The sequence below is a fragment of the Pseudomonas sp. JV449 genome, assembly GCF_032424295.1.
Classification (GTDB): Bacteria; Pseudomonadota; Gammaproteobacteria; order Pseudomonadales; family Pseudomonadaceae; genus Aquipseudomonas; species Aquipseudomonas marginalis.
In genome coordinates this window covers 1-53,939 of sequence record NZ_VYKD01000027.1, presented here as the reverse complement: position 1 = coordinate 53,939, position 53,939 = coordinate 1, and the positions used below count along the sequence as shown (strand labels likewise).

Here is a 53,939-nt window from a genome sequence, read left to right as displayed (position 1 = left end):
CAAGCTCTCTTTGATCTTGCGCAAATGCGGCTGGAAATCCACTCCACGGCGCAAGGTCATGCCGGTCGCCAGCACATCCAGCACCGTCAACTGAATGATCCGTGAGGTCATCGGCATATAGATGTCGGTGTCTTCGGGCAGTGGAATGTTCAGGCTTACGGTACTGGCCTTGGCCAGCGGCGAGTTCTCGGCGGTTACGCCCAGCACCGACGCACCGTTTTCCCGGGCGATACGCGCCACTTCCACCAGCTCACGGGTGCGCCCGGTGTAGGAAATAATCACGAACAGCTCGCCCGTGTGGGCCACCGAGGCGATCATGCGTTGCATCAGCACGTCGGCGTGGGCGGTGACCGCCAGGTTGAAGCGGAAAAACTTGTGCAGCGCGTCCATGGCCACCGGCGCCGAAGCGCCCAGGCCGAAGAAGTGGATCTGCCGCGCCTGGATCAACAGGTCCACGGCCTTGCTGATCAGGGCCGGGTCCAGGGCCTGGCAGGCGGCGTCCAGCGAGGCGATGGCGCTGCCAAAGATCTTCTGGGTGTAGGCCTCGGGGTTATCATCGGCCTCCACGGCGCGGCTGACATACGCTGCGCCACTGGCCAGGCTTTGCGCCAACTGCAATTTAAGTTCAGGGTAACCGCTGACGCCGAACGAACGGCAGAAACGGTTGACCGTCGGTTCACTGACCGAGGCGGCCTGGGCAAGGGCTGCGATGGAGAAGCGGGTCGCCTGCTGCGGGTTGAGCAGGATGACCTCGGCCACTTTTTTCTCAGCCTTGTTCAATTCTTCGAGGCGGTTCCGGATCTGTTCCAGAAGATTTCGCACGCGGTCCATTCAGTCTTTCCTTCGGGCGACGATGCAAATAAAGGGTGGCAACCAATCGACGAGTGGCCTTTTGCGGTGGCCTATCCTACTGAGGGTAGCTGAACACCACCACTCGGAATGCGTATTTCCGGAAAATGTTGTGGTTATTACTACATTTTTCCTTGAGTGATGCCTTGAAAAAAGGTATTTGTAGCTTAACTTGATAAAAGAACAAACATCATGCCTTCGATAACCGTAGAACCCTGCACCTTTGCCCTGTTTGGCGCCTTGGGTGATCTGGCGCTGCGCAAGTTATTTCCTGCCCTCTATCAACTCGATGGCGCCGGGCTGCTGCACGACGATACCCGTATCCTGGCCCTGGCCCGGGAAGCCGGTTCCGAGCAGCAACACCTGGCCCATATCGAAAAAGAATTGCGTAAATACGTCGGCAAGGAACTGGACGAGAGCATCGCCCAGCGCTTCCTGGCGCGCCTGACCTATGTCCACGTCGACTTCATGAAAGCCGATGACTACGTGGCCCTGGCGGAAAAGGCCGGCACCGAACAACGCCTGATTGCCTACTTCGCCACGCCTGCGGCGGTGTACGGTGCGATCTGCGAGAACCTGTCCAAGGTCGGCCTGGCGGAAAACACCCGCGTCGTGCTGGAGAAACCCATCGGTTCGGACCTGGAATCCTCGCGCAAGGTCAACGACGCCGTGGCGCAGTTCTTCCCGGAAAACCGCACCTACCGTATCGACCACTACCTGGGCAAAGAGACCGTCCAGAACCTGATCGCCCTGCGTTTCGCCAACAGTCTGTTCGAAACCCAGTGGAACCAGAACTACATCTCCCACGTGGAAATCACCGTGGCCGAGCAGGTCGGTATCGAAGGCCGTTGGGGCTATTTCGACAAGGCCGGCCAGCTGCGCGACATGATCCAGAACCACCTGCTGCAACTGCTTTGCCTGATCGCCATGGACCCGCCGGCCGACCTGTCCGCCGACAGCATCCGTGACGAGAAGGTCAAGGTGCTCAAGGCCCTGGCGCCTATCAGCCCGGATGGCCTTACCACTCAAGTGGTGCGTGGCCAGTACATCGCCGGCTACAGCGCCGGCAAGCCGGTGCCCGGTTACCTGGAAGAAGAGAACTCCAACACCCAGAGCGACACCGAAACCTTCGTCGCCCTGCGCGCCGATATTCGTAACTGGCGTTGGGCCGGGGTGCCGTTCTACCTGCGCACCGGCAAGCGCATGCCGCAGAAGCTGTCGCAGATCGTCATCCATTTCAAGGAACCGTCCCACTACATCTTCGCCCCCGAACAGCGCCTGCAGATCAGCAACAAGCTGATCATCCGCCTGCAGCCGGACGAAGGTATTTCCCTGCGCGTGATGACCAAGGAGCAGGGCCTGGACAAGGGCATGCAACTGCGCAGCGGGCCACTGCAATTGAATTTTTCCGACACCTATCGCAGCGCGCGCATCCCCGATGCCTACGAGCGTTTGCTGCTGGAAGTGATGCGCGGCAATCAGAACCTGTTTGTTCGCAAAGATGAAATCGAAGCCGCGTGGAAGTGGTGTGACCAGTTGATCGCCGGGTGGAAAAAATCCGGTGATGCGCCCAAGCCGTATGCGGCGGGGTCCTGGGGGCCGATGAGCTCGATTGCACTGATCACGCGGGATGGGAGGTCTTGGTATGGCGATATCTGAATTGAAACTGCCTCGGGGCGTGACTGCCCACGAGTACCGCACGCCTGTGCTGCTGGCGGACGGCCTGGCCAACGACGTGGCCGAACAACTGCGCGCGGCCATCAGTGCCCGTGGCGAAGCGACCCTGGTGGTGTCCGGTGGCCGCAGCCCCGTGGCGTTTTTCCAGAACCTGGCCAAGCAAGGCCTGGACTGGTCCAAGGTCACCATCACCCTGGCCGATGAGCGCTGGGTGCCGGTGGAACACGCCGACAGCAATGCCGGCCTGTTGAAGCAGCACCTGTTGCAAGGCCCGGCGGCCAAGGCCAGGTTCCTCAGCCTGTACAGCGCCGCCGCCAACCTTGAAGACGCTGCCGAGCAGGCCGATCGCCTGCTGGCCGAGTTGCCGGCCATTGATGTGCTGGTGCTGGGCATGGGCGATGACGGCCACACCGCATCGCTGTTTCCCAACAGCCCGAACCTCGCCGCTGCACTGCAGGCCGACGGTACCCGCCGTTGCTGGCCGATGCTGGCGCCGACCGTGCCGCACCAGCGCCTGACCATGAGTCGCGCATTGCTGGCCACGGCCCACTACACCGCGCTGTCGATTTCCGGCAGTTCGAAATTGACCACCTTGAGCGCCGCGCTGGCCAGTGACGACGTCGCTGCCATGCCGATTCGCGCGTTTTTGCAACCTACTTTAGAGATTTACTGGTGCCCATGAGCCAAGGATCAGCCGCTATGAAAAGCCCTCAACCGACCGTGTCCATGGCGGATAAAGTTGCCCTGATCGACAGCCTCTGCGCCAAGGCGCGGATCCTGCCGGTGATCACCATTGCCCGCGAGCAGGACATCCTGCCGCTGGCCGATGCCCTGGCAGCCGGTGGTTTGACCGCATTGGAAGTGACCTTGCGTTCCGAGTTCGGCCTCAAGGCCATTCAGGTGCTGCGTGAGCAGCGGCCTGAACTGTGCACCGGCGCCGGCACCGTACTCGACCGCCACATGCTTGAAGCGGCGGAAGTCGCCGGTTCGCAATTTATCGTCACTCCCGGCATTACCCGTGACCTGCTGGAAGCTTCGGTGCACAGCCCGATCCCGCTGCTGCCAGGCATCAGCAACGCCTCCGGCATCATGGAAGGCTACGGCCTGGGCTACCGTCGCTTCAAGCTGTTCCCGGCCGAAGTCAGCGGTGGTGTCGCCGCGATCAAGGCCTTGGGCGGCCCGTTCGGCGAAGTGAAATTCTGCCCGACCGGCGGCGTCGGCCCGGCCAATATCAAAAGCTACATGGCGTTGAAAAACGTGATGTGCGTGGGCGGCAGCTGGATGCTTGACCCGGAGTGGGTCAAGAACGGCGACTGGGCCCGCATCCAGGAAGTCACCGCGCAGGCGCTGGCGCTGCTGGATTGATCTGATTCATCGAATCGTTGTTGCTGTGCTTAACGGCATTTTTGCGGTGCACTTGGTCGGTGTACCGCTTTTTTTTTGCCGGTAAAAACCTGAGGCCCACCTTTAATCTCTGCTTAGCTCGGTAATGGCATTGACCAGGACATTGATGTCCTCCGCCGACGTCACCAACCCCGGTGTCACGCGGATACAGGTACCAAACGCCGCACCGGTGCGCGTAGTAGTGAACAGCCCATAGTCCTTGAGCATGCGATCCACCATCACCTGCTGATCCCGCCCGCTGAACTTGAACGCCGTAATCCCGCAATACAGCCGTGGATCATCCGGCGTCAGCACCTCGATCCCCGGCAACGGTCGCACCTGTCTCACCCATAAATCCCGCAGGTAATTGATCCGCGCGCCCTTGGCCGCCGCGCCACCCAGCGCGCGATGTTCTTGCAGTACCAGCGGCAAGGTCATCAGTGCCGGAAAGTTCGGCGTGCTGTACGACGTACGTGCCCGCACGTCGGTGGCGGGGTAGTGGAACTCGCCCATGTCCGGATCAATATCTGCCAGGCGTTCGGGGGCGATATAGAGAAACCCCAGGGTCAGCGGCGCGCCGATCCATTTGTGCAGGTTGAAGCCGGCGAACGCAATGCCCAGTTCGGCGAGGTTGAACTCGATCTGGCCCAGTGCATGGGCGCCGTCGAGGATCACGTCGATGGCATGCTCACGCGCAGCCTTGGCGATGGCCTCTACGGGCATCACCAGGCCGGTGCGGTGGGTCACATGGGTCAGTGCCATGAGCTTCAGGCGCGGGTATTGGGCGAACGCATCGCGATAGGTCTGCATCAGGCTGTCGAAACTGGCCGGGTGGGTGTGGGACAGTTCTATCACCTCCACACCGCGAACCCCCGCCAACCAGCGCATCGCGCCTTTGACCGTGTCGTACTCCAGGTCGCTGATCAGCACCTGATCGCCGGGTTGCAGGCGGTTGTAGTTGCGGATCAGCGACTGCAAGGCTTCGGTGGCGTTGCGGGTAAAGGCGACTGCCTCGGGGTCGACGTCGATCAGGCCTGCGAGTTGGCGACGGATCTCGACGTTTTCACCTTGCTCGAAGCGCTGGCGCACATACAGCGAGTTGCTGCGGTTGATAAACGCCACATGCTCCAGGTACTGCGCCTGCACCTCGCGGCTCATACGCCCGAAGTAGCCGTTCTCCAGGTTGATCGGGCCGGGCTCCAGCGCATAGCGCTGGGCGATGGCCTGCCAGTGAGGTTCGTTGTCAGCATTCCTTGGCATGGCGAGTCTCTTAATGGCGGGGGGCGGGTTTGCCGTGTTTAACGCGCAGCGGTTCCAACAATTCAGACAAGCCGTTGTGGTCGATTTCCTGCATCAATGCCAGCAACCCACCCAGTTCGCCGTGGGGAAAGCCTTCGCGGGCGAACCAGTTCAGGTAGGGACCCGGCAGGTCGGCGATGATCCGGCCCTTGTACTTGCCGAAGGGCATTTCGCGGGTGATCAGCAGTTCGAGTTTTTCGGGATTCATGGGCTTCGTATTGAGTGAGGCGAGGTCTTCGAAAATACAGGCATTCTGCATGAAGGCCAAATGACAGATCATGCAAATAACGTACATACAGATGGTTCAAATATTTTTAAGTGATTGAAAATAAACATAAAAGTAATTTTTCAAAACCTGGCACGAGCGCTGCAATCATTAAGGCAACCCTTCTTCACCTGCCTAAGGAATTGAAAAATGACTGACATCAACAAAGAATCGATCTCCGTACTGAACGACCTGATCGAGACCAGCATCGACGGCCAGAAAGGCTTCAAGGAATGCGCAGAAGACATCAAGCATCCGGAACTCAAGGCGCTGTTTGCCAAGCGCTCCGCTGACTGCGCTACCGCCGCCGCCGAATTGAAGACCGCCGTGCGTGCCCTGGGCGGTGATCCGGAAGACTCCGGCAGCGTAGCCGGCGCCCTGCACCGTGGCTGGGTCGACGTGAAGTCGATGGTGACCGGTAAGGACGAAGAGGCTGTGCTGAACGAAGCCGAGCGCGGCGAAGATCACGCACTGAAGGCTTATAAAGAAGCCATCGAGAAGATCAACAAGCACAACCTGCTGGGCATTCGTGACCTGGTTGAGCGTCAGTACCACGGCGTGCAACGCAATCACGACCAGGTAAAAGCCCTGCGTAACCAGGCTCGCGCTCAGTCGTAAGCGCTCCTAAGCGCTGCTGTGTAAGACATGTGGGAGGGGGCTTGCTCCCGATAGCGGTGGATCAGTCGATATTTCAATGACTGACACACCGCCATCGGGGGCAGCCCCCTCCCACATTTGCAGGGTGTTGGCCTTGAAAACCGTACTCAGCCGATGCTGATCGGCGGCAACTCGGTCAAGGTCACGACCTGCTGCTTGCGTGGTGCAAGAATTTCCGCCTCGCCATCCACGACCAGCTCATCGCGCTGGTTGAACACACGGGTGGCAATGCGTACGCGAAACTTCGGCAGCTTCTCGAGGATTTCCAGGCGCACGGTCAGGGTATCGCCGATTTTCACCGGCTTCTGGAAGCTCATCTGCTGGCCGATATAGATAGTGCCCGGCCCGGGCAGCTCACACGCAACGGCCGCGCTGATCAGGGCGCCGCTGAACATACCGTGGGCGATACGCTCCTTGAACATGGTCGCCTTGGCGTATTCGGCATCCAGGTGTACCGGGTTGTGGTCGCCGGACATGGCGGCAAACAGCTGGATATCACGCTCTTCGACGGTCTTGCTGTAGCTGGCGGTCTGGCCGACTTCAAGGGCTTCGTACGGGGTGTTGGTTACCTGGGTCATCTAAAGGTGCATCCTGTGGCTAATCGGTAATTTAACTATCTGATTTTAAACGTAAATTTATTCGCAGTGGGCCGGCCTGCGCAAGGTCAGGGCCTGGTCGAGCCACGTCAGCACATCGGCGGTGACTTCGTCGCGATTGGTTTCGTTGAACACTTCGTGACGCGCCTGCGGGTAGATATTCAGTTGCAGGTGCTGGCTGCCGGCCTCACGCAGGGCATGGGCCAGGCTTTTGAGACGCTTGCCCTCACTGACCGGATCACATTCGCCGCCCATCACCAGGATCGGCAGGCCCGGATCGATCTGGGCGAGATTGGACGCTTTGCTGATTTGCTGCAAGCCGCCGAGCAGATCGATCCATAGTTGGTTGGTACAGCGGAAGCCGCAGAGTGGATCGTTGATGTATTTGTCGACTTCGTTCGGGTCACGGCTGAGCCAGTCGAACGCGGTGCGAGTGGGCTTGAATGCCTTGTTGAACGAGCCGAACGACAGGAACTCGATCAACGCACTGCGCCCGCGCACACCCTGGCGCAGGCGTTCGGCGCGAGCGATCAGCCGTGCGGCGCGGTACAGCGCCACGGGCTGGAAATTCGAACCGCTGAGAATCGCTCCATGCAGGCTGGCGCTGTGGTGCAGCAGGTAGGCCTGGGCGATATAGCTGCCCATGCTGTGGCCCAGCAAAATGATCGGCAGCCCCGGCTGCTGCTGGCCGATGTGCTGGTTGAGGCTGGCCAGGTCGCCGACCACTTTGTTCCAGCCATCCTTTTCGGCATACAGGCCCAGCGTACCTTCGTCGGCGGTGCGGCCGTGGCCACGCTGGTCCGGCGCATACACGCCATAGCCTGCACTGCACAAGGCTTCGGCCAGCCGCGCATAGCGCCCGCTGTGCTCCGCCATGCCGTGGGACAGCATGACCACCGCCTTGGCCGGGCCGTCGGGCATCCAATGATTGACGTACAGGCGGCTGCGGTCATTCGCGGTCAGCCAGAAGGTGCTGTGGTTCATGGGGTTCCCTTTCTCAAGGTCTGCTCAAGGTCTGCTCGACGTTGTTGCAGTGTATAGCTCATCTGTCAGGCGACGGGGTATCTGCCTGCGCATCAGGGACAAGATTCATACAATCAATGACGCAATTTGCTGTATTTGCCTGCTTGGCCATAGCTGCTAACGTCCCCCAAGCTCCGCTTTCTATAAAAGCGGCCGGACACCTTCAGGTAAGGGGACAAGAATAATGCAACCTGATTTCTGGAATGACAAACGCGCGGCGGGCGTTCCCAATGACATCGACCTGTCGGCCTACAAGTCGGTAATCGAAGTCTTCGAGCGCTCGTGCAAGGCCTTTGCCGACCGTCCGGCATTCAGCAACATGGGCGTCACCCTGACCTACGCCGAGCTTGAGCGCCAGAGTGCGGCGTTCGCCGGCTACCTGCAGCAGCACACCGACCTCAAGCCCGGCGAGCGCATCGCCGTGCAGATGCCCAACGTGCTGCACTACCCGATTGCCGTGTTCGGCGCACTGCGCGCCGGGCTGATCGTGGTCAACACCAACCCGCTCTACACCCCGCGCGAGATGCGCCACCAGTTCAAGGACGCCGGCGTGCGTGCCCTGGTCTACCTCAACCTGTTCGGTTCGCGGGTGCAGGACGTGTGCACCGACACCGAGATCGACTACCTGATCGAAGCCAGGATGGGCGACTTCATGCCCGCTGCCAGAGGCTGGCTGGTCAACACCGTGGTCGACAAGGTCAAGAAGATGGTCCCGGCCTACCACCTGCCGCGTGCGGTGTCGTTCAAGCGCGCCCTGCGCATGGGCGCGGGCCTCGGCGTGACGCGCCATCCGGTGAACCTGGACGATATTGCCGTGCTGCAATACACCGGCGGCACCACCGGCCTGGCCAAGGGCGCGATGCTCACCCATGGCAACCTGGTGGCGAACATGCAACAGGCGCGCGCGTGCATGTCCCAGGTGGGCGACGACGGCCACCCGCTGATCAAGGAAGGGCAGGAGGTGATGATCGCGCCGCTGCCGCTGTACCATATCTATGCCTTCACCGCGAACTGCATGTGCATGATGGTCTCGGGTAACCACAACGTACTGATCACCAACCCCAGGGACATCGGTGGGTTTATCAAGGAGCTGAAAAAGTGGCGCTTTACCGGGCTGCTGGGGCTCAACACGCTGTTTGTGGCGTTGATGGACCACCCGGAGTTCAAGAACCTGGATTTCTCCCACCTCAAGCTCACCAACTCCGGCGGTACGGCCCTGATCAAGGCTACGGCCGAACGCTGGGAGCAGATCACCGGCTGCTCGATCGGCGAGGGCTATGGCCTGACGGAAACCTCGCCGGTGGCCAGCACCAACCCCTACGGCAAGAAATCACGCCTGGGGACCGTGGGCATCCCGGTGCCCGCCACGGCGATGAAGGTAATTGATGACGAAGGCACCGAGCTGCCCCTGGGCGAGCGCGGTGAGTTGTGCATCAAGGGCCCGCAGGTGATGAAGGGCTACTGGCAGCAACCGGCGGCCACTGCTGAGGCCCTGGACGCCGAAGGCTGGCTGAAGACCGGTGACATCGCGGTGATCGACGAAGATGGGTTTGTGCGCATTGTCGACCGCAAGAAGGATTTGATCATCGTCTCGGGTTTCAATGTATACCCCAACGAAATCGAGGACGTGGTGATGGCCCATCCGGCCGTGGCCAACTGCGCGGTGATCGGCGTGCCGGACGAGCGCACGGGGGAGGCGGTGAAGCTGTTCGTGGTGGCGCGTGCAGAAGGGGTGAGCCTTGAGGAGTTGAAGGCGTACTGCAAGACCAACTTCACGGGTTACAAGGTGCCCAAGCACATTGTGTTGCGCGACTCGTTACCGATGACGCCGGTAGGGAAGATCCTGCGCAGGGAACTACGCGACATCGCCTGATGTGAGATGCGGTAAAAATGTGGGAGGGGCGGTGCGACGATTCGACTTGCCCCCTCCCACATTTGTCGTGCGTCGTCCTGAAGGCCTTATTCCAGAGCCTTTCATCAAGGTATTTCACTTCTGTTTAAAGTGTGACCAAATATTGTAGGACAGTCGTGATTATGACTGCGGGGCCCTCTTTAGGCTCTAGTCGGCCCTTGGCAAAGCTGCTACTCTCGGCGCGCTTTGTGACGTCTAGGCCTGCTTGAAAGCGCCAGATTCACCAAAAAAAACATACACCAATAATAATCGCATCAAATGCGATGATGAATTCGCGTCGCTGAGGAGTGGGCTTCCATGCACGAAGACTTTTGGAAGGATAAGTACCCCGCCGGGATTGCTGCAGAAATCAATCCAGACGAGTATCCGAATATTCAGGCGGTATTGAAGCAGTCCTGCCAGCGCTTCGCCAACAAACCGGCCTTCAGCAACCTGGGCAAGACGATCACCTACGGTGAATTGTACGAACTGTCCGGCGCCTTCGCCGCGTACCTGCAACAGCATACCGACTTGAAGCCCGGCGATCGCATTGCCGTGCAGTTGCCCAATGTCCTGCAATACCCGGTCGCCGTGTTCGGTGCCATCCGTGCCGGCCTGATCGTGGTCAACACCAACCCGCTGTACACCGCGCGGGAAATGGAACACCAATTCAATGATTCCGGCGCCAAGGCGCTGGTCTGCCTGGCCAACATGGCCCACCTGGCGGAAAAGGTCGTGCCCAAGACCGCCGTCAAGCATGTGATCGTCACCGAAGTCGCCGACCTGTTGCCGCCGCTCAAGCGCCTGCTGATCAACAGCGTCATCAAGTACGTGAAGAAAATGGTCCCGGCCTATCACTTGCCCAAGGCGATCAAGTTCAACGACGTACTCGCCAAGGGCCAGGGGCAAGCGGTCAACGAAGTCTGCCCGGCCAGCGGCGATGTGGCCGTATTGCAATACACCGGTGGCACCACCGGCGTGGCCAAGGGCGCGATGCTCACCCACCGCAACCTGGTCGCCAACATGTTGCAATGCAAGGCGCTGATGGGCTCCAACCTCAATGAAGGTTGCGAGATCCTGATCACGCCGCTGCCGCTGTACCACATCTATGCATTCACCTTTCATTGCATGGCGATGATGCTGATCGGCAACCACAACATCCTGATCAGCAACCCGCGCGACCTGCCGGCGATGGTCAAGGAACTGTCGAAGTGGAAGTTCAGCGGCTTTGTCGGCCTGAACACTCTGTTCGTGGCGCTGTGCAACAACGAAGCCTTCCGCAAGCTGGACTTCTCCGCGCTGAAAGTCACCCTGTCGGGCGGCATGGCCCTGCAACTGGCGGCGGCCGAGCGTTGGAAAGCCGTGACCGGTTGCGGCATCTGCGAAGGCTACGGCATGACCGAAACCAGCCCGGTGGCCACGGTGAACCCGATCCAGCATATCCAGATCGGTACCATCGGCATTCCGGTGCCGTCGACCCTGTGCAAGGTCATCACCGACGACGGCGTCGAGCTGGCCCTGGGTGAAGTCGGCGAACTGTGCGTCAAGGGCCCGCAGGTGATGAAGGGCTACTGGCAGCGCGAAGACGCCACCGCCGAGATGCTCGACAGCGAAGGCTGGCTGAAGACCGGCGACATCGCGATCATCCAGCCGGATGGCTACATGCGCATCGTCGATCGCAAGAAAGACATGATCCTGGTCTCCGGTTTCAACGTGTATCCCAACGAGCTGGAAGACGTGCTGGCGGGCCTGCCGGGCGTGCTGCAGTGCGCGGCCATCGGTGTGCCGGATGAAAAGTCCGGCGAACACATCAAGCTCTTCATCGTGGTCAAGCCGGGCGCCACCCTGACCAAGGAGCAGGTCATGGAGCATATGCGCGCCAATGTCACCGGCTACAAAGTGCCAAAGGCCGTGGAGTTCCGCGATGCGTTGCCGACCACCAACGTGGGCAAGATCCTGCGCCGCGAATTGCGCGATGAAGAGTTGAAGAAACTCGGTCTTAAAAAGTAATCCGATCCAAATGTGGGAGGGGCTTGTCCCCTCCCACATTTTTTTGACCGCGTTCTTACACGGCGAACTGCGCGAAGCTGACACCCGCACCCGCCGGCCGCACATCCTTCAAGAACGAATCCTTATCCGCGCTCAGCTCCAGGGTAATCTCCGGCTTGCGCTTGCCTGCGTTGCGCACCACCAGTCCCTCGAGCTTTTCACGCAGGAACACGGTCGGCACCTTCAGGTGCAGCAGCTGGTCGGTCTCGGCGTTGTGCATCAACAGGTGAATCCACTCGTACTGGCCGACGGCAATACGCCCCACCGGCAGATCGAACCACCAGATGTTGCGTTTGCGGTCCAGGTCGGTGAAGTGGCAGTTATTGACGCCGAGTACGGCACCGCCCAGTTCCTGGTTTCTGCGGGCGATGGCCTGTGCTTTATTGAGTTTCATAACCTTCCTACGGGATCTGTTATTCAGCGTTGGAGCCTGAATGTGCCGGGCATTCTCGTGGGTTGGCTGCAAAACATAAAGCCAAACCTGTCGTTGGCGATGAAATGTTCACCGAAAAATAATTGAAACTCTGCCGAACGGCCTTGGGTCAATCTCTACGTAATGACCAAAACCCTTTGATTGTTCTTTCGGAGAAATACCATGGGCAGCACAGCGGATAAGGCAAAAGGTTTGAAAGACGAAGCCGTCGGTAACATCAAGCAAGGCGTCGGCAAAGTCACCGGCAACGACAAACTACGCGCTGAAGGCGTCGTGCAGGAAAAGAAAGGCCAGGTTGAAAAAGCCGTGGGCGACACCAAGGACGCGGTGAAAAAAGCGACCAAGTAAGACTGCCATCGTGCAGCCCGACGGCCATCCACGGATGGCCGTTTTTATGTCACATGCAGTGATTAAAGTTTCGAAATTGTTTCAAGGTCGCCAAATAGGCTACCTTGATGTAGAAAACGGCCCCTGAGTCGCCCACGACCCCCTTTTTGCGGCGAAAGGAGACGCTATGATTTTTCCGGTTCTCGATGGTCTCAAGCTCCACACAGTGCTGGTGCGCACCGTCAAGGAATTCGTCGATGACGAGATGTCCACCTACGCCTCGGCACTGGCCTACCAGATGCTGTTTTCGTTATTTCCCTTCCTGCTGTTCCTTATCGCCCTGATCGGTTTCCTGCACCTGCCGGACTTTTTCACCTGGCTGCGCCTGCAATCGGAGCTGGTGTTGCCGCCCCAGGCCCTGGAGCAGGTCAACCCGGTGATCGACCAGTTGCAGCAATCCAAGGGTGGCCTGCTCTCGGTGGGTATCGTGATTGCCCTCTGGACCGCCTCCGCTGGCGTGCGCCTGATGATGAGCGCCATGAACGCCGCGTACGACGTCGTGGAAGGCCGGCCGATCTGGAAGCGTTTCCCGCTGTCGGTTTTCTACACCATCGGCATCGCCGGCATGCTGCTGGCCGCCGCCGCGCTGATGGTGCTCGGCCCACAGGTGATGGAATGGCTGGCCGGCCAGATCGGTATGCAGGAATTCGTGGTGACCTTGTGGACCATCGTGCGATGGCCGCTGATCGTGATCCTGCTGATGTTTGCCGTGGCCCTCATGTATTACGTGATGCCGGACGTCGAGCAGAAGTTTCGCTTTATTACCCCGGGTTCGGTGCTCGCGGTGGTGGTGTGGATCGTCGCCTCCCTCGGTTTTGGCTACTACGTCAAAACCTTCGCCGACTACAACGCCATGTATGGCAGCATCGGTGCGATCATCGTGTTGCTCCTGTACTTCTACATTTCCGCCGCCGTGCTGTTGCTGGGGGCGGAGATGAATGCCGTGATCGAGCACATGTCGGCCGAAGGCAAGGAGCCAGGCGCAAAGGATTTCGATGAGCCCGCGCCCGCGCACGAAAAACAACATGTCTCCGGCCTCGGCCGCGACCACTCCAAACCCACTACCGATGAAGTCTGATCGATGATCCGTGAAATCCTGAAAATGGGCGATGAACGCCTGCTGCGTATCGCCCCGCCGGTACCGCCGGAAATGTTCGACAGCCCCGAGCTGTGGCAATTGATCGACGACATGTTCCAGACCATGGAGCACGTGGGCGGCGTCGGCCTGGCCGCGCCGCAGATTGGCGTCGACCTGCAACTGGTGATCTTTGGGTTCGAAGCCAGCGAGCGCTACCCGGATGCCCCGCCGGTGCCGCAGACCATCCTGATCAACCCGTTGATCACGCCGCTCAGCCCGGTGCGGGAAGAAGGCTATGAAGGCTGCCTGTCGGTGCCCGGACTGCGTGGTGCGGTGGACCGTTACCAGCAGATTCGCTACGAGGGGTTTGATCCGAAGGGCGAGCCGATCGTACGTTTTGCCGATGGCTTCCACGCGCGGGTGGTGCAGCATGAATGCGATCACCTGATCGGCCGGCTTTACCCCTCGCGCATTACCGACTTCAGCAAGTTCGGCTTTATTGAAGTGATGTTTCCCGACATGGACCCAACCGCTGACGAGTAATCGCCGACCCGTTGAGAACAAAATGTGGGCGGGACCAGGTTATTTGGCCGGTTTGACGAACCGCAACGTCATCCGGTCTGACTCGCCAATCGCCACATATTTTGCCTTGTCCTGCTCCCCCAATTTCAACGTCGGCGGCAACGTCCACACGCCGGCGGGATAATCCTTGGTGTCCTTCGGGTTGGCGTTGACCTCGCTCTGGCCTGCCAGCTTGAACCCCGCGTCGGTGGCCAGTTTCACCACCTGGGCGGTGGTCAGGTAACCGCTGTCCTTGATCGCCTCCAGCTCGGCCCCGTCCTTGGCCCGGTGATCTTCCACACCCAGCACGCCACCCGGTTTCAACACCGTGTAGAACGCGTGGAACGTGGCCTCGGCGGTATCGGCCAGCACCCAGTTATGCACATTGCGGAACGTCAGCACGGCGTCCGCCGAAGCAGGTTTGCCGAACACCGGTGCCTTGGGGTCGAACTCGACCACGTCTGCCTTGGCATAGCGCGTAGGGTCGGCGGCGAATTTGTTTTTCAGGTTCTCTTCGGACGTGCGTGCATAGGCGCTGCTGCTCGGCGCTTGTACGGCGGCGATGTAATGCCCGTGCTCCTTGAGCAACGGTGCCAGCAGTTCGCTGTACCAACCGCCCCCTGGGGTAATTTCGATCACGGTCTGCCTGGCGCGCAGGCCAAAGAATTCCAAGGTCTGCTGCGGGTGGCGATAGCCGTCGCGGGCGCTGTTGGCCGGGTCGCGCCAGTTGCCGGCCAACACGCTGGCGTATTGCTGGGCGCTGATCGGTGCGTCGGCGGCCTGGCTGAACGTGGGAACGAGGAGGGCGGTAAGGGACAGCGCTGCAAAGGTCGCTTTCATGATCATCCGAAAAGTGGGCCACTGTGTCGCCGAGGCTAGCATGGGGCCCATGCGGGGCGATCACACATTATCCGAGGACGACCTCACTAAACGATCTAAGCCCATCGCGATCATCGGTTTGTTACGTTTGTAGCGCACCAGTCGCTCGCTGAGGGATTGCGGCAATAGCGTGTCCTGGGTGAAACCCATGCGCTGATACAAACCCTCCAGGTCCGGATGGCACAACAACCACAGCGTGCCTTGCACCTCGGCCGCCGCCGCGGCTATCAATCGCCCCGCCAACCCCTGGCCGCGATACGCCGGGTCGACAAACACGCCGGTCAACCACTGTCCGCCGATCACGGGTGTCAGGCACAGACCGGCGACAATCTCGCTGTCGCGCGCTACCCACAAACGCCCGCCCTTGAGTGCCTTCATCGGTGAGTCATGACGGCGATAAAACTTGTTCAGCAGCGGCCATAGCGGCTCAGCCAGGGGGGCGATGTGCAGTTCGGGCATGGTGTTTGGGCAACATAATCAAGGGCCGGGGATTATAAGCGCCTTCTGTGCGGCAATAGGTGGTATACCCAGTGTTACATCCCCTGTAAGTGGAGCATGCATCATGGCCAAAGGTATGGATTCAAAGAAAGCCGCGAAGAAGAAACCGGCAAAGACCGCCGACGAAAAACGCGCCGACAAGAAAGCCAAGAAAACCGAGACAGGCCTGTTCGGTCACTGAGTTAATGATCATTCCCACGCACCCGCGTGGGAATGCCGCCAGGGACGCTCGGCGTCCCACCTGTGACTTAGATCGCCGCCAGGGTTTCCTTCACTGCCTGCGCCTGCGGGTCAGTGGTCTTCGCCGCTACCTGCTGCTCTTGCTGCTGCTTCAAACGTTCGGCCACTTGCTTGGAAATGGCGTCCTGCTTTTCCTGTGACATGTTCTGCACATCCGCCTCGGTCAACCCTTGTTCCTTGAGCAATTGCTCACGGATACGCTCGGCCGGGGTTTTGCTCATGTAATCGGTGAAGTCTGTGCGGGCGGAGCTGGTGGCGGGGACATCCGTCGTCACCGTGGTGGCCGCTGTGCTGGCCTGCAACTGCACGCGGGTCTTGGCGAAAGCTTCGTCGATGCGATCGCCCGCCTTGTCCAGATCCTTCTGCGCGGCCGGCAGGGTCACGCTTTGCTGCGCCGCTTGCAGGGCGCCGCTGTACAGCGTGCTGGCGGCGGCGTTGGCAGGGTCCATGTCGGGACGCGTGATCTTTTGAAGGGTCGACACGGCTTGGGGGTTGTTGTTAACCAGCATGATCGGTCACCTGGGAAAATGTTCGGTGCCATAGCGGGAGCAAATAACATGCCGGGTCCGATAACCCCGGTTTGACTGGATTTGGCCTGGCCGCCGCGGCAAACATTGTCCCGCAGGCGGCCAACCGTTGCCGTCAATGGGCGATATTTTCCAAGGCCAGGTTGCGCGTACGCGGGCCGAACCAACTGATGGTGATCATCACGATCAGCATGCTGCTGGCAATAAACGCCAACACACCGGGTGTGCCCAGGTGTTCGAGGATAAAACCGATCAACAGGCTGCTGAACACCGTCGACAAGCGGCTGAACGAATAGCAGAACCCCACCGCCCGCGCGCGAATATTGGTCGGGAACAGCTCGCTCTGGTAGGAGTGGTAACTGAAGCTCAGCCAGGCGTTGCAGAAGGTGATCATCACCCCGCAGATTACCAGCCCCACCGCCGTGGTTTGCAGGGCGAACAGGCTGCCGAAGATCACCGCACCCATGGCGGAGCCGACGATCTGCCATTTGTTTTCGAAGCGGTTGGCCACCTTCACAAACAGCAACGGCCCCAGCGGGTAGGCGAGGGTGATGATAAAGGCGTACAGCAAGCTGTGGGTCACGCTGACACCCTGGCCCGAAAGCAGCGCCGGCAACCAGTTGCCGAAACCAAAGAAGCCGATGGCCTGGAACACATGGAACACAATCAGCATCAACGCGCGGCGGCGGTATGGCGGTTGCCAGATGTCGGCAAAACGGCCGCTGCCTTGCACGCTGACGGTTTCGGGTTCGGGTTCATCCAGGGGTTTGCCATGGTCTTTCCGGCAGCGTGCCTCCAGGGTGTCCATGATCCTGCCGGCTTCTTCGAAGCGGCCTTTCTGCGCCAGCCAGCGCGGTGATTCCGGCAGGCGCTTGCGCAGTTGCCAGATAAACAGCGCAAACACCGCACTGCTCAGCACCACCCAGCGCCAGCCCGACACCCCGAACGGCGCCTGGGGCACCAACCACCATGACATCAATGCCACGGCCGGCACCGACAGGAACTGGATGAAAAACGCAAAGGCGAACGCCGAACTGCGCATGCGCTTGGGCACCAGTTCCGATAGGTAGGCGTCGATGGTCACCAGCTCGATGCCCAGGCCGATGCCCACCAGGAAACGCATGCCGATGATGCCCAGCGCGGACGTCTGAATGCCCATCAACACCGTAGCGACGGTGTACCAGATCAAGGCAAAGGTGAAGATCGCCCGGCGCCCGAAGCGGTCGGCGATGGGGCTGAGCAGGCTGGCGCCGAGGAACAGGCCGAGGAAGGTCGCCGAGGCGAACGCCGCCTGGTCGGAGAAGCCGAACACGCCCTCGCTGCCGGTGTGGAAAATCCCGTCACTGATCAGGCCGGGGCTGATGTAGGCGGTCTGGAACAAGTCATACAGCTCGAAAAAACCGCCGATCGACAGCAGCGCCACCAGGCGCCAGACCGTGGCGACGGCGGGCAGGCGGTCGATACGCGCGCTGATATGGGCGGCGCGGATCGGGTCGATGCCGTCTGTAGCAGGGAGTGCAGGCATGGCGGGAAAAACTCAGTCAGTGATGGGGATATCGAAGGTCTGAAATGCATCGTCCAGCGGATGGTAACCCAACACCCGTGTGGTTTCGCTCAGGTCCAGGCGCTTGAAGCGGTTATTGGAAATGCCATGGGCGATCAGGTGTTTCACGCCCTCGGCCTCCACTGCACGCTGCAGCAGCTGCACGGCATCCCGCGGGCTGAGCCAGGCGCTGAGGTCGCGGGCGTTGTTCAGGTCGTGGGTTTCAACGAATTCGAACGCGCCGATGCGCAGGGCAATCGTCGACAGCGGGGTTTTCGCCGCGTAGTAGCCACACAGCGCTTCGCCGTAGCATTTGCTCACGCCATACAGGTTGGCCGGCATCACCTGCATGCCTGGGCTGATCTGCCGGTCTACCGGGTAGCCTTCGATGGTTTGCGCGCTGCTGGCGAACACCAGGCGCTGTACACCCGCCGCCACAGCGGCTTCGAACAGGTAGGTGGTGGCGAGGATATTGTTCGGCAGCAATTCGTCGAACGTGGCGCTGGCGTGGGGGATGCCCGACAGGTGCACGATCACATCGATGCCTTCGAGCAAGCTGGCGAGGCTGGCTTTGTCGCTGAGGTCGGCGTGCACGAAGCGGTGTTCGCCCAGGTCGAAATCAGGCGCGATGCGGTCGGTGAGGGTGAAACGGTAGCGGTCTCTCGAGGCTTCGAAAAACGTCTTGCCGATTCTGCCGCAGGCGCCGGTGAGCAGTACGTTGAGTCCTTTCACGGGCATGTCCTTAGTTATGCCCGTCGAGGGCGAATAGCTGGAAGCCCTGGTGCTGGCCGAGGCGCTGGTAGTAGGCGGCAATGGCGGGGTAGGCCGGGCGCGCCATGGGCGTCATCTGCCAGCGGTGCACCGAGAGGCCGATCAGGATGTCGGCGAGGGTGAATTCATCGCCGGCAACAAAGGCCCCGGTTTTGCTCAGTTGTTGCTCGAGGATGCCCATCTTGTCGTTCCATCGTTGCACGGCGGCTTCAATCTGCGCCGCGTCCAGGCCGTCCGGGTTATTGCGTACCAGGGCGGTGAAGGCATCGCCCCAGGCACGGTTGAGCTCGACGGCCTGCCAGTCGATCCACTGCTCGACCCGGGCGCGTGGGGCGGGCTCGATGGGCAGCAGGTCGTGGCGCTGGTAAAGCCCCACCAGGTAGCGGCAGATGGTATTGGACTCCCACAGCACGCCGTGGTCGTCGATCAGCACGGGTATCTGGGCATTGGGGTTCAGGGCGAGGAATTCGGCGGACTGGGTGGGCTGGAAGCCGATGCCCCAGTCTTCGCGCACGTAGTCGATGCCCAGTTCCTGGCAGGTCCAGAGCACTTTGCGCACGTTGATGGAGGACGTGCGACCCAGGATTTTCAGTGAATGTGCCATGGTGCTTTCCTTGCGATGGAGAACAGCCAATCTAGCAGGAGGGAGAAGCTACGGCGATGCCTCCGAGCGGGCGGGGTTAAATGTGGGACTACGTGCTCTCGCGAACCTGCAACTCAAACCCCATATCCACCACCGGCTTGGCGATCCTGTTGCCCGCCATGATCGTCAACAAATGCTCCGCCGCCCGCCGCCCGATCGCTTCCCTGGGGGTACTGATGCTGCTCAGGCGCGGCACCATGAAGGACGACGCCGGCAAGTCGTTGAAACCCAGCACCGCGACACGTTCTGGCACTTTGATGCCGTGGCGCATGGCTTCCAGCAGCGCGCCCTGTGCCAGGTCGTCGTTGCCGAAGAAGATCGCATCCACATCCGGATGGGCGGCCAGCAGTTGCAGGAACAGTTCGCCGCCCAGGCCCACCGAGGAAGGGCGTGGTGTCAGCAGTTCCAGCGCCGGGTCGTACAGGCCCGCCTTTTGCAGCGCACGGCGAAAGCCTTCGCCACGCAGCAGGGTGCGTTGGTCCAGTTGCGCGCCGATATACGCCAGGCGCTTGCGCCCACGGGAGATCAAATGTGCGGCCGCGGTTTCACCCGCCGCCAGCTGCGAGAAGCCCACGCAGTTCACGCCGGCATTGGGGTCCAGGTCCATCATGTACACACACGGCACATTGCTGGCCTCGACCATCCGTCGGGCGCTTTCGGTGCGATCGAAGCCGGTCAGCAGCAACCCGCGTGGCTGATAGGCCATGTAGTTGCGCAGCAGGTTTTCCTCTTCGTCGCGCGAATAGTGGGAGTTGCCGATCAGCACTTCAAAGCCCTTGGGCCGCAGCACCTGGTGGATGGCTTCGAGGGTTTCGATAAACAGCAGGTTGGACAACGACGGCACCAGGACTACCACCGAATGGCTCTGGGCCGAAGCCAGGGCACGGGCGGCGGGGTTGACCACGTAGTTGAGTTCGGCAGCGGCGTGCTGGACTTTTTCCACCAGTTCGATGGCCACGGTGCTGATGCCGCGCAACGCGCGGGAGGCGGTAATCGGGCTGACGCCGGCCAGGCGGGCAACTTCGTTGAGGGTAGGGCGACCGGTGGTGCGGGTATTTTTATCGTTCTTGGAGGTCATCAGGCGGCTTGCCAAACAAAAATCGAGGCACTAAGGTAGCGCTGTCTCCAAAAGGCTGCAAATTATTGAACTATGGGTTGCCTGATCCGGTTCAAATGATTGGAGCGGATGCACGCGTCACTCCATAAAAATGACAAGACGGCGCGGGAAAAGCCTGTTTTTGCACTCGCCTCACGGCGTGCAAAGGTAGCGCTATCTGCGTCTTGAGGTGTTCCATGAGTCAACCTGTTACCGCCCTGGTCATCATGGGTGTTGCCGGCTGTGGCAAGACCAGCGTCAGCGAGGCCCTGTGCCGCCTGAACGGTGCCACCGCCATTGAAGGCGACAGCTTTCACCCCGCCGCGAACATCGAAAAGATGAGCGCCGGCCACCCCCTCAACGACGACGACCGCGCCGGTTGGCTCGACATCCTGTGCGATGAACTGCGCCGTTCGCTCAAAGCCGGTGAACATCCGGTACTCACCTGCTCCGCGCTGAAAAAGAAATACCGCGACCACCTGCGCGAAGCCGCGCCTGGCCTGGGTTTTGTATTCCTGGAGTTGACCCGCGAAGTCGCCGCCGACCGCGTGTCCCATCGCCCCGGCCATTTCATGCCGGCCAGCCTCATCGACAGCCAGTTCGCCACCCTTGAATCGCCCAAGGGCGAGCCGCTGACCCTGGCCCTCAACGCCAGCGAAGACAGCGTCGAGGAGTTGGCCAGGCAGACCAACGCCTGGTGGCTGACACACGGTTTTGAACCATCCAACTGATTTTTTGCCGGAAAAGATAGCGCTATCCCCGGCAGGAAATTCAACACCCGCTTTAATAACAACAACAAACAGGAGAGACCCCCCATGTTTGGCATGTCCCACGAGTCGTACCTGCTGTTAGATGCAGTCGTTACCATCATCGGGCTGATCGTCTTGATCACCCGCTTCAAGGTTCACCCATTTATTGCGCTGATCATCGCGGCCGGCTTCCTTGGCCTGACCTCGGGCATGCCGGTGGACAAGATCATCAAGGCGTTCCAGGACGGTTTCGGCGGGGTGCTTGGCTTTGTCGGCATCATCCTCGCGCTGGGCACCATGCTCGGCAAGATGATGGCCGAATCCGGCGGTGCCGATCAGATCGCCCAGACCCTGATCCGCGCCTTTGGCAAGGACAAGGTCCAGTGGGCCATGATGTTCGCCGCATTCCTGGTGGGCATTCCGTTGTTCTTCGAGATCGGCTTTGTACTGCTGATCCCGCTGGTGTTTATCGTTGCGCGCCGCACCGGCGTGTCGCTGATCAAGATCGGCATCCCGCTGCTCGCCGGCCTCTCGGCAGTCCACGGCCTGGTGCCGCCGCACCCGGGCCCGCTGCTGGCCATCGGTGTGTTTGGCGCCGACATCGGCAAGACCATCCTGTACGGCCTGATCGTCGCGCTGCCGACGGCCATCATCGCTGGCCCGATCTTCGGTACGTTTATCGCCAAGTACATTCCGGGCAACCCGTCCCAGGAACTGGTCGATCAACTGGCCCGCGAGCCTGAGAACAAAAACCTGCCGAGCTTCAGTATCACCCTGGTCACCGTGCTGCTGCCGGTGTTCCTGATGCTGCTCAAAACCTTCGCCGACATCGCCTTTGCCGAAGGCAACGTGGTGCGCAACTGGATGGACATGATCGGTCACCCGATCACCGCCTTGCTGCTGGCGTTGCTGCTGTCGCTGTACACCTTTGGCAGCCGCCAGGGCATCCATTCCAAGCAGATCCTCAAGCTGCTCGACGCCAGCCTTGCGCCGACCGCCGCGATCATCCTGATCATCGGTGCCGGTGGTGGCTTCAAGCAGATGCTGGTGACCAGCGGCGTGGGTGACGTGATCGGCCACATGGCGGTAAACGCACAGATCAACCCGATCCTGCTGGCGTGGCTGGTGGCGGCGGTGATTCGTGTGGCGACCGGTTCGGCCACCGTGGCGACCATTACCGGCGCGGGCATCGTAGTGCCGGTGGTGGGGATGATTCCCGGAGTTAACCGTGAGCTGCTGGTGTTGGCGACGGGGGCGGGTTCGTTGATCCTGTCGCACGTCAACGATGCGGGGTTCTGGCTGGTGAAGCAGTACTTCAACATGACCGTGGCCGAGACCTTCAAGACCTGGACGGCGATGGAAACCATCCTGTCCGTTGTGGCACTGATCTTTATCATGTTGCTGTCGTTGGTGGTCTAACAGACACGCTACAAGGCAAGGGTGAAAACCCAATCAACTGTGGGAGGGGGCAAGCCCCTCCCACAGTTTGACCACATTTGTTCAGGTGGATCGGGTCAGGCTTTAGCGACCAGCCCATCCGCCCGGAACATCCCGCGAATCCCGCGCACCGCCTGGCGAATCCGGTCCTGGTTCTCGATCAGCGCGAAGCGCACATGATCATCCCCATACTCGCCAAACCCAATCCCCGGCGACACACAGACCTTCGCTTCCAGCAGCAGCTTCTTGGCGAATTCCAGTGAACCCATGGCGGCATACGCCTCGGGAATCTTCGCCCAGACGTACATCGACGCCTTGGGGTTCTCCACCATCCAACCCAGCTCATGCAGGCCCTTGACCAGCACATTGCGGCGCTGGCGGTACTGCTCGGCGATGTCCTTCACGCACTGTTGGTCGCCTTCCAGTGCGGCAATCGCGGCGACTTGCAGCGGGGTGAAGGTGCCATAGTCGTGGTAGCTCTTGATCCGCGCCAGGGCATTGACCAGTTCCGGGTTGCCCACCATGAAACCGATGCGCCAGCCGGCCATGTTGTAGCTCTTGGACAGGGTGAAAAACTCCACCGCAATGTCCTTGGCGCCCGGCACCTGCATGATCGACGGTGCTTTCCAGCCGTCGTAGACGATGTCGGCGTAGGCCAGGTCATGCACCACCAGCACGTCGTACTGCTTGGCCAGGGCGATCACCCGTTCGAAGAAATCCAGCTCCACGCACTGCGCGGTCGGGTTGGACGGGAAGCCGAGGATCATCATCTTCGGCTTGGGGATCGACCCACGGATCGCCCGTTCCAGTTCGGCGAAGAAGTCCACGCCAGGCACCAGCGGCACCGAACGCACCTGGGCGCCGGCAATCACGGCACCGTAGATATGAATCGGGTAGCTCGGGTTGGGCACCAGCACCGTGTCGCCCTGGTCCAGGGTGGCCAGCATCAGATGCGCCAGGCCTTCCTTGGAACCGATGGTCACGATGGCTTCGGTCTCGGGGTCGATGTCGACAGCGTAGCGATCCTTGTACCAGCGCGAAATTGCCCGGCGCAGACGTGGAATGCCTTTGGAGGTGGAATAGCCGTGGGTGTCTTCACGCTGGGCGACGGTAACCATCTTCTCCACGATATGGGGAGGCGTGGCGCCGTCGGGGTTACCCATGCTCAAGTCGATGATGTCTTCGCCGCGCCGACGCGCAGCCATCTTCAGCTCGGCAGTGATATTGAAAACGTAAGGGGGGAGTCGATCTATGCGCGCAAAGCGGCGCGGCGAACCAAGGTCTGCCATTGTTGCCTCGAGAGTACGTAAGCGCCCGGAACCGTCCGAGCGACGTCGGCCACTGCGGTGGCCTGCGGGGCAGACAATACGGTCGATGATGGCCAGTTGTCCAGATGTGTCGGGAAATTTTCTGCATGGAGTACTGCAAGGATATGCCCCTATACTCGATACGGGTTTGTTCCCTCATAAGAAGGAGACTGTTCAGATGGACCAGCAGACAAAACAACCGTTAGAGCCACGCATGGAAGACGGCAAGGCCCTGGTGATCGCCGGGGTGCAAGGGCGTTATTCGAAGGCTACCGTGGGGGATATCCCCAAGTTGTGGAGTGTGTTCGACGAAAGCGTAAAACACATCAAGAAACGCGTCGGCGGAGTGACCTACGGCGTTTGCCATAACCCCAGCCACGGTGAATTCGATTACATGGCCGGGGTGGAAGTACCGTCCAAAAGCGATGTGCCGAGCAACTTCGAGTGCGTCGAACTGCCTGCGCACCACTACGCCGTGTTCCCGCACTATGGCCCGGTGCAGGCACTGGAGCAGACCTACGAGCGCATCATGTTCGAGTGGTTGCCGCACTCGGGCTACAAGGTGGCGGGGGCGGATTTCGAGCGGTACAGCGCGGATTTTGATGGGCGCAAGGGGACGGGGACGGTGGAGGTCTGGTTGCCCGTGGAACACAAGTAACCCACTGGCTGAACGCTTGTCTCGCCGCAACCACAGGACGTTCAGCCACCAAAGCTGAGTTGATAGCCCTGCGCAGATTGACGTATGGCTTTCGCTACATCAGGGGCCAACCGGCAGTAATCGTCTTCGCGCTTGAGCACGGCTTCCAGGGTTTGAAGGAGTGCCTGAATGCGCGCTTCGGGATTTTCAATTTCGCAGGTTCTTGCAAATTCCAGGATGCCCAGGCGTGCAGCAAACAATGATTTGTTGCCGGACAGGTCAAGTGCCAGTGAGTCCTCAGGGAGATAGGCGGTGGTGTTCACAATGTCGTATACCGGTGCCAGCCGGGTATCCGATTTCAGCGGGTCGCTATAGAGCACGCCGAAGTTCTTCAAGTGAGCGTCGCCATTACCCACTATGCAGCTCAGTGCCACGCTGTCGAACAATTGATCAAGCGAGCTGCGTTGATGTTCTGGGGCGCAGAACACGCGTACGGCCTTGGCGATTGCTGCGTAACTCTTGGTGTACTTCTGCTCCGCAGACAGGCCCATCAAGGTGGTCATGTCTTCGAAACCCAGCGGGTTGAGCTGCTCGTCCCGATCAAAGCGCCGCATGATGAACAGCTTATGATTCTGCGACAGGTAAAAAGGTGGCACCGGCAAGCCTGCATCCCGGGCGATGGACATGCACAGGTACTCATTGATGGCCAACCCCGGAAACTCATCGCGCCCGCTTTTGATAATCAGGTCGTTGATTTTCGACGTGAACTTCTGCGCGGATGCCTGCGGTTTTTCCGGCACCAGTACTTTGGGCTGCACGCCAGAAATACCTGCTCGCAGGATGTAGCGATCCACCAGTTCCAGGAACAGATCCTCCGCGCCGTCCCAGGCGAGAATTTCGTTGAGGTTTTCTCCGCTGGAGGGAGGGCTGTTGCGCAGGATCAGGTCGTTTACTTGATCCGAAGACACGAACACCCTACCAATCGGTGCACTGCTGCCCGAGAGTGCCAGCAACAACATCGGATCGACCTTGACCGTCTTGGCGAGGCGATTGCGCAATTGCTCCAGAACGTAGCCTTCCGGCAGGTTCATCTGGAAGATGGGGTGAAGTTCTCGGCGGCGATATTCTTCGGCGCGAACGGGCATCGTCAGGCTGACTGCGGTTTGTGCCCGCAGGTTTTCGCCGTAGCGGAACAAATAGTCGTTGGCACTCATCAACACGCTGCCGCTTTTACCTTGAGGGGTATGAACGCGTAAATGGGGGCTAATCATTGAACAAGTCCTCCAGTTCCTCCAGGGTCGGCATGGTCACAGGCACTAATTTGAATTCGCTGCCCAAGGCGGCGATCACTCGGGCATAGGCATTCATTGAGACCGAGAGGCTGCCTTGTTCGACTTCTATCAGCTTCTGCCGGGTAACCCCTGCAAGTTTCGCCAGATCCGCTTGTTTATAGCCACGGTTAAGTCGCATGGCGCGAATTTGGCTGCCCAGTCGCTGAGTGATAACCGAAGTGTCCATGTCATATATTCATTACTTTTTAATTGGAAGTTATGTATACGTTACATTTAAAGTAAGTCAAGACCGCTTCGACCCAACACCCACCTCAACCTCCGCTCATACCCACCCCGCCCCTTATACGCCTCCCCGCTGTCCACCCATCCTGCGCCCAGATACAACCCCATCGCCGCCACATTGTGCGTGTCCACCGACAACTCCAGCGCCTTGATCTGCGGCCACGCCTGCAATGCCGCCGCCGGCAAGGCTTGCAAACAGGCCTTGCCGAATCCACGCCCTTGCTGCTGCCGATCCACCTGCAACGCATGCAGCGTTGCGCTGTGTTCATCGGCCCAGTGGGGCAGGCAGGGCGGGCGTTTAAGCAGGAGGAAGGCTACCGGACTGTCGTCGGCCAGCAGGGCAAAGCCTTTGACGCCGGGGCTGGGCTTGGCCAGGAGCGAATTGAGGGCGCAATACATGTCGCCGCAAAACGGCAGCTGTTCAGGGTGAACTTCGATGGCGCTGACATGCTGTTGTTGCACGGTATTCAGCGTTTCGTAGGCGACAAGGCGGGTTTGCATCGGCGTGTCCGAACAGCGGCAAGGAAGGGCGCAGTCTATCGGGTTTGTGCTGGACGACATTATTTTTCAACGGGCTGTCGATTTGCCCGAGGGCCGTTCGACTAAGGGTGTCTTCCGTGATTTTCCAACCCGAAGGAGTATCGCCATGAGTACCGCTATCAACACCCTGATCGAGCAATGGAAGCAAGCCGTGCTTTCCCGGAATATCGATAAGATTGTCAGCTATTACGCCGACGATATCGTCTCGTTCGACGCCGTGACCGCCCTGCAGTTCAAAGGCAAGGCAGCCTACCGTGCGCACTGGGAGGCCTGCATGGAGCACTGCCCCGGCCCGGGCATTTTCGAGTTCCACGAACTGCGTATCGTCGAATCCCAGGACAGCGCATTCGCCCACTGGCTCGCCCACTGCGGCGGCGCCGGGCCGGACGGTGAAGTGAAGGCCTGCTGGATGCGGGTGACCGCCGGCTACCAACGCTTCAACGGTGACTGGAAGGTGGTGCATGAGCACTGGTCGGCGCCGTTCGACATGGCAAGTGGCACGGCATTGTTCGACCTGAAACCTTGAGCGCCGCGAACTATAGTCAATAGTCCGAAGACGGAGACGCACATGAAATACCTCTGCCTGATCTACAGCAACGAGCAGGTGCTGCACACCTCGCCGGACAGCCCCGCAGACCCGGAGTGTCTTGCCTATGCGCAGTCCATCCAAAAAAGTGGCCGTATGCTCGCCGCCGAGCCGCTGGAGTCGGTAACCACCGCCACCACGGTGCGCATGCGCAATGGCAAGGTGTCGATCACCGACGGGCCGTTTGCCGAAACCAAGGAACAGCTCGCCGGGTTCTACCTGATCGAGGCGCGCGACTTGAATGAAGCGATCCAGGTGGCCGGTGGCATTCCGGCCGCCCGGGTCGGCAGTGTGGAAGTGCGCCCCGTTCGCCAATTGAATCTCTGAGCACAACAACCATAAGACTTGAGGAGGTTTAGCCATGCCTACGCAACCTGCCGAATTTGAACTGTCCATCAGCCGCGTGATCGATGCGCCGCGCAGCCGGGTGTTCCGCGCCTGGACCGAACCCGCGTTGTTGCAACAATGGTGGGGCCCCCATGGCATGACCACCCCCGAGTGCGAAATGAACCTGTGGGTCGGAGGGCTGTTTCGCACCCTGATGCGCGCGCCGGATGGCAGCGAGTACCCGACCCAAGGCGTGTTCCTGGAGATTGTCGCCCCTCGGCGCCTGGTGTTTACCGACGCCTATACGCCGGGCTGGATCCCTTCGGGCAAACCGTTCATGACCGCCGAAGTGACGCTGCAGGAAGTCGAGGGTAGCAAGACCCTCTACACCGCTCGCGCCATGCACTGGAGCGCCGAAGACAAGCAGGCCCACGAAGCCATGGGCTTTCACGACGGCTGGGGTCAGAGCCTGGACCGCCTGGTGACGCTGGTGACCCAGGGCATGCGCGATTGACGCCTCCCATCGAGGCGATCTACCGCAGTGAGTCCCGGCGCGTCCTCGCCACCCTGATCCGCCTGCTGGGGGATTTCGACCTCGCCGAAGAAGCCTTGCACGAGGCGTTCTTCGTCGCGGTCGAGCGCTGGCCGCAAGAGGGCGTGCCGGACAACCCACGGGCCTGGCTGGTGTCGACCGGACGCTTCAAGGCCATCGACCGTTTACGCCGCCAGGCCCGCTTTACCCCGTTATTGCAGGCGCAGGCCGACGCCCTGGAAGCCGCTGACTGGAGCGTTGAGGACGTGGAAGACGACCGCCTGCGCCTGATCTTCACCTGCTGCCACCCAGCGTTGGCTGCCGACGCCCAGGCGGCGCTGACCTTGCGTGAGATCTGCGACCTCACCACCGAAGAAATCGCCCGCGCCTTTCTGGCCACCCCGACCACCATCGCCCAACGCATCGTGCGGGCCAAGGGCAAGATTCGCGAGGCCAAAATCCCTTATCAAGTGCCGTCACTTGCCGAGCTGCCCGAGCGCCTGGACAGCGTGCTGCGCGTGATTTACCTGGTCTTCAACGAAGGCTATTCGGCGTCCATGGGCGCGGACCTCACGCGCGAGGACCTGACCCGCGAAGCCATTCGCCTCGGCCGCCTGCTGCTGGAGTTGCTGCCGGAGCCGGAAGTGATGGGCCTGCTGGCGCTGATGCTGTTGCACGAATCCCGCCGCGCGGCGCGCACCTCGGCCAGCGGCGAGTTGGTGTTGTTGGATGAGCAGGATCGTTCGCGGTGGGATGGGGGCTTGATGGCTGAAGGTTGCGCGCTGGTGGAACGGGCACTGACGCAGCGGGGTTTTGGCCCGTATTGCCTGCAGGCGGCGATTGCGGCGGTACATGCCGAGGCACCCAGCGCCGGGGAAACGGATTGGCCGCAGATTATCGGGCTCTACGATGTGTTGCTCAGGGCCGTGCCGTCGCCGGTGATCGAGTTGAACCGCGCCGTGGCGGTGGCCATGGGCGAAGGGCCGCTGGCAGGGTTGCAGTTGGTGGAAGGTATTCTGGCGCGCGGGGAGTTGCTGGATTACCACCTGGCGCATTCGGCGCGGGGCGAGTTTTGCCGGCAGTTGGGGCGGGTGGAAGAGGCCCGGGCAGCCTACGAAAAAGCCTTGTCACTGACCCAGCAGATCCCGGAAAAACGCTTCCTCAAACACCGCCTGGCCGAACTCAATCTCCCCAAGCAATGAGGATCACTCCAGCATCTTCCCCAACAACCAACTCCCCGCCGGCCCTGGCGGATGATGCCGTGACCACAGTGCATCCACCGCCACCGAGCGCGGCCAACCGCGTGCCTTGAGTTCGACCAGTTTCCCGCCACCAAAGCGTTCCACCAGCCAGCGCGGAATCGGGGCCCAGCCGAAACCCAACTGCGCCATCTCCAACAGCATCAGGTAACTGGGGGCCGACCAGACACGGCCGTTGGCGCGGGTTTCGTTCGGGTTGATGATGCTTGCCAGGCGCAATTCGCGGTGCTGTTGCAGGGCGTGCGCAGTGAGGGTATCGAGGCCCGCCAGCGGATGCTTCGGTGACACGAACAGGGCGATTTCGGTGCGTTCGTCCACGGGCGCGCGGGTCAGGTCAGGCGGATACTCTTCCTGGTGTTCAATAAACGCAATCTGCGCGCGGCCGCTTTGGACCAGGGCGATCAGGTCTTCGCACTCGGCGATCAGGCATTCCAGCTCCAGGTCCGGGTAGCGCTGTTCAAAGGCGCTGAGGGCGACTTCGAAACGGTCGGACTGGTAGGTATCGGACATGGCGATACTCAGCTTCGGCTCCAATCCCTGGGCCAACTGGCTCGCCGCCAATTCCAGCCGGCTGCTGGCCTCCAGCACCTGCTCGGCGCGTTGCAGCAACACATGGCCCGCCGGCGTCAGCGTCGGCTTGCGGCTGCTGCGATCGAACAGCACCACATCCAGGTCAATCTCCAGGCTCGCCACGGCCGCGCTGACGGTGGACTGGCTCTTGCCGAGCTTGCGCGCCGCCGCCGAAAACGAGCCTTGGGTGGCCGCCTGCACAAACGCCTGCAGCACTTCGTTAGAAGCCATGACTATCGCCTTGATCGATGGTTATTGGTTATGAAGTATCGAGTCAAAGGCTAATGATGACAACCATCGTCACTCACGGAGCCGGCTCATGAACCCTACCAAGTCGATTACTGAACGCGTTTGCCAGGCCATTGGTTTCGAAGCCCTGGCGTTGTTGATCTGCACCCCGTTGCTGGCGTGGATCATGGACAAGCCTGCCTTGGAGATGGGCATGGTCACCCTGGCGATCAGCCTGTTGGCGCTGGCCTGGAACGTGATTTTCAACGGCCTGTTCGACCGCCTCAAGGCGCGCCTGCAACTGGCCAGCAACGGCTGGACCCGCGTGCTGCATGCCTTGATGTTTGAAGGTGGGTTGATCCTGGTGTGTGTGCCGCTGATTGCCGCCTGGCTGAACATCAGCTTGGTGCAGGCGTTTATCCTCGACATAGGCGTACTGCTGTTTTTCCTGCCGTACACCTATGTGTATCACTGGGGGTATGACGTACTGCGTGACAAGCTCCTACAGAAACATGCCGCCCGACGCCTCGATACGTTGGCCGGTGATCCAGGCACTACCGTCGGCGAGCAGGCTGGCAATCGCGCCGCCGATATCGTCCGGTAACCCGGCGCGGCCCAAGGCGGTATTGCTGGCGACCATGGCGTTGAGGTTGGCGTTGTCGCGCACGGCACCACCGCCGAAGTCGGTTTCAATGGCGCCGGGGGCCAGGATGTTGACGCTGATGCCACGGCCGCCCAGCTCTTTGGCCTGGTAGCGGGTCAGCACTTCCATCGCGCCTTTCATGGCGGCGTAAGCGGCGTAGCCGGGCAGGCTGAAACGCGCCAGGCCACTGGAAATATTGACGATGCGCCCGCCGTCGCGGATCAACGGCAACAGCTGTTGGGTCAGGAAAAACGGACCCTTGAATTGGATCGCCACCAATTGATCGAACTGCGCTTCGGTGGTCTCGGCGAAGCTGGCGTGAATGCCGATACCGGCGTTGTTGATCAGAAAATCGAAGCGGTCCTGTGCGAAAACGTCCTTGAGTACGCCAGCAACCTCACCGACGAAATCAGCGAACGTCGCGCTCTGGCTCACGTCCAGTTTCAGCATCGCGGCACGGCCGCCCAGTTGTTCGATCTGTGCGACCAATGCCTGCGCTTCATCGGCCTTGCTGTGGTAAGTGCCAATGATGTCGACGCCTTGTGCCGCCAGGTGCAGGGCGGTGTTTTTGCCCAGGCCACGGCTGGCACCGGTGATCAATGCGATTTTACGGTTCATGGTGATGTCCTCGGTGATTGAGTGTGGGAAGCAGTGTATTTGTCCGGTCATAACGTGATAAACAGCGCTATGCCGGAATCACTGGCCGAATAAGGCGAACAATCCCATGAACAAACTGGAGCTGCTGCGCACCTTCGTGCGCGTTACCGAGCTGTCGAGTTTCACCGGTGCCGGCGAGAGCCTGGGCCTGCCGCGCTCCACGGTGTCGGAACATGTGCAGGCGCTGGAAGAACTGCTCGGCGCCCGCCTGTTACAGCGCACCACGCGCAAGGTGCAGGCCACCCAGGATGGCCGCGTGCTGTATGAGCGCAGCAAGGATTTGCTCGCGCACATGGAGGAGTTGGAGGGGCTGTTTCGCCAGGACGAAGCGCAACTGGCCGGGCGGATTCGGGTGGACATGCCCAACATGATGGCGCGGGACTTGATCCTGCCGCGTCTGCCGCAATTCATGGACGCGCATCCGCTGATCGAACTGGAGATCAGCACCACCGACCGCCAGGTCGACCTGCTCGCCGAAGGCTTCGATTGCGTGCTGCGCGTGGGCGCGCAGCCGGACCAGAGCGTGGTGGCGCGGCTGCTGTGCAGCATGCCGATGATCAACTGCGCGAGTGCCACCTACCTGCAACGCTACGGCGTGCCCCGGACACTGGCCGACCTGGCCGACCATCACCTGGTGCATTACGTGCGGCCGTTGGGTTCACGTTCGGCGGGGTTTGAATACGTGCAGGGCAACAAGGTGCTGCGCGTCCCCATGGCCGGTCGGGTCACGGTCAACAGCACCGATGGCTACAAGTCGGCCTGCCTGGGCGGTTTCGGGATTATTCAGGTGCCGGCCCTGGGCATGGGTGACGAATTGGCCTGCGGGGAGCTGGTGGCGGTCCTGCCGGACTATCCCGCACCACCGCTGGATGTGTCCCTGCTCTACGCCGGTCAGCGGCATCTACCCCTGCGGGTGCGGGTGTTCATGGATTGGCTGGCGACCATTCTGCATTCGCAGCTTTAACGCCGCGCCGACAGCTGTTGCGGCGCCAGGAAGGCGTCGTGGAAGTAATCGCGAAATGCCTGCATTGCCGGGGTAAAGGCGCGTTCGCGGTGCCAGGCCAGGCCGACGCTCATGGGCGTGACGGGGTCGGTGACGGTCAGGGTCTCGATGCGCTTGCCTTCCAGCGACCAGGGCCGGTGCACCAGGTCCGACAGGATCGCCACGCCGCTGCCATTGGCAACCATGCTGCGCACCGCCTCCACCGAGCTGGTGCGCAGCCGCACCTTGGGCGTTTGCCCGGCCTGTTCCCAATAGCGCATGGCGCTGTGTTCGGCTTCATCGACGGTGAGCAGGATGTACGGCTCCTGCGCCACATCCGCCAGGCTCACCGCACCGCGTTCGCACAATGGGTGATGGCTGGGCAGCCATAAACGACGTTCCGAGTTGAACAGGATTTCCGAGACGATCGCCGGGTGGGTGAGGTTCGCAGTGAGGACCACGGCCATGTCGAACTGGCCGTCGAGCAGGCCCTGTTCGATGGCCTGGCGCTCCTGCTCGAACACCTCCAGGGTCACATCCGGGTGCCAGTGCTCCATGCGCTGCAGGTGGTGGGGCAGGAAGTAACCCAGCACCGTGTAGCTGGCCGCCAGGCGCAGCACGCCGCTGGCGCGGTAGTCGGGCAACGGGCTGTTCAGCGCATCGTCGACACTGCGCACAATCACGTAGGCGCGGTTGAGAAAATGCCGCCCGGCATCGGTCAGGTTCATGCCCTGGGCCGAGCGCACAAACAGTTGCACGCCGAGCAGGGCTTCCAGCTCCTTGATCGCCGTGGTCACCGCAGACTGGGAGATGTTCAGGTGAATCGCCGCCTGGGAAATCTGGCCGATTTCGGCGGTGGCCACGAAGTAGCGGATTTGGCGCAAGGTCAGGGACATGGCTTTATCTGATTTTCAGAAGATGAGCCATCTGATAATAGATCTTCCCAAGGGGTCAAGCCGCAGCCTACTTTCGAGCATCACCTTTTGGCGGAGCGTCCCCGATGCAGGCAGTGGATTTCAATTCAGACATGGGCGAAGGCTTCGGTCCCTGGACCATCGGCGACGGCGTCGACGCGGAGCTGATGGCCTATATCAGCTCGGCCAATATCGCCACCGGCTTCCATGCCGGCGACCCCGGCACCATGCGCCGCACCGTCGCGCGTGCCAAGCAATTGGGGGTGGCCATCGGTGCGCATCCGGGCTTTCGCGACCTGGTGGGCTTCGGTCGTCGGCATATCAATGCGCCGGCCCAGGAACTGGTGGACGACATGCTCTATCAACTGGGTGCCCTGCGCGAAATCGCCCGCGCCCAAGGCATGACGCTGCAACATATCAAGCCCCACGGCGCGCTCTACATGCACCTGGCCCGCGACGAAGAAGCCGCGCGCCTGCTGGTACAAAACCTGCAAATCATCGAGCCGACGCTGTTGCTGTACTGCATGCCCAACTCGGTGATCTGGCGCGTGGCCAAGGAACTCGGGCAACCGGTGGTGCGCGAATTCTATGCCGACCGTGAGTACGATCTGACGGGCTCCATTGTGTTTACCCGCAACGTACGTGCGCTGGATCCGGCCACGGTCGCGGCCCGTGTCCTACGGGCGTGTCAGATGGGGCTGGTGCGTACCGTAGAAGGCGAAGACCTGTTTATTGAATTCGACTCCATCTGCCTGCACAGCGACACCCCCGGCGCGCTGGAGTTGGTGGAGGCCACCCGTGAAGCGTTGGACCAGGCGGGCATCACAGTCAAAACACCCTAATAAGATCGAACGTTCACTTTTTGCCTGCCTTTCTATAACGATTCCAAGAGGAACAGACATGGCTGAAACGTCCCCCATCCGCTACAGCTTCGGCGGTGATGAACACCTGTTTGCTGAAGTCAGCGAGAGCATGTCCCTGCAGGCTTTTTTCAAGGGCATGGCCGTGACCCGTGCCGTGGACCGCCTGGCGCTGGAAGGCGTGCTGGATGTGTGCTTGGCCAATGCCTCGTTCCAGATTCGCTTCGACCCCGACCGCATCGCCCCCCATGTGCTGCTCGACGCTGTGCAAAGCGCCGAAGCCCAGGCTGTGGCCGAACGCACCCTGCACACGCGCATCATCGAAATCCCGGTGCTCTATAACGACCCCTGGACCCATGAAACCCTGATGCGGTTTCGCGACCGTCATCAAGACCCCAGCGCCACCGACCTGGAATACGCCGCACGCATCAATGGCCTGGCCGATGTCGAAGCGTTTATCGCCGCCCACAGCGGTGCGCCGTGGTTTGTCTCGATGGTGGGTTTTGTCGCGGGCTTGCCGTTCATGTTCCAGATGGTCGAGCGCGAGCGGCAGTTGCAGGTGCCCAAGTACCTGCGCCCGCGCACCGACACGCCGAAGCTGACCCTCGGCCATGGCGGTTGCTTCGGCTGCATCTACTCGGTGCGCGGCGCCGGCGGCTACCAGATGTTTGGCGTGACCCCGGCACCGATCTACGACCCGGCGCAGCAGCTGGCTTACCTCAAGGCGCATATGGTGTTTTTCCGGCCGGGTGACATCGTGCAATTCAAACCCATCGACCGGGACGCCTACGACCTGGCGGTTGCCGAGGTGGAGGCAGGACGTTTCGACCTGCGCATTCGCCCGGTGGAATTTTCCCTCGATGCGTTTCTCGCCGACCCCATCGGCTATCCGAAAACCCTGCAGGAGGCGCTGGCATGATCAAGGTCCTCAAACCCGGCCTCGCCACCTCTGTGCAGGACCTGGGCCGCGAAGGCTATTACCACCTGGGCATTCCGCCATCGGGTGCTTTGGACCAATACGCCTTGAGTGCAGCCAACCATCTGGTGGGCAACCCGGTGGGCGCGGCCGGCCTGGAATGCACTTTGATCGGGCCGGAATTGGAGTTTCAACGCGATACCCTGGTCGCGCTCAGCGGTGCGTTGATGTCGCCGCGCCTGGACGGTGAAGTGGTGCATCAGGACACCGCCTTCGAGGTGCGTGCCGGGCAGGTGCTGCGTTTCGAATTTCCCAAGGCCGGTGCCCGCACTTACCTCGCCGTCGCCGGTGGCATTGACGTGCCGTTGGTGCTTGGCAGCCGTTCCACCTACACCCTCGGCGCCCTTGGTGGTTTCCACGGGCGACGCTTGCAGGCAGGCGATGAGCTGCCCATCGGCGAAGCCAGCGGTCTCGGGCGGGCAGGCAACAGTTTGCCGATGGCATTGCGCCGCTCGGTGGGCGGCGATGTCACCTTGCGCGTGGTGCCAGGACTGTATTACGAGCGATTGACCGCGGGCGCCAAGAGCAGCTTTTTTGCCGAACCGTGGACGGTCGGCTCCGAGGCGGACCGCATCGGCTATCGCTTCAAGGGCGGCAGTGCGCTGAGCTTTCAACCGCGTGAGCAGCCGTTCGGCGCGGGGTCGGATCCGTCGAATATCGTCGACAGTTGCTACCCGATTGGCTCGATACAGGTACCGGCGGGGCTGGAGCCGATTGTGCTGCACCGCGATGCGGTATCCGGCGGTGGCTACGCGATGATTGGCACGGTGATCAGTGCCGACCTGGACTTGATCGGGCAGATGCAGCCTAACCAGCGGGCGGGGTTTGTGGCGGTGACGTTGGAGCAGGCACTGGAGGCGCGGCGGGTGTACAAAAAACGGCTCAAGGCCATGGCGGGGCTCTTCAACAACTGACACGACACACATCCAAATGTGGGAGGGGGCTTGCTCCCTCCCACATTTTCAATCTGAGGTTGGTCAGAAGAGTTTGGTGAACAGCCAGTAGAGGCTGCCGGACAGCAGAATCGCCGCCGGCAAGGTGAGCACCCACGCCATCAGCAAATTGCGGATGGTCCGCATCTGCAACCCACCCCCATTGGCCACCATGGTCCCCGCCACCCCCGACGACAACACATGGGTGGTCGACACCGGCAGCCCGAACATATCCGCTGCGCCAATGGTCAGCATCGCCACGGTCTCGGCCGAAGCGCCCTGGGCGTAAGTCAGGTGGGTCTTGCCGATCTTCTCGCCCACGGTGACCACGATGCGCTTCCAACCGACCATAGTGCCAAGCCCCAGGGCGATGGCCACGACAATCTTCACCCACAGCGGAATAAAGCGCGTGGCATCGTCGATCTGTTGCTTGAACAGTTGCAGCTTGCCTTGGGTGTCAGCGTCGAAATTGCCGACCTTGCCTTTGTCCATCAGGCGAATGGTTTCGCTGCTCAGGTACATATCGTTACGCACGTTGCCCACGGCTTCGGCGGGGACTTTGGCCAGGGAACCGTAGCCTTTGACCTGGTCACCGATCTGGCCGGCGAGGGCGGCGAGGGCCGGAATCAACTCGGGCGTGGCTTCCTTGGTACGCATGTAGGTCGACAGCACCGGCCGAGGGTCACCCGCCAACGCCAGCAGCGCTGTTTTCATCAGCGCCACCTGGGTCACTTCGGCGACTGCGGCGAACTGCAACGATTGTTCGGCCGGCATGGCGCGGTTCAGCGCATAGGCCATGGGCAGGGTACCCACCAGGATCAGCATGATCAGGCCCATGCCTTTTTGCCCATCGTTGGAGCCGTGGGCAAAGGACACGCCGGTGCAGGTGGCGATCAGCATGCCGCGAATCCACCAGGGCGGCGGGGTGTCGCCCTTGGGGGCCTTGTACAACGCACGGTTTTTCACAAAGGCGCGCAGGGCCAGCAACAGCAAGGCGGCGAAGGCGAAGCCGATCAGCGGCGAGAGCAGCAGCGCATAACCGATCTTGATCGCCTGGCTCCAATCCACACCGCTGGTGCCGTCACGCCCGTGCATCAAGGCATTGGCCACGCCGACGCCGATGATCGAACCGATCAGGGTGTGGGACGACGAGGCCGGCAAACCCAGCCACCAGGTGCCGAGGTTCCATAGGATCGCGGCGATCAGCAACGCGAAGATCATCGCGAAGCCGGCCGATGAACCCACCTGCAGAATCAGCTCCACCGGCAGCAAGGCAATGATGCCGAACGCCACCGCGCCGCTGGACAGCAGCACACCGAGGAAATTGAAGAAGCCCGACCACACCACCGCAAACTGCGGCGGCAGCGAGTTGGTGTAGATCACCGTCGCCACCGCGTTGGCTGTATCGTGGAAACCGTTGACGAACTCGAAACCCAGGGCAATCAACAGCGCCACACCCAGCAGCAGGAACGGCGTCCACGTGGTGAGCTGGGCGCCCATTTCGTGCATGTCGTGCATGAGGCTGTAGGCGGTAAACAACAGGCCCATGGCAAGCACGGCGAAGAAAACGATCACCGTCACCAGGCCGGGTTTCTTGTCCAGGCGCGGTTTTGAATCGACGGAGGATGAGTGCGTTGAGGCAGTCAGGGAAGGGGTGGCCATGCCGGGCATCCGTGTGGGGAGGATGCCGTTCATATTCATTGCAGAATGTTACAGCGATGCTGCCGCAGGTCATTGTTTAGGTAATTGGATCTGCCACTGGTCTACAAAACACCGTAGTACTCATGTGGGAGGGGCGGTGCGACGATTCGACAGTTGATTGCATTTCAATTTGAAAACTTGCGAAACGCCCAGCGTCCGGCGATCAGCGTGAAGGTCGCGACCAATGCCACCAGGATCCAGAACCCCTCGGGGTCCTGTGAAAGGGGCACACCGCCCACGTTCATGCCGAAAAAACCGGCGATGATGTTGATCGGCAACGCCAGCACCGTCACCACGGTAAGGGTGAACAGCGTGCGGCTGCTCTGCTCGTTGAGGTTGGCGGCGATCTCTTCCTGCAGCAGCTTGATCCGTTCGCCCAGCGCCGTCAGGTCGTTGATGATCAGCGCAAACTCCTCGGTGGATTTGCGCAACTCCTTCACGTCTTCCTTTTGCAGCCATTGCGGCGGGCGGTTGAGCAGGCGCAGCAGCGAACCCGGCTCCAACGCGAGCAGGCGTTGCAGGCGCACCAGCACCCGGCGCGCCGCCCCCAGTTCCGCGCGGTTGGTGGACAGGCGCGAGGACAGCAACTGGTCCTCGATGTGGTCGACGCTGATGCTGGTCTTGCGCACGATCTGGGTCAGCACTTCCCCCTGGTCGCGCAGCAGGTGCACCAGCAGTTCCAGCGGTGAGCGAAAGCGTTCGCCGGCCTTGACCGACGAGCGCAACTTGTCCACCGAGTGCAAAGGTTGCAGGCGTGCGCTGATCAACAGCCGGCTGCGGGCGCAGACCCACAGCGTGGAAATATCCGACGAAACCATGCTGCTGAAGTTGAACACCACGTCGTTGACCACCGCCAGCAAGGCTGAGTCGACGTGTTCGATGCGAGTGGAGCGCGAGCCTTCGTGCAGGGCCTCGAAGAATTCTTCGGGTAAATCCAGGTTGGCCAGCATCCAGCGTTCGCAGGCGGCGTGGGCCAGGTTGAGGTGCAGCCACAGGAACTCTTCCGGGTCGGCGGGTTGCTGCAAGGCCGCGAGGGCAGCAGCCGAATCAATCTGTTCGCCCTTTTCACCGGGACGAAAACGAAAACCGTAAAGCAAGCCAAACAGGTCGGAGTCCTGGTGGCTGTGGTCGAGGCTGTGGTTCATGGAGACTCGCAGAGAAAGCGCCTGTAGGACGTTTCACAGGTTCGCGTGGGCGAATCATTGCAAGGAGGTATGACAGTTATATGACGTTTTAACGGTGCGCATAAAAAAACGCGCCACCCGGAGGTGGCGCGTTTTTTCTAGGTTCAACTCAAGTGTCTTGCTTGTTTTCCAGCACCGCGCCGGTCTTGGCGTCGAGCTTCACTTCAAAGCGCTTGCCAGCGGTGTCGGTCAGGTCGACTTCGTAGACCAGTACCCCGTTTTTGTGGTCAAGCTCGGTGTCGGTGATGCTGCTACCGGCGTGTGTGGCCACGGCGGCGGCATTGAGTTTCTCAAACGGCATCACGGCGCCGGACTTGAGCAGGCCTTCAATGTGGTCCGGGCGAACATCGGCCTGGGCCAGGCCGGCGGTCAGGGTCAGGGCGGTGGCGGCGAACAGGGCAGTCAGGGTTTTCATGGGGTGTGTCCTTCTCTGGTGAGCTGTTTAAGTGGCGCCAGATTAACCGGCGCAACTTAACTCATCCTTAATGGCGCACTGACACCAATGCCCGACTCACTCAGTACTTATAGTCGTTCAGCAGGTCTTGCACGCTGGACGACGGCCAGCGCTTGTAGAACTTCAACAGTTCGGCGGCGCGGTTGGTGAAGATGCCGTCGACGCCGGCCTTCATCACTTTGTCGAAGTCGACCGGCTCATCCACGGTGTAGACGTGCACCAGCAGGCCCTTGTCGTGGGTCAGCTTGTTCATTTCAGGCTTCACCAGGTCGGTGTAGCTCTGGTCGCCGTGGTCGGTCAGCTCAGCCGATGGGCCGGTACCGATGGCGCCGAGGCTCTTGGCTTCGTCGACCCACTTTTCGAACTCGGCGGCGTCTTTTGGCTCTTGCTTGGCGTAGTAGGCGGCCTTGGTCGGTTCGCCGGACTCGGCGAAGGTCTGCGTGGATTTCGGCTCGATGCTGCCTGGGCCAACCCACAACAGCAGGATCTTCGGCGTGTTCGGCATTTCTTTCTGCAGCTCTTTCAAGCTGTCTTTTTCAAACGTCTGCAGCACCACACGGCCCTTGCCCTGGCCGACGCCGGTGTTGCTCTTGCCCAGCTTGGAGCCGGCGGAGCTCAACCAGCCTTTATCCAGCAGCTTGTTTTTCAGGTCGGCTTCGATGCCCGGGAATTGCTTGGGCTCCTTGGTTTCGATGTACAGGCCGGGTTTGTGCTGCGGGTTGCCTTCGGCGATCTTGATGATGTCGTCCAGGCTCAGGATCTTCAGGCCAACGAAGCCTGGACGCGCACGATCCGGGTAGGCGGCGTTGAACCAGCTGCCGGCGTCGAGGGTTTGCAGTTCTTTCCAGGTGAACTCATTGGCCGGGGCGTCCTTGCGCTCAGGGAACTTGGTGGCCACGTCGGTGGTGCGCTGCAGGTTGTTGTCGTGCAGGGCGAACAGCACGCCGTCCTTGCTGCGCTGCAGGTCCAGTTCCAGGTAGTCGGCACCCAGGTCGCGCGCGACTTTGTAGGCGGCGGCGGTGGATTCCGGCGCGTCGTAGGACGCGCCACGGTGAGCGATCACGGCGGGGTAGGGAATGCCTTCGTTTGTCGCCAGTTCAGCCGGGCTGATCGGTTCGGCAGCCTGTGCCTGGCCGAGGCCAAGCGCCAGTGCGAGCAGCAGGGCGCTCTTGGAAAACGTGACAGGCATATGCGAAGTCCTTTCGTGGAGGTAGCTTTGAGAAGGCCTCCTTTTTAACAATTGATTGCGAAAGGCGCTATCACCAAACCGACATTAACGTGCGCACGTGCCAATTTTCTCGGTTTTTTTGCGCGGCATTGCAGTACTCTTGCTCGCAGCCGCCCCGCCAGAGGACGGTATTTTCTGCCACGCGTGTAAACCATCTTTCCAGTCCCTGTGGGACTTTTCAGTGAGGTTTACCATGCGCATCACCTCCGAGCTTATCTGCCAGGCCGCCGACCAACTCCGCGGTTTTGTTGGCCTCAACCGCAAGACCGGCCAGTACATCGTGCGTTTCAGCGAAGATTCCTTCGGCATGGACGTGGCCGACGACGGCATTATCCCCACCGCTGAATTTGTCTGGCTGCCGGCCCCCGAGCAGACCATGACCCTGTCCCGCGAGCGTATCCAGTTGCTGCTCGACCAGAATATCGACGACCGCATCAACATCAGCGAGCCGTTGCGCGTGTATATGAAACGGGTGGAAATTCCACAGATCAGTGCGCTGCGCAGTCTGGTGAGCTAGACGGCATAGGCGGTAAGCGAGCGTTCTGTGGCAGGCCGGCTTGTTGTGGTGAGCTGGCTTGTTGTGGTGAGCGGGCTTGCCCCGCGCTGGGGCGCGAAGCGGCCCCTGAACCAGACGCTGCGGTTAGTCAGGAGAACCGCGTCAACTGAATTGGGGCTGCTTCGCAGCCCAGCGCGGGGCAAGCCCGCTCACCACAACCGGCCCACTCACCACAACAAACCCGCTCACCACAACAGGCCTGCTCACCACAGCAGGCCTGCTCGCCACAGAGACTCAGCTGATATGAAGGTTACTGGCCTTGGAATGTGTAGGCCCGTTCCACCTTGCACACCCGTGTCTGAAACGCCGAGTACCAGATGGAGCGTCCTTGTTCACGCACTGCCCGATGCTCAGCCTGCTGCTTCCAGGCCAGGATCGCGGCCTCGCTGCTCCAATACGACACGGTAATCCCCAGGCCATCCTCCCGCGCCGATTCCACCCCGAGAAACCCCGGTTGATCGCGAGCCAACTCCAGCATGCGGGCGGCGGCCTGGCCGTAGCCTTGATCGCCGTCGGTGCGCAATGAGCTGAAGATCACTGCGTAGTAGGGTGGGGCGGGAGTCTTGGCGATCATGCGCACTGCTCCTGGCACGCCTTGAGCCAGGCAATCGCCAAAGGCGGCGTGATGCCCTTGAGGGCGGCGCGTTCAGGCTGGAACAGGGTGGCGACGAAAAATGGATGGTCGAGCAACTCCACCGCGCGTAGATCGCCGGCTGCGTCATGCCCGCTGGGAATCATCTCGCGCTCGAGCAGGGCATCGGCGAATTCGGGGTTGATGCCGTAGCGGCAGCGGTAACCTTCCTCGATTTCAAGACGGCCGTAGGCCTCGGCGATGCGCGTGTAGGGTGTCAAGCGCAGGCTGTCGGTGGCTTCAACCAGTGCGCAGCTCAGGGGGGTGATCACTGCGCGTTCAGCGCCCGGCGCCAGCTCGCCATGTTCGGCATCGGCCCAGCCCAGCACGTTGCGGGCGTATTCCAGCACTGCATGTTGAAAACCACCGCATGTGCCGAGGAAAGGTCGCCGCTGTTCGCGGGCAAAACGGATCGCCCGCAAGGCGCCGTCGGTGTCGCGGTAGGGGCTGGCGGGCACGCACCAGAATCCGTCGAAGCCGTGCAGTGCTGTGGTGGGCGTGAGGGTGTCGGTGTCGAGCCATTGCAGATGAACCTGCAAACCGAGGGTTTCGGCGGCCCGTTGCAGCGCGACGGGAATGGCCTGGTGCGCGATGACATCGGGGTTGTAATCGCCGATCAGGGCGAGGTGCAGGGTGGTGGCTTTCATCGTGTGCGTCCCATGGCTTGTGGTGTCCTGACGTGCACTATAGATTGGCGCGCACGCAATCAATATTGGCGTTTACCCACATGCTCAATGCAGCCACGCACTATCAAATCGATTACCCCGACCTGTCGCTGATCCTCGCCCTGGTGCGTGGCGGCACCCTGGCGCGCGCGGCGGCGTTATTGCGGGTGGATGTGTCCACGGTGTTCCGCGCGGTGCGACGGCTGGAGGCCGCATTGGGCCAGACGCTGTTTGAAAAAAGCCGCGCCGGCTACCTGCCCACCAGCCTCGCCAATAGCCTGGCGCAGCAGGCCGAACGTGCCGAACAAGCGCTGGAGGCGGCGCGCATCGGCGTGGAGCAGGGCGGCGAGGTGATCAGCGGTACGGTGCGCCTGACCTGTACCGACTCGGTGCTGCAAGGGTTGTTGCTGCCGGCGCTGGCGCAGTTCATGCCGGACTACCCGGCGCTGACCCTGGAGCTGAGCACGTCAAATGATTTCGCCAACCTCAGCCGCCGCGATGCCGACATCGCCCTGCGCCTGACCAGGACTCCGCCGGCGCATCTGGTCGGCCGTTGCCTGGGGGCCGTGGCGTATCAGGTGTGTGCCAGCCCCACGTATGCGCACCAACACGCCGCACGCTCACTGGCGGACCTGGCCTGGATCGCGCCGGACGACTTCCTGCCCGACCACCCCACGGTGACCTGGCGCCGCGAACACCTGCCCGGTGTACGCCCCAGCTATCGCTGCAACAGCATGTTGTCGGTGACCGAACTGGTGCGGGCAGGGTTGGGCGTGGCGGCGCTGCCGGACTTTCTGCTGGATGACGGCCTGCAACCCCTGGGCCCCGCGTTGGCTGGGCACGACACCGCGTTATGGCTGCTGACGCGCCCCGATTGCCGCGCATTGCGCTCGGTGGTGACGCTGTTTGATGAGTTGGGCCGGCATGTGCAGATGAAACCCTGACACACCCTCGCTCCCACATGGAATTGGCGTTGTTATTGAGGTTTTCGCACATAGTGCTCATGCATTTCGCACGTCAGGGTTTCGATGTGTTCGGTCAGTTGCTTGGTCATTTCCGTCAGCCGGGTGTTTTGCTCCAGCAATTCGAGCAACTGTCTGGTGGTTTGCGCGGCCTGGGCCTGGCGTTCGGTATTGGCGATGGCCAGGGCTTCACGGTGTTGCGCGTCGGCGTCGGACTGGGCTTTGTCGCGGGCGGCCTGGCGCGTCTGGGCCAGCAGGATCAGCGGCGCGGCATAGGCGGATTGCAGGCTGAAGGCCAGGTTGAGGAGGATGAACGGGTACACGTCGAAGTGGGTGATGCCGGTTACGTTCAGCACCACCCACAAGATCACGATCGCGGTTTGCGCACCGAGGAAGGTCGGTGTACCAAAGAAGCGCGCAAAGGCCTCGGCCTTGAGGGCAAAGGTATCGTTGCCGAAGGTCGGCGCCAGGTGGGCGTGGCGGCGGTGAAAACGCAGGTGATCGACGGGGGCGGTTTCGGGCTTGTCGGGGGTCATGGTGGGCTCGGGTCATCAACGTTAAGACAGTGAATCACTATAGTCCTGGCGACCTGTCTTACACATGAATAACCCGTGGCCTACTTAGTGGACACCCCGCTCATTGGCAAACGCACTCACCGCGTGCACCGCCTCGCTGGTACCTTCGCGAATCTGCAGGATCACCGTACCGGCCTGGTTGGCCAACTCCACGCCCAGGGCAGCACGGTCGCGGGTTGCGTCCATGCTGTCGATGGCTTGGCGGGTTTCAGCCTGGATCACCGCGATCATGCTGGATATTTCTGTGGTGGACCCGCTGGTGCGCGCCGCCAACTGCCGCACTTCATCGGCCACCACGGCAAAACCACGGCCTTGTTCACCCGCGCGCGCCGCTTCGATAGCGGCATTGAGTGCCAGCAGGTTGGTTTGTTCGGCAATGCCGCGAATGGTGTTGACGATGGTGGTGATCTGCTGCGAACGCTCGCCCAGCTTGGCGATCAGTTGCGAGGAGTTGTCGATGTCCGAGGAGATTTCACGCATGCCGCTGGCTGTTTTCTGGATCACGTCGGCACCTTTTTCCGCCATGTCCTGGGTGTGCAGGGACAAGTGATAGGCCTGGGCGGCACTCTGTGCGTCAGCGGCGTGTTGTTGCACGCGCGCGGTGATATCCGAGGCGAATTTCACCACTTTGCACAGGCGTCCGCTGGCGTCGTACACCGGGTTGTAGCTGGCTTCGAGCCAAACGGGCCGGCCGTTTTTATCCACGCGCTCGAACTGGCCGCTGAACAATTCACCCTGGTTCAGGCGTCGCCAGAACTCGCTGTAGGCTGAGCTCGCGGCGGTCTGCGGGGTGCAGAACAGACGATGATGCTGGCCCTGGATCTGCGCCAGGCTGTAGCCCATGCGTTGCAGGAAGTTGGCGTTGGCGGTGATGATCGTGCCGTCGAGGTTGAACTCGATGACGGCCATGGCCCGGCCGATGGCTTCCAACTTGGCGTTGGCCTCGCTTTCGGCCTGCAGGCGCGGGGTAACGTCCAGGGCGTACTTCACCACTTTGATCACACGGCCCGCGTTATCACGTACCGGGGTGTAGCTGGCTTCCAGCCACACCGACTGACCATTGCCGCCTACCCGTTCAAAGGTACCTGATTGGAACTGACCCTTTTGCAGGTTGGCCCAGAGTTGCTGGTACTCGGCGCTGCGGGCGAAGGCGGGCGTGCAGAACATCCGGTGGGATTGGCCTTCGATCTGCTCGGCGCGGTAGCCCAGGGTACTGAGGAAGTTGTCATTGGCCCGCAGCACGAGGCCTTGCGGATCGAATTCGATCACCGCCATGGAGCGTTCGATGGCGTCCAGCAGGCTGGCCTGGTGAGCCACGGTGTGTTGCAGGGTATCGATGGTTTTCTTATGGGCGTTGAATAACATGTTCGGGGGCTCGGGCAAGCACGCGTCTGGGAGTATCCATGTATAGGCGCCTGCCTCCGTAAGGCATTTGCCCTACGGTTGACCTGCTCATTGTCAGCTCCCTTGTGCTGACAGCGGGGGGTGGAACAACGGGTTAAGAGTCATCAGCCTGACAAGAAGTTCGCCCCATGGGCAGGACCATTTTTGGGTAGGCGACCAATGGAGGCATTACGCCATCTCCCGAGGCGTTGCACGGAAGATCAAGACCAGGTGTCGTAGGACAACGTCAGGCGGAGCAGGCTATCCGGTCGTCGTTGACACTGACTCGATTACGCCCGGTGTCCTTGGCGGCATAAAGTGCTCGGTCCGCCGCGTTCAGCCACATGGCTGCGTCGGTGAAGCGCGGCTGGAAGTCCGCCAGGCCGATGCTCAGGCTGACGCGCAATTCCGGTATGTGCGGGGTGCGGTAGTTGCCGAATGTTTCGCGCATCTGCTCCATGATCTGCGCTGCTTGCTCCAGAGGCATTTGCGGAAGAATCACACAGAACTCATCGCCACCATAACGTCCGGCCAGGTCGTTTTCCCGCAGGTTGCGCCGCAGTTCCAGGCTCAGTTGCCGCAGCACCGTGTCGCCGACGATATGGCCATGGGTATCGTTGATCTGCTTGAAGTGGTCAATATCGATCAATGCGATGGTGGCGTGGCTTTGCTGCTGCTGGCACTTGTGGAACTTGAGGTGCAGCAGGTCTTTCCACGAGCCGTGGTTGAGCAGGCCGGTGAGGCTGTCGGTGCGGCTCAGGGCACTGAGGGCGCGTTTATGTTCCGAGAGCTTGATCGCCAGTTGATAACAGACCATGCCGATGGCCATGGGGTAGAGGGTCAGCATCGGCAGGCAGGAGTAGACCTGAAGCAGGCTGACGTCGGGGTTGAACTGGATACCGAACAGCGCCCATGCCACGCCGATCCCCAGCACCTGGGCGAGCAGGCCACGCAGGAACAGGCGCCGGCCGCCGGCGGCGACGTTGTTCATGGTCATCATCGACAGGATGGTCACCGCTGTCAGCGGCGTGAACTGTGTGGCCGCCGCCCAGAACCCGCCGAGTACCGAGTCATACAGGAAGTTGCGCTGTTCAGCCTGGTAAGGAAACGGTGAACGGGTGGATAGCTGATACGCCAGGTGCGCCCAGGCAAACCCATTGAACAGCAGTAACGCCCAGACCCAGCCCGGCATGGCAAGCGGGTACAGGGCGCCGGTAACGCTGATGCTGCCGACACCCAGGCCGATGATCCTTGGCTGGTAGATACGCCGGGCAAATGAGAGCCCTTTGCCTCGTCTGTTTTCCATAAATTCCTGGTTCAGCTGTTTTTCACATTTACCGCGGCGCGCGGACACCGGATCGACCGTTGATCGCATAAGGCCTGTGAATATTGTCAGTTATTCCCATGGGAATAATCAGTGGCCTTCCAGGCCATTTGCGCAAAACAGAGGGCGAATGCGTCAAAAACGACCAGGAATGTCGCTCCTGCAACGGTTTTTACTCGGGGCAGGGGGCGCTGACTTCGTAGCCGGCCAGGAACAGGTCGATGGCCGACTCAATGACACGCGCCTGGTGAGCGGCATCCAGGGTCGGCTGGCCCAACGTGATCTGCGGCCAGAACGCGAAAGCCTTGAGCAGGCTTTGAATCTGGTGGGCGGCAAACGCCGGATCGGTGCAAGAGAGGCGGCCGTCTTCCTGGGCGGCGCGTACCCACTGGGTAAAACCTTCTTCGCGCTGGCTCAGGCGGGTGACCATGTCTTGCGCACGTTCCGGCGAGTGGATGGTGGCGGCGATAGCTACCCGGGCCAGATCGAGGAAATTGGTGTCCGACATCATCTTCATCTTGGCTTCCAGCAAACCACGCAGTTGTTCGCGCAGGGGGCGCTCGCTGGTGTAGCTGACGTCGAGTTGGGCGACGCTGCTGGCCCAGAGCTGGTGAAGGATTTCGGCGAACAGTTCTTCCTTGCTGGGGAAATGGTTATACACCGTGCGCTTGGAAACCCCAGCGGTGGCGGCGACCTTGTCCATGCTGGTGACCTCGAAGCCGTTATCGCGAAACTCAGCGATGGCCGCTGCCACGATGGCTTGGCGTTTGCGGTCGGTGAGGCGTTGAGGGGCAGTCATGGGTGGCGTTCGGCTCTTGAGGGTAAATTACACTGGGTAGTTTACTTGCTGCGGATTTTGTTGCAATCTTGAAACTACACTGTTCAGTGTAACTTATGCGCGGACCGTAGGAGTCACTCTGTAATGGCCACCATCTCAACCCGCCTCAAGTCTTCACCTGCGGCGCCCAAGCCTGCCGATCTGGACCTGGGGCGCTTCAGCAACGAGGCCCCCGTGCAGCACGGTGGCTTTGGCAAGACCTTGCGTATCTTCTGGAACATGCTGTTTAACAAACCACGCAGCACGCGCCCGGTGGGGCAGATCCCGGTGCAACCGCTGACCCGCGAGCAATTGTTGGCGGCGCCTGATCACAGCGTGTTCCGCCTGGGGCATTCCACCGTATTGCTGAAAATGCGCGGCAAGTTCTGGCTGACCGACCCGGTGTTCGCCGAGCGTGCCTCGCCATTCAGTTGGGCTGGCCCCAAGCGTTTCCACCAGCCGCCTATCCGTCTTGAAGAGCTGCCGCCCCTGGAGGCGGTGATTCTTTCCCACAACCACTACGATCATCTTGACCATAAGGCTGTCGTCCAACTGGCCGACAAGACCCGTTACTTTCTCGCGCCGCTGGGCGTGGGCGACATCCTGGTCAAGTGGGGTGTCGACGCCAGCAAGGTGCGGCAGCTGGATTGGTGGCAAGGCACCGAGGTGGATGGCATTCGCTTTGTCGCCACGCCGGCGCAGCACTTTTCCGGGCGCGGCCTGTTTGATGCCAATCAGACCCTTTGGTGTTCCTGGGTGATGATCGACGGCACGCGCCGTATCTTTTTCAGCGGTGACACCGGCTACTTCGATGGCTTTAAACGCATCGGCGAACAGTACGGCCCGTTCGATCTGACGTTGATGGAAACCGGTGCTTACAACGTCGACTGGCCCCATGTACACATGCAGCCGGAGCAAACCCTGCAAGCGCATATCGACCTCAGGGGCCGTTGGCTGCTGCCGATCCACAACGGCACTTTCGACCTGGCGTTCCATGCCTGGCACGAACCTTTCGACCGCATCATGGCGCTGGCGTGGGAGCGCAATGTGTCGATTACCACACCGCCGATGGGCCAGGCGTTCAGCTTGAACCAGCCGGAGCGTGGGTATGCATGGTGGCTGGAAGTGGAAACCCAAGGTGCACAAGAGCACCTTGTGGGCTGAGGGCGCAGAGGCGCCGAAAAAGGAGTTTTCAAGCTGTTTCGGGTCTGCGACAGGCGCCGGCGAAGGATGCGATGATCCCTGGAAAGTGTTTTCAGGGGAGGCGTACCGATGGACAGCATACGCAGATGGTTTTTGCGAGCAGATGCGGTTTGCCAGGTTGGCCAGCCGTTGTCTGCGCTCTTGGGCATGACCGACTCGGCATCTCCATGCCGCCGTCCTTCCCCTGATCAAGTGCCCCCCCGCAGTATCGAGTTTGATGTCGATCCCCCCCCTCAAACCCACCCCAAGGGTGGCGTCCTGATCCCCGGGTATAACGTACCGGCAATTCCCATCAGACCCATGCCTGATCCCTCGTTGACGCTGATTGCCCTGAGCGGTATCGACCCAGAGGGCCCAGTGATGGTGGAGGTGCCCCTGGTGCAGAACAATAGCCGCTTTGCCGCCATGCAAGCGTTGGCCGGCAGGCGCGTGGGGTATGCCGACCGATATGGACGTGGCGATGGGCATGAACCGATTCGACACCGTGCGCCCTTCATGCGTGCGCTGGACGTACTGCGCCGGGCCGGGGCGCAACTGATACCCGTGCCGGCGCAACGTATCGACGGCACCCTCACGTTCAAACTGCACACCCATAATGAAATCGATGAAATCGTGAATGAATACCGGCTGGATGCCCTGGTGTCGGACAGTCAAAGTGCTGCATTTCATAGTGCGTGCTGGAGTGGTTACCCGAGGTTTGGCGAGGCTCTCGATGGTGGCGCGACGTTGTGGTTCTACGGTGCGCGATGGTCGAAGGAATCGTTGGCCGCGCTGGCGCTGGGTTATCGCAATGCCAGGGAGGGAAGCCATGGCCTATAGAATTCATATCCTCGGTGCTGCGGGGGCGGGCACTACCACCCTGGGCAGGGCCTTGGCGGAGAGTCTGAACGTCGCTTACTTCGACACCGACTATTTCTACTGGCAGCAAACCGACGCCCCCTTCACCATTGCCCGGCCCAAGGATGAACGCATCCGCCTGCTGCAGGAGCAGACTGTCGGCCTGGAAGGCTGGGTGCTGTCCGGTTCACTGTGCGGCTGGGGCGACCCGATGATCGCGCAGTTCACCCACGTGGTGTTCCTGCGCCTCGACCCGCAAGTACGCCTGCACCGTCTGCGCATGAGGGAGGTGCAACGCTACGGTGATGAAATCCTGGAAGGTGGCAGTCGCCACGAGAACAGCGTCGCCTTCCTGGCCTGGGCCGCTCGTTACGACAGCGGCAACCACAGCCTACGCAGCCTGCGTCGGCATGAAACCTGGTTGGCGGCACTGACCTGTCCGGTGATCCGCTTGGACTCTACGCACCATTCGGCTGGGGCGTTGGTGAATCAATTGATGCCGCTGTTGAGCCCATCAGCCGCGAAATAATGTTTTGTGCAGCGGGTTCGGCTGGGGCGGTCTCAAACCGCCGCACACTCATGCCCCACCCCGGCGCAAACCCCGGGAAAAACACCAGCCCTTGCGCCTCCAACCGAAACGCCAATGCCAGGCGGGTTTCATCACCCACATCGCCCTGGCTTTCAAACTGTTGGATGGCATCCACCGTCACACCCGCCTGGCGGGCCAGCTCGTCGCGGCTCCAGCCCAGCATCGCGCGGGCCTGTACGCTGTGTTTGGCGGTGAATTGGTGCAGGACGATCTGCTGTTCTACGAAAGAGCTCATTGCCAGAGAGGACATGGGGTTTCTCCAGGATTCGACGGGGGAGGGCAAACTATACTGTGTTTTTGTACAGTTGTTTTGACCGCTCATCAACTGGATGCTTATCGACCCACTATTCCAACCCCGGCGCCTCACGAATGATCAGGTGATCGAGGTTCTCGATATTCGCGCTGAACACCCCGAAGGTCTGCTCGGGGTTTTTCTTGCTGGGCACTTGTTTCAGCTCCGGTGTCACCCCGTAGAAGAAACAATACAACGCCCGCTCACTGTCCGCCGCCGCCCTGATCTGCTCCAGGAACGCCTTGCGCTTGCGGTAGTTCTCGATGAGCTTTTTGCTCAGGTAGACGTTGACCGAGTAGGGCTTTTTGTCGAGCCACACCTTCTTTTCGAAGTCGATGCGAAAGCTGCTGGTGTAGTCCTTGATCGCTTTGACCTTGCCCCAGTAGATCAGGCCCTTGTTGTCTTGCAGGTATTCGATCTTCTTGAAAAACGCCGCGTAAGTCGCGGTGTGCTCGCCGATTTTCAGCGGCATGCTTTTCAGCTTTTCCTTGTCGTCGATGTTCGACACAAAACACTCCACCGGGTGGGCAAACACGCTGGTTTTTTCCGGGGTGGTGTCGCTGGCGCTGACAGATTCGTCGCTGCGGGGTGAAGGTGTTTTCGCTGAATCTTGTGGGACCAGCCCCTCGGTGCCGACCTCCGCGGTTTTACGCTCGTACGTACGACGTGTCAGCACAAACTCCGATGGGAAATTATCCTCACGCTCATCGTCGTTTTCGCCTGCTGCACCCTTGTGGAGACTGGCATAGCGGCAGCCGTCGATATGCCGGGTGCTCGGCGTGTTTTTGAAGTGCGGGGTGCGTTGGTAGTTGACGTTCCTGGCGTTGAACGTGCTCAGCACATTGCCTGCTTCGAAGGCGGCGCGACAGGCATCGTTGGGGCAGAGGAAACTGTCCTTGTCGGAATCGAAGGTGTTGGTTTCGTCGAAATTCAGGTCTCGTACGTCATAGATCGACAGCTTGTCATCGAGACTCAGGCTGTAGGCCGTGTCGAATTTCATGGGGCTCGGGTCCGTGAGAGGTTTCGCTATTAATAGCGGGAACCCGCGTAAATATCAGCAAGAACCTGCAACCCGCCGTCCGCTGCGAGGGAACAAGTCCACCTAGTTTAACCGCTCAACCCCAAGCACCCCATGCTAGTCGCGACACTCAAGCCTAAACCGCTCAACTGTGGGAGCTGTCGAGCCCCAGCGAGGCGGCGATGGGATCGACTCGGTGTTCCTGGTGGATCCCACCCACCCGCATCACCGCTGCAACTTGGCCCGCTTTTTCTTCTTCGCATGAAAATGCCGAAAATGTGCATCCTGCGCCGCCGCCAGCAACTCCCGATCCCCTCGCGTATCGCCCCAGGCCCTGAGCCGATACTCCCCCAGGTCCCCGTACACCGCCTCAAGCCGCAGCACCTTATTCTCACACCGGCAGTTATTCCCGGTGAGCTTGCCGGTCAACACCCCGTCGACCACCTCAAGCTCAGTGCCAATCAACTTGATCCCAAGCCGATCGGCAAACGGCTGCAGCACCAACGCCGGCGACGCCGAACACAGCGTCACCACCGCCCCCGAGCCCAACTCCTGCTCCACCGACAACACCCCAGCCGGGCGCATCAACCGCGCCCAATTGCGCTGGCAATACTCCTCGGCCTTCTGCTGCACCCACGTCTTCTCCACCCCAGTCATAAAGGTGCGGATCAACTGAGCCTTCAACTCATCCCGGCTGATCTGCCGCACCAAAAAGCGCAGCCCAGGCACGGCCAGCTTGACCATCCGGCCATAAAACTCTCCGGTGCCAAAGGCAAACTTGAGGAAGGGCACGAAACTGTCGTGGTGGGTCAGGGTGCCGTCGAAGTCAAAGACGGAGAGTACTTTGGCGTCAACGGGGCCGGCTTCGAGCATGTCTGGGTTCACGGGTTGGCCTCGGTCCTATCTAGTATTTTTGAGCGTGCATCAGGTGTGACAGCAGGAGTCTACTCCCGTGCCAATCTTCCGACCTTGGCGTAAAGCCCCTCGGTGAAAGCCGCCCGGTCACTCGACCGGTGACAACGCTGATGGCAATTGGGGCACAAGGCTACAGCATTGGTGATGCGATCCGAACCCTTCTGGGCCAGGTGCTTGACGTGATGTACTTCAAGAAATGGCAAACCGTCGACCTCAAACGGCGCGTTAGCGCCGCAGCCTTCGCAGATGCCCTCGGCCTCTTTCAGTACCCAGGCGCGTACCTTTGGGTCGCGAACAAAAGCGGTGCTGACGGTCGAGACCTTCTGCGGCTGGGCAATGCCGTCCGGTAGCTGAGTGAAAGGTTGCTGCTGCAGTTTGGACGCGCGGCGGATAAGCGTTTGCTCGTCTGCTGTTTGGGCGGCGTCTTCGGATTCGAATACACCCTGTGCGGCCAGCGCTTGGCGGATGCGTTGTTCGACGCCTGACCCTACGTTCTTCGCGGGCTTAAAGCCTTTTATCGGCTCCAGGCCCATACGGATAAGAACGGTAGAAATGTTTAGCATGCGGAACTCTACGGAGCCTTTTGCACGACCGGCTATCGGCCCCTCGCGCAAAAGGCGGTTTTCGAGCGCTTTATTGAAAGGCTGGCCGTTCTTTTCCTTGGCCAGCATCTTCAAGTAAGCCTCGACCGCTGCTGCCAACTCCGCGTCGTTCCAGTCCGTGTTGTCTTTCGTAATATCCATACAGCCGCCGAGGGTAGAAAACCCTCGGACGATACTGAGTAGCCATTATTGCGTCTACGAAATTTCCTACGTTCTGGCAGGAATTAGCGGTCAACGCCATTGGTAAATGAATTCGCTGCTTTGTCTTGAAGGTTTCAAGCGAGCTTGCATAAAAAAGCCCTGAACAAGTCAGGGCTTCTCGGTTTAGCTGAGAATTAATCCCAGCTCAATGCCCCACCCGTCTGATACTCAATAACCCGAGTCTCAAAGAAATTCTTCTCTTTCTTCAAGTCCATGATCTCGCTCATCCAAGGGAACGGGTTAGTCGTCCCCGGATACTCTTCCTTCAACCCAATTTGCGACAGGCGACGGTTAGCGATGAACTTCAAATAGTCTTCCATCATCGCGGCGTTCATACCGAGCACCCCGCGCGGCATGGTATCCCGCGCATATTCAATCTCCAGCTGAGTCCCTTGCAGGATCATCTGGGTCGCTTCTTCCTTCATCTCGGCATCCCACAAATGCGGGTTTTCGATCTTGATCTGGTTGATCACGTCGATACCGAAGTTCAGGTGCATCGACTCATCGCGCAGGATGTACTGGAACTGCTCGGCCACGCCGGTCATTTTGTTGCGGCGGCCCATGGACAAAATCTGGGTGAAGCCGCAGTAGAAGAAGATGCCTTCCAGCACGCAGTAGTAGGCGACCAGGTTGCTCCGCAGTTGCTTGTCGGTGTCGACGGTGCCGGTTTCGAACTTCGGCTCGGAGATCGAGCGGGTGTATTTCAGGCCCCAGGCTGCCTTCTTAGCCACCGATGGAATCTCGTGG

Annotated in this window: 60 protein-coding genes and 2 pseudogenes (1 of these 62 running past the window's edge); 26 read left to right on the top strand and 36 right to left on the bottom strand. The window is 60.7% G+C overall.

Annotated features, from left to right (window positions below; genetic code table 11):
* Positions 1-822: the 5' portion of a MurR/RpiR family transcriptional regulator gene (locus tag F6S08_RS23400; protein WP_169898656.1), read on the bottom strand. It extends 39 nt beyond the left edge of the window; 822 of the gene's 861 nt are visible here — the first part of the coding sequence; its start codon is at positions 820-822; the stop codon falls past the left edge of the window.
* 219 nt (positions 823-1,041) lie between these two features.
* Between F6S08_RS23400 and zwf the strand changes: the two genes are divergently transcribed.
* Genes zwf through F6S08_RS23385 form a run of 3 tightly spaced genes read left to right on the top strand, consistent with a single transcriptional unit; the run spans position 1,042 to position 3,891 of the window.
* Positions 1,042-2,508, top strand: a complete 1,467-nt coding sequence (gene zwf / locus F6S08_RS23395; protein WP_027605596.1) for a glucose-6-phosphate dehydrogenase — start codon at positions 1,042-1,044, stop codon at positions 2,506-2,508.
* Entirely contained in the window at positions 2,495-3,208 is a 714-nt protein-coding gene (gene pgl, locus F6S08_RS23390) for a 6-phosphogluconolactonase (RefSeq protein WP_027605597.1), read from the top strand. The genes zwf and pgl overlap by 14 nt, the downstream gene beginning before the upstream one ends.
* 17 nt (positions 3,209-3,225) lie before the next feature.
* Complete coding sequence (locus F6S08_RS23385) at positions 3,226-3,891, top strand: bifunctional 4-hydroxy-2-oxoglutarate aldolase/2-dehydro-3-deoxy-phosphogluconate aldolase (RefSeq protein ID WP_026067364.1); 666 nt, start codon at positions 3,226-3,228, stop codon at positions 3,889-3,891.
* A 102-nt stretch (positions 3,892-3,993) separates the two neighbouring features.
* On the opposite strand, the gene F6S08_RS23380 is transcribed toward F6S08_RS23385, so the two are convergent.
* Both F6S08_RS23380 and F6S08_RS23375 read right to left on the bottom strand, forming a co-directional pair.
* Positions 3,994-5,169, bottom strand: coding sequence for an aminotransferase class V-fold PLP-dependent enzyme (locus F6S08_RS23380; protein ID WP_074847513.1), 1,176 nt, complete (start codon positions 5,167-5,169; stop codon positions 3,994-3,996).
* Positions 5,170-5,179: 10 nt separating this feature from the next.
* Positions 5,180-5,416 carry a DUF3820 family protein gene (locus F6S08_RS23375; protein WP_017139191.1) on the bottom strand — a complete coding sequence of 79 codons (237 nt, stop codon included), beginning with the start codon at positions 5,414-5,416 and terminating at the stop codon, positions 5,180-5,182.
* Positions 5,417-5,623: 207 nt separating this feature from the next.
* Between F6S08_RS23375 and F6S08_RS23370 the strand changes: the two genes are divergently transcribed.
* On the top strand, positions 5,624-6,091 hold the full coding sequence (locus F6S08_RS23370; protein WP_032891010.1) for a ferritin-like domain-containing protein: 468 nt from the start codon (positions 5,624-5,626) through the stop codon (positions 6,089-6,091).
* Positions 6,092-6,237: 146 nt separating this feature from the next.
* Here the strand turns inward: F6S08_RS23370 and F6S08_RS23365 are convergent, their stop codons facing one another.
* The gene (locus tag F6S08_RS23365) at positions 6,238-6,708 is read right to left on the bottom strand and encodes a MaoC family dehydratase (RefSeq protein ID WP_003175719.1); all 471 of its coding nucleotides are present in this window, start codon (positions 6,706-6,708) and stop codon (positions 6,238-6,240) included.
* A gap of 57 nt (positions 6,709-6,765) precedes the next feature.
* Entirely contained in the window at positions 6,766-7,710 is a 945-nt protein-coding gene (locus tag F6S08_RS23360; RefSeq protein WP_065925284.1) for an alpha/beta hydrolase, read from the bottom strand.
* Positions 7,711-7,933: 223 nt separating this feature from the next.
* Here F6S08_RS23360 and fadD2 point away from each other — a divergent pair, with 223 nt between their 5' ends.
* Together fadD2 and fadD1 are read left to right on the top strand one after the other, a co-directional pair.
* Positions 7,934-9,622, top strand: a complete 1,689-nt coding sequence (fadD2, locus tag F6S08_RS23355; protein ID WP_065925283.1) for a long-chain-fatty-acid--CoA ligase FadD2 — start codon at positions 7,934-7,936, stop codon at positions 9,620-9,622.
* Between the two features lie 336 nt (positions 9,623-9,958).
* Positions 9,959-11,650, top strand: coding sequence for a long-chain-fatty-acid--CoA ligase FadD1 (gene fadD1 / locus F6S08_RS23350; protein ID WP_027605602.1), 1,692 nt, complete (start codon positions 9,959-9,961; stop codon positions 11,648-11,650).
* A gap of 55 nt (positions 11,651-11,705) precedes the next feature.
* On the opposite strand, the gene F6S08_RS23345 is transcribed toward fadD1, so the two are convergent.
* Positions 11,706-12,083: a hypothetical protein gene (locus tag F6S08_RS23345; RefSeq protein WP_027605603.1), complete on the bottom strand. Its 378-nt coding sequence runs from the start codon at positions 12,081-12,083 to the stop codon at positions 11,706-11,708.
* 201 nt (positions 12,084-12,284) lie between these two features.
* On the opposite strand from F6S08_RS23345, the gene F6S08_RS23340 reads away from it, so the two are divergent.
* The 3 genes from F6S08_RS23340 (at position 12,285) to def (ending at position 14,130) form a co-directional block, all read left to right on the top strand.
* On the top strand, positions 12,285-12,470 hold the full coding sequence (locus F6S08_RS23340; RefSeq protein WP_016973106.1) for a CsbD family protein: 186 nt from the start codon (positions 12,285-12,287) through the stop codon (positions 12,468-12,470).
* Positions 12,471-12,636: 166 nt separating this feature from the next.
* Positions 12,637-13,587, top strand: coding sequence for a YihY/virulence factor BrkB family protein (locus F6S08_RS23335; protein WP_027605604.1), 951 nt, complete (start codon positions 12,637-12,639; stop codon positions 13,585-13,587).
* A gap of 3 nt (positions 13,588-13,590) precedes the next feature.
* Positions 13,591-14,130: a peptide deformylase gene (gene def / locus F6S08_RS23330; protein WP_065925282.1), complete on the top strand. Its 540-nt coding sequence runs from the start codon at positions 13,591-13,593 to the stop codon at positions 14,128-14,130.
* 39 nt (positions 14,131-14,169) lie between these two features.
* Here def and F6S08_RS23325 read toward each other — a convergent pair whose 3' ends face one another.
* The 7 genes from F6S08_RS23325 to F6S08_RS23295 form a co-directional block, all read right to left on the bottom strand.
* Entirely contained in the window at positions 14,170-14,988 is an 819-nt protein-coding gene (locus tag F6S08_RS23325) for a class I SAM-dependent methyltransferase (RefSeq protein WP_315872389.1), read from the bottom strand.
* A gap of 60 nt (positions 14,989-15,048) precedes the next feature.
* Positions 15,049-15,486: a GNAT family N-acetyltransferase gene (locus tag F6S08_RS23320; RefSeq protein ID WP_065925281.1), complete on the bottom strand. Its 438-nt coding sequence runs from the start codon at positions 15,484-15,486 to the stop codon at positions 15,049-15,051.
* A 287-nt stretch (positions 15,487-15,773) separates the two neighbouring features.
* Positions 15,774-16,274 carry a hypothetical protein gene (locus F6S08_RS23315; RefSeq protein WP_065925280.1) on the bottom strand — a complete coding sequence of 167 codons (501 nt, stop codon included), beginning with the start codon at positions 16,272-16,274 and terminating at the stop codon, positions 15,774-15,776.
* Positions 16,275-16,407: 133 nt separating this feature from the next.
* The gene (locus tag F6S08_RS23310) at positions 16,408-17,817 is read right to left on the bottom strand and encodes an MFS transporter (RefSeq protein WP_065947863.1); all 1,410 of its coding nucleotides are present in this window, start codon (positions 17,815-17,817) and stop codon (positions 16,408-16,410) included.
* 12 nt (positions 17,818-17,829) lie between these two features.
* The gene (locus F6S08_RS23305) at positions 17,830-18,567 is read right to left on the bottom strand and encodes an NAD-dependent epimerase/dehydratase family protein (protein WP_137212654.1); all 738 of its coding nucleotides are present in this window, start codon (positions 18,565-18,567) and stop codon (positions 17,830-17,832) included.
* Positions 18,568-18,577: 10 nt separating this feature from the next.
* Positions 18,578-19,210 carry a glutathione S-transferase family protein gene (locus F6S08_RS23300; RefSeq protein WP_065925277.1) on the bottom strand — a complete coding sequence of 211 codons (633 nt, stop codon included), beginning with the start codon at positions 19,208-19,210 and terminating at the stop codon, positions 18,578-18,580.
* A gap of 88 nt (positions 19,211-19,298) precedes the next feature.
* Positions 19,299-20,330: a LacI family DNA-binding transcriptional regulator gene (locus F6S08_RS23295; RefSeq protein WP_315872413.1), complete on the bottom strand. Its 1,032-nt coding sequence runs from the start codon at positions 20,328-20,330 to the stop codon at positions 19,299-19,301.
* Positions 20,331-20,542: 212 nt separating this feature from the next.
* On the opposite strand from F6S08_RS23295, the gene F6S08_RS23290 reads away from it, so the two are divergent.
* Complete coding sequence (locus F6S08_RS23290; protein ID WP_027605613.1) at positions 20,543-21,076, top strand: gluconokinase; 534 nt, start codon at positions 20,543-20,545, stop codon at positions 21,074-21,076.
* 84 nt (positions 21,077-21,160) lie between these two features.
* Positions 21,161-22,513: a GntP family permease gene (locus tag F6S08_RS23285; protein ID WP_027605614.1), complete on the top strand. Its 1,353-nt coding sequence runs from the start codon at positions 21,161-21,163 to the stop codon at positions 22,511-22,513.
* 95 nt (positions 22,514-22,608) lie between these two features.
* On the opposite strand, the gene alaC is transcribed toward F6S08_RS23285, so the two are convergent.
* Entirely contained in the window at positions 22,609-23,820 is a 1,212-nt protein-coding gene (alaC, locus tag F6S08_RS23280; RefSeq protein ID WP_065947859.1) for an alanine transaminase, read from the bottom strand.
* A gap of 196 nt (positions 23,821-24,016) precedes the next feature.
* Here alaC and F6S08_RS23275 point away from each other — a divergent pair, with 196 nt between their 5' ends.
* Complete coding sequence (locus F6S08_RS23275) at positions 24,017-24,496, top strand: GyrI-like domain-containing protein (protein WP_065947858.1); 480 nt, start codon at positions 24,017-24,019, stop codon at positions 24,494-24,496.
* A gap of 41 nt (positions 24,497-24,537) precedes the next feature.
* Here the strand turns inward: F6S08_RS23275 and F6S08_RS23270 are convergent, their stop codons facing one another.
* Genes F6S08_RS23270 through F6S08_RS23260 form a run of 3 tightly spaced genes read right to left on the bottom strand, consistent with a single transcriptional unit; the run spans position 24,538 to position 26,550 of the window.
* Positions 24,538-25,746: a type II toxin-antitoxin system HipA family toxin gene (locus tag F6S08_RS23270; RefSeq protein ID WP_065925272.1), complete on the bottom strand. Its 1,209-nt coding sequence runs from the start codon at positions 25,744-25,746 to the stop codon at positions 24,538-24,540.
* Positions 25,739-25,993, bottom strand: a complete 255-nt coding sequence (locus F6S08_RS23265) for a helix-turn-helix domain-containing protein (protein WP_065925271.1) — start codon at positions 25,991-25,993, stop codon at positions 25,739-25,741. Before F6S08_RS23265 ends, F6S08_RS23270 begins: the two co-directional genes overlap by 8 nt.
* Before the next feature lie 47 nt (positions 25,994-26,040).
* Positions 26,041-26,550, bottom strand: coding sequence for a GNAT family N-acetyltransferase (locus F6S08_RS23260; protein WP_065925270.1), 510 nt, complete (start codon positions 26,548-26,550; stop codon positions 26,041-26,043).
* Positions 26,551-26,695: 145 nt separating this feature from the next.
* On the opposite strand from F6S08_RS23260, the gene F6S08_RS23255 reads away from it, so the two are divergent.
* The 4 genes from F6S08_RS23255 to F6S08_RS23240 are packed head-to-tail and all read left to right on the top strand — an operon-like array spanning position 26,696 to position 29,236.
* A complete protein-coding gene (locus tag F6S08_RS23255) occupies positions 26,696-27,115 on the top strand; it encodes a YybH family protein (protein WP_065925269.1) in 420 nt (139 codons plus the stop codon).
* Between the two features lie 42 nt (positions 27,116-27,157).
* Positions 27,158-27,502, top strand: coding sequence for a YciI family protein (locus F6S08_RS23250; RefSeq protein ID WP_065925268.1), 345 nt, complete (start codon positions 27,158-27,160; stop codon positions 27,500-27,502).
* A 34-nt stretch (positions 27,503-27,536) separates the two neighbouring features.
* Positions 27,537-28,016 (top strand): SRPBCC family protein, encoded by a 480-nt coding sequence (locus F6S08_RS23245; RefSeq protein WP_065925267.1) that lies wholly within the window; start codon positions 27,537-27,539, stop codon positions 28,014-28,016.
* Positions 28,013-29,236, top strand: coding sequence for an RNA polymerase sigma factor (locus tag F6S08_RS23240; protein ID WP_315872388.1), 1,224 nt, complete (start codon positions 28,013-28,015; stop codon positions 29,234-29,236). Before F6S08_RS23245 ends, F6S08_RS23240 begins: the two co-directional genes overlap by 4 nt.
* Positions 29,237-29,239: 3 nt before the next feature.
* On the opposite strand, the gene F6S08_RS23235 is transcribed toward F6S08_RS23240, so the two are convergent.
* Positions 29,240-30,094, bottom strand: coding sequence for a LysR family transcriptional regulator (locus tag F6S08_RS23235; RefSeq protein WP_074847508.1), 855 nt, complete (start codon positions 30,092-30,094; stop codon positions 29,240-29,242).
* An 88-nt stretch (positions 30,095-30,182) separates the two neighbouring features.
* On the opposite strand from F6S08_RS23235, the gene F6S08_RS23230 reads away from it, so the two are divergent.
* Positions 30,183-30,695, top strand: a complete 513-nt coding sequence (locus tag F6S08_RS23230) for a multidrug/biocide efflux PACE transporter (RefSeq protein ID WP_043293516.1) — start codon at positions 30,183-30,185, stop codon at positions 30,693-30,695.
* Here the strand turns inward: F6S08_RS23230 and F6S08_RS23225 are convergent.
* The gene (locus tag F6S08_RS23225; protein ID WP_092488892.1) at positions 30,594-31,352 is read right to left on the bottom strand and encodes an SDR family NAD(P)-dependent oxidoreductase; all 759 of its coding nucleotides are present in this window, start codon (positions 31,350-31,352) and stop codon (positions 30,594-30,596) included. The two genes, F6S08_RS23230 and F6S08_RS23225, sit on opposite strands and share 102 nt — an antisense overlap.
* A 106-nt stretch (positions 31,353-31,458) precedes the next feature.
* Between F6S08_RS23225 and F6S08_RS23220 the strand changes: the two genes are divergently transcribed.
* Positions 31,459-32,355, top strand: a complete 897-nt coding sequence (locus F6S08_RS23220) for a LysR family transcriptional regulator (RefSeq protein WP_315872387.1) — start codon at positions 31,459-31,461, stop codon at positions 32,353-32,355.
* On the opposite strand, the gene F6S08_RS23215 is transcribed toward F6S08_RS23220, so the two are convergent.
* Entirely contained in the window at positions 32,352-33,269 is a 918-nt protein-coding gene (locus F6S08_RS23215) for a LysR family transcriptional regulator (protein WP_027605626.1), read from the bottom strand. The genes F6S08_RS23220 and F6S08_RS23215 overlap by 4 nt on opposite strands.
* A 104-nt stretch (positions 33,270-33,373) precedes the next feature.
* Here F6S08_RS23215 and F6S08_RS23210 point away from each other — a divergent pair, with 104 nt between their 5' ends.
* Genes F6S08_RS23210 through F6S08_RS23200 form a run of 3 tightly spaced genes read left to right on the top strand, consistent with a single transcriptional unit; the run spans position 33,374 to position 36,037 of the window.
* Positions 33,374-34,129 carry a 5-oxoprolinase subunit PxpA gene (locus tag F6S08_RS23210; RefSeq protein ID WP_065925262.1) on the top strand — a complete coding sequence of 252 codons (756 nt, stop codon included), beginning with the start codon at positions 33,374-33,376 and terminating at the stop codon, positions 34,127-34,129.
* Positions 34,130-34,187: 58 nt separating this feature from the next.
* Positions 34,188-35,066, top strand: coding sequence for an allophanate hydrolase subunit 1 (locus F6S08_RS23205; protein WP_315872386.1), 879 nt, complete (start codon positions 34,188-34,190; stop codon positions 35,064-35,066).
* On the top strand, positions 35,063-36,037 hold the full coding sequence (locus F6S08_RS23200) for a biotin-dependent carboxyltransferase family protein (RefSeq protein WP_065947850.1): 975 nt from the start codon (positions 35,063-35,065) through the stop codon (positions 36,035-36,037). Before F6S08_RS23205 ends, F6S08_RS23200 begins: the two co-directional genes overlap by 4 nt.
* Positions 36,038-36,100: 63 nt before the next feature.
* Here F6S08_RS23200 and F6S08_RS23195 read toward each other — a convergent pair whose 3' ends face one another.
* The 4 genes from F6S08_RS23195 to F6S08_RS23180 all read right to left on the bottom strand — a co-directional run bounded on the left by F6S08_RS23195 (position 36,101) and on the right by F6S08_RS23180 (position 40,583).
* Positions 36,101-37,717, bottom strand: a complete 1,617-nt coding sequence (locus F6S08_RS23195; RefSeq protein ID WP_315872385.1) for an inorganic phosphate transporter — start codon at positions 37,715-37,717, stop codon at positions 36,101-36,103.
* 164 nt (positions 37,718-37,881) lie between these two features.
* A complete protein-coding gene (locus F6S08_RS23190) occupies positions 37,882-38,901 on the bottom strand; it encodes a transporter (protein WP_065925259.1) in 1,020 nt (339 codons plus the stop codon).
* A gap of 148 nt (positions 38,902-39,049) precedes the next feature.
* Positions 39,050-39,355, bottom strand: a complete 306-nt coding sequence (locus F6S08_RS23185) for a PepSY domain-containing protein (RefSeq protein WP_065925258.1) — start codon at positions 39,353-39,355, stop codon at positions 39,050-39,052.
* Between the two features lie 100 nt (positions 39,356-39,455).
* On the bottom strand, positions 39,456-40,583 hold the full coding sequence (locus F6S08_RS23180; protein ID WP_065925257.1) for a glycerophosphodiester phosphodiesterase family protein: 1,128 nt from the start codon (positions 40,581-40,583) through the stop codon (positions 39,456-39,458).
* 232 nt (positions 40,584-40,815) lie between these two features.
* On the opposite strand from F6S08_RS23180, the gene F6S08_RS23175 reads away from it, so the two are divergent.
* A complete protein-coding gene (locus tag F6S08_RS23175) occupies positions 40,816-41,139 on the top strand; it encodes a DUF2025 family protein (RefSeq protein WP_065925256.1) in 324 nt (107 codons plus the stop codon).
* Between the two features lie 289 nt (positions 41,140-41,428).
* Here the strand turns inward: F6S08_RS23175 and F6S08_RS23170 are convergent, their stop codons facing one another.
* Together F6S08_RS23170 and F6S08_RS23165 are read right to left on the bottom strand one after the other, a co-directional pair.
* Positions 41,429-41,752 carry an antibiotic biosynthesis monooxygenase family protein gene (locus tag F6S08_RS23170; protein WP_065947849.1) on the bottom strand — a complete coding sequence of 108 codons (324 nt, stop codon included), beginning with the start codon at positions 41,750-41,752 and terminating at the stop codon, positions 41,429-41,431.
* Positions 41,749-42,456 (bottom strand): CTP synthase, encoded by a 708-nt coding sequence (locus F6S08_RS23165; RefSeq protein WP_065925255.1) that lies wholly within the window; start codon positions 42,454-42,456, stop codon positions 41,749-41,751. Before F6S08_RS23165 ends, F6S08_RS23170 begins: the two co-directional genes overlap by 4 nt.
* Positions 42,457-42,536: 80 nt before the next feature.
* Between F6S08_RS23165 and F6S08_RS23160 the strand changes: the two genes are divergently transcribed.
* On the top strand, positions 42,537-43,418 hold the full coding sequence (locus tag F6S08_RS23160) for a LysR family transcriptional regulator (RefSeq protein ID WP_065947848.1): 882 nt from the start codon (positions 42,537-42,539) through the stop codon (positions 43,416-43,418).
* A 32-nt stretch (positions 43,419-43,450) separates the two neighbouring features.
* Here the strand turns inward: F6S08_RS23160 and F6S08_RS23155 are convergent, their stop codons facing one another.
* The 5 genes and pseudogenes from F6S08_RS23155 to F6S08_RS23140 all read right to left on the bottom strand — a co-directional run bounded on the left by F6S08_RS23155 (position 43,451) and on the right by F6S08_RS23140 (position 47,517).
* On the bottom strand, positions 43,451-43,972 hold the full coding sequence (locus F6S08_RS23155) for a DUF1003 domain-containing protein (RefSeq protein WP_065925253.1): 522 nt from the start codon (positions 43,970-43,972) through the stop codon (positions 43,451-43,453).
* 84 nt (positions 43,973-44,056) lie between these two features.
* Positions 44,057-44,494, bottom strand: a pseudogene (locus tag F6S08_RS31520) (methyl-accepting chemotaxis protein); the annotation flags it as partial.
* Between the two features lie 111 nt (positions 44,495-44,605).
* Positions 44,606-45,376 (bottom strand): annotated as a pseudogene (locus F6S08_RS31515) (PAS domain-containing protein); the annotation flags it as partial.
* Between the two features lie 265 nt (positions 45,377-45,641).
* Entirely contained in the window at positions 45,642-46,700 is a 1,059-nt protein-coding gene (locus tag F6S08_RS23145) for a diguanylate cyclase (RefSeq protein WP_065925251.1), read from the bottom strand.
* A gap of 190 nt (positions 46,701-46,890) precedes the next feature.
* Positions 46,891-47,517, bottom strand: coding sequence for a TetR/AcrR family transcriptional regulator (locus F6S08_RS23140; protein ID WP_065925250.1), 627 nt, complete (start codon positions 47,515-47,517; stop codon positions 46,891-46,893).
* Positions 47,518-47,640: 123 nt separating this feature from the next.
* Between F6S08_RS23140 and F6S08_RS23135 the strand changes: the two genes are divergently transcribed.
* From F6S08_RS23135 to F6S08_RS23125, 3 genes are all read left to right on the top strand, one after another.
* Positions 47,641-48,699 carry an MBL fold metallo-hydrolase gene (locus F6S08_RS23135; protein WP_027605642.1) on the top strand — a complete coding sequence of 353 codons (1,059 nt, stop codon included), beginning with the start codon at positions 47,641-47,643 and terminating at the stop codon, positions 48,697-48,699.
* 339 nt (positions 48,700-49,038) lie between these two features.
* Positions 49,039-49,557: a hypothetical protein gene (locus tag F6S08_RS23130; RefSeq protein ID WP_065925249.1), complete on the top strand. Its 519-nt coding sequence runs from the start codon at positions 49,039-49,041 to the stop codon at positions 49,555-49,557.
* The gene (locus F6S08_RS23125) at positions 49,547-50,104 is read left to right on the top strand and encodes an AAA family ATPase (RefSeq protein WP_065925248.1); all 558 of its coding nucleotides are present in this window, start codon (positions 49,547-49,549) and stop codon (positions 50,102-50,104) included. The genes F6S08_RS23130 and F6S08_RS23125 overlap by 11 nt, the downstream gene beginning before the upstream one ends.
* Here the strand turns inward: F6S08_RS23125 and F6S08_RS23120 are convergent.
* The 5 genes from F6S08_RS23120 to F6S08_RS23100 all read right to left on the bottom strand — a co-directional run.
* Positions 50,034-50,414, bottom strand: coding sequence for a multiprotein-bridging factor 1 family protein (locus F6S08_RS23120; RefSeq protein WP_074847504.1), 381 nt, complete (start codon positions 50,412-50,414; stop codon positions 50,034-50,036). The two genes, F6S08_RS23125 and F6S08_RS23120, sit on opposite strands and share 71 nt — an antisense overlap.
* A gap of 94 nt (positions 50,415-50,508) precedes the next feature.
* Positions 50,509-51,456 carry a hypothetical protein gene (locus F6S08_RS23115; RefSeq protein WP_065925246.1) on the bottom strand — a complete coding sequence of 316 codons (948 nt, stop codon included), beginning with the start codon at positions 51,454-51,456 and terminating at the stop codon, positions 50,509-50,511.
* Positions 51,457-51,699: 243 nt separating this feature from the next.
* Positions 51,700-52,347 carry an HAD-IB family hydrolase gene (locus F6S08_RS23110; RefSeq protein WP_065925245.1) on the bottom strand — a complete coding sequence of 216 codons (648 nt, stop codon included), beginning with the start codon at positions 52,345-52,347 and terminating at the stop codon, positions 51,700-51,702.
* Between the two features lie 71 nt (positions 52,348-52,418).
* Positions 52,419-53,132 (bottom strand): HNH endonuclease signature motif containing protein, encoded by a 714-nt coding sequence (locus F6S08_RS23105; protein WP_074847503.1) that lies wholly within the window; start codon positions 53,130-53,132, stop codon positions 52,419-52,421.
* 194 nt (positions 53,133-53,326) lie between these two features.
* Positions 53,327-53,939 (bottom strand): ribonucleotide-diphosphate reductase subunit beta (locus F6S08_RS23100; protein WP_315872384.1); only part of this gene is annotated, 613 nt, incomplete at its 5' end.

Bases quoted from the DNA above. Each gene is read 5' to 3' on its own strand.
- zwf (WP_027605596.1), top strand. From the start codon at position 1,042: ATGCCTTCGATAACCGTAGAACCCTGCACCTTTGCCCTGTTTGGCGCC.
- pgl (WP_027605597.1), top strand. From the start codon at position 2,495: ATGGCGATATCTGAATTGAAACTGCCTCGGGGCGTGACTGCCCACGAG.
- F6S08_RS23385 (WP_026067364.1), top strand. From the start codon at position 3,226: ATGAAAAGCCCTCAACCGACCGTGTCCATGGCGGATAAAGTTGCCCTG.
- F6S08_RS23380 (WP_074847513.1), bottom strand. From the start codon at position 5,169: ATGCCAAGGAATGCTGACAACGAACCTCACTGGCAGGCCATCGCCCAG.
- F6S08_RS23375 (WP_017139191.1), bottom strand. From the start codon at position 5,416: ATGAATCCCGAAAAACTCGAACTGCTGATCACCCGCGAAATGCCCTTC.
- F6S08_RS23370 (WP_032891010.1), top strand. From the start codon at position 5,624: ATGACTGACATCAACAAAGAATCGATCTCCGTACTGAACGACCTGATC.
- F6S08_RS23365 (WP_003175719.1), bottom strand. From the start codon at position 6,708: ATGACCCAGGTAACCAACACCCCGTACGAAGCCCTTGAAGTCGGCCAG.
- F6S08_RS23360 (WP_065925284.1), bottom strand. From the start codon at position 7,710: ATGAACCACAGCACCTTCTGGCTGACCGCGAATGACCGCAGCCGCCTG.
- fadD2 (WP_065925283.1), top strand. From the start codon at position 7,934: ATGCAACCTGATTTCTGGAATGACAAACGCGCGGCGGGCGTTCCCAAT.
- fadD1 (WP_027605602.1), top strand. From the start codon at position 9,959: ATGCACGAAGACTTTTGGAAGGATAAGTACCCCGCCGGGATTGCTGCA.
- F6S08_RS23345 (WP_027605603.1), bottom strand. From the start codon at position 12,083: ATGAAACTCAATAAAGCACAGGCCATCGCCCGCAGAAACCAGGAACTG.
- F6S08_RS23340 (WP_016973106.1), top strand. From the start codon at position 12,285: ATGGGCAGCACAGCGGATAAGGCAAAAGGTTTGAAAGACGAAGCCGTC.
- F6S08_RS23335 (WP_027605604.1), top strand. From the start codon at position 12,637: ATGATTTTTCCGGTTCTCGATGGTCTCAAGCTCCACACAGTGCTGGTG.
- def (WP_065925282.1), top strand. From the start codon at position 13,591: ATGATCCGTGAAATCCTGAAAATGGGCGATGAACGCCTGCTGCGTATC.
- F6S08_RS23325 (WP_315872389.1), bottom strand. From the start codon at position 14,988: ATGAAAGCGACCTTTGCAGCGCTGTCCCTTACCGCCCTCCTCGTTCCC.
- F6S08_RS23320 (WP_065925281.1), bottom strand. From the start codon at position 15,486: ATGCCCGAACTGCACATCGCCCCCCTGGCTGAGCCGCTATGGCCGCTG.
- F6S08_RS23315 (WP_065925280.1), bottom strand. From the start codon at position 16,274: ATGCTGGTTAACAACAACCCCCAAGCCGTGTCGACCCTTCAAAAGATC.
- F6S08_RS23310 (WP_065947863.1), bottom strand. From the start codon at position 17,817: ATGCCTGCACTCCCTGCTACAGACGGCATCGACCCGATCCGCGCCGCC.
- F6S08_RS23300 (WP_065925277.1), bottom strand. From the start codon at position 19,210: ATGGCACATTCACTGAAAATCCTGGGTCGCACGTCCTCCATCAACGTG.
- F6S08_RS23290 (WP_027605613.1), top strand. From the start codon at position 20,543: ATGAGTCAACCTGTTACCGCCCTGGTCATCATGGGTGTTGCCGGCTGT.
- F6S08_RS23285 (WP_027605614.1), top strand. From the start codon at position 21,161: ATGTTTGGCATGTCCCACGAGTCGTACCTGCTGTTAGATGCAGTCGTT.
- alaC (WP_065947859.1), bottom strand. From the start codon at position 23,820: ATGGCAGACCTTGGTTCGCCGCGCCGCTTTGCGCGCATAGATCGACTC.
- F6S08_RS23275 (WP_065947858.1), top strand. From the start codon at position 24,017: ATGGACCAGCAGACAAAACAACCGTTAGAGCCACGCATGGAAGACGGC.
- F6S08_RS23270 (WP_065925272.1), bottom strand. From the start codon at position 25,746: ATGATTAGCCCCCATTTACGCGTTCATACCCCTCAAGGTAAAAGCGGC.
- F6S08_RS23265 (WP_065925271.1), bottom strand. From the start codon at position 25,993: ATGGACACTTCGGTTATCACTCAGCGACTGGGCAGCCAAATTCGCGCC.
- F6S08_RS23260 (WP_065925270.1), bottom strand. From the start codon at position 26,550: ATGCAAACCCGCCTTGTCGCCTACGAAACGCTGAATACCGTGCAACAA.
- F6S08_RS23255 (WP_065925269.1), top strand. From the start codon at position 26,696: ATGAGTACCGCTATCAACACCCTGATCGAGCAATGGAAGCAAGCCGTG.
- F6S08_RS23250 (WP_065925268.1), top strand. From the start codon at position 27,158: ATGAAATACCTCTGCCTGATCTACAGCAACGAGCAGGTGCTGCACACC.
- F6S08_RS23245 (WP_065925267.1), top strand. From the start codon at position 27,537: ATGCCTACGCAACCTGCCGAATTTGAACTGTCCATCAGCCGCGTGATC.
- F6S08_RS23235 (WP_074847508.1), bottom strand. From the start codon at position 30,094: ATGGCTTCTAACGAAGTGCTGCAGGCGTTTGTGCAGGCGGCCACCCAA.
- F6S08_RS23230 (WP_043293516.1), top strand. From the start codon at position 30,183: ATGAACCCTACCAAGTCGATTACTGAACGCGTTTGCCAGGCCATTGGT.
- F6S08_RS23225 (WP_092488892.1), bottom strand. From the start codon at position 31,352: ATGAACCGTAAAATCGCATTGATCACCGGTGCCAGCCGTGGCCTGGGC.
- F6S08_RS23220 (WP_315872387.1), top strand. From the start codon at position 31,459: ATGAACAAACTGGAGCTGCTGCGCACCTTCGTGCGCGTTACCGAGCTG.
- F6S08_RS23215 (WP_027605626.1), bottom strand. From the start codon at position 33,269: ATGTCCCTGACCTTGCGCCAAATCCGCTACTTCGTGGCCACCGCCGAA.
- F6S08_RS23210 (WP_065925262.1), top strand. From the start codon at position 33,374: ATGCAGGCAGTGGATTTCAATTCAGACATGGGCGAAGGCTTCGGTCCC.
- F6S08_RS23205 (WP_315872386.1), top strand. From the start codon at position 34,188: ATGGCTGAAACGTCCCCCATCCGCTACAGCTTCGGCGGTGATGAACAC.
- F6S08_RS23200 (WP_065947850.1), top strand. From the start codon at position 35,063: ATGATCAAGGTCCTCAAACCCGGCCTCGCCACCTCTGTGCAGGACCTG.
- F6S08_RS23195 (WP_315872385.1), bottom strand. From the start codon at position 37,717: ATGGCCACCCCTTCCCTGACTGCCTCAACGCACTCATCCTCCGTCGAT.
- F6S08_RS23190 (WP_065925259.1), bottom strand. From the start codon at position 38,901: ATGAACCACAGCCTCGACCACAGCCACCAGGACTCCGACCTGTTTGGC.
- F6S08_RS23185 (WP_065925258.1), bottom strand. From the start codon at position 39,355: ATGAAAACCCTGACTGCCCTGTTCGCCGCCACCGCCCTGACCCTGACC.
- F6S08_RS23180 (WP_065925257.1), bottom strand. From the start codon at position 40,583: ATGCCTGTCACGTTTTCCAAGAGCGCCCTGCTGCTCGCACTGGCGCTT.
- F6S08_RS23175 (WP_065925256.1), top strand. From the start codon at position 40,816: ATGCGCATCACCTCCGAGCTTATCTGCCAGGCCGCCGACCAACTCCGC.
- F6S08_RS23170 (WP_065947849.1), bottom strand. From the start codon at position 41,752: ATGATCGCCAAGACTCCCGCCCCACCCTACTACGCAGTGATCTTCAGC.
- F6S08_RS23165 (WP_065925255.1), bottom strand. From the start codon at position 42,456: ATGAAAGCCACCACCCTGCACCTCGCCCTGATCGGCGATTACAACCCC.
- F6S08_RS23160 (WP_065947848.1), top strand. From the start codon at position 42,537: ATGCTCAATGCAGCCACGCACTATCAAATCGATTACCCCGACCTGTCG.
- F6S08_RS23155 (WP_065925253.1), bottom strand. From the start codon at position 43,972: ATGACCCCCGACAAGCCCGAAACCGCCCCCGTCGATCACCTGCGTTTT.
- F6S08_RS23145 (WP_065925251.1), bottom strand. From the start codon at position 46,700: ATGGAAAACAGACGAGGCAAAGGGCTCTCATTTGCCCGGCGTATCTAC.
- F6S08_RS23140 (WP_065925250.1), bottom strand. From the start codon at position 47,517: ATGACTGCCCCTCAACGCCTCACCGACCGCAAACGCCAAGCCATCGTG.
- F6S08_RS23135 (WP_027605642.1), top strand. From the start codon at position 47,641: ATGGCCACCATCTCAACCCGCCTCAAGTCTTCACCTGCGGCGCCCAAG.
- F6S08_RS23130 (WP_065925249.1), top strand. From the start codon at position 49,039: ATGCCTGATCCCTCGTTGACGCTGATTGCCCTGAGCGGTATCGACCCA.
- F6S08_RS23125 (WP_065925248.1), top strand. From the start codon at position 49,547: ATGGCCTATAGAATTCATATCCTCGGTGCTGCGGGGGCGGGCACTACC.
- F6S08_RS23120 (WP_074847504.1), bottom strand. From the start codon at position 50,414: ATGTCCTCTCTGGCAATGAGCTCTTTCGTAGAACAGCAGATCGTCCTG.
- F6S08_RS23115 (WP_065925246.1), bottom strand. From the start codon at position 51,456: ATGAAATTCGACACGGCCTACAGCCTGAGTCTCGATGACAAGCTGTCG.
- F6S08_RS23110 (WP_065925245.1), bottom strand. From the start codon at position 52,347: ATGCTCGAAGCCGGCCCCGTTGACGCCAAAGTACTCTCCGTCTTTGAC.
- F6S08_RS23105 (WP_074847503.1), bottom strand. From the start codon at position 53,132: ATGGATATTACGAAAGACAACACGGACTGGAACGACGCGGAGTTGGCA.